Source organism: Anoxybacillus sp. PDR2 (genome assembly GCF_009834045.1).
In the GTDB taxonomy this organism is placed as follows: Bacteria; Bacillota; Bacilli; order Bacillales; family Anoxybacillaceae; genus Anoxybacteroides; species Anoxybacteroides rupiense.
Genome location: NZ_CP047158.1, coordinates 1,463,846 through 1,521,516, shown reverse-complemented (window position 1 = coordinate 1,521,516; position 57,671 = coordinate 1,463,846). Strand labels below are relative to the sequence as shown.

The following is a 57,671-nucleotide window of genomic DNA, read 5'->3' as shown; positions in this document are numbered from 1 at the left end:
AGGGAGCTGCTCATCGATCGCCAGCTTCAATTGGTTCGCTAAATCTGGATAAGCTTTTTGGTAAGCGGCAAGCAATTCATTCCACTCCGCTTCTTTTTGTGCTCCCACTTCTTGAACAACTTGACGGAAATGGCCATATACTTCTTCCGGTACATAAAAATCTTCGGCAAACGTCCATTTATAAGCCTCTTTTGTTAGTTTTAGCTCATCGGCGCCAAGCGGAGCGCCGTGAACATCAGAAGTTCCTGCCTTATTTGGCGATCCATAGCCAATTGTTGTTTTCACTTCAATGAGCGTTGGGCGATTGACATCTGCTCTTGCTGTTTCAAGTGCTTTCGCAACTTCCTCGATATCGTTTCCATCCTCAACGCGCAAATATTGCCATCCATATGCCTCAAAGCGCTGTGCGACATTTTCCGAGAAGGAAAGCTGCAGCTCTCCATCGAGCGAAATGTCATTCGAATCATAAAGAACGATGAGACGGCCAAGTTTCAAATGACCAGCTAATGAAGCTGCTTCAGAGGCAACCCCTTCCATCAAGTCTCCATCGCCGCAAATGGCATATGTGTAATGGTTAATAATCTCAAAATGATCTCGATTGTATGTAGTCGCTAAATGACGTTCTGCCATTGCCATACCGACAGCCATCGCAATCCCTTGACCAAGCGGACCTGTTGTTGCTTCTACTCCAGGTGTATGACCGTACTCCGGATGTCCGGGTGTTTTGCTCCCCCATTGGCGAAACTGTTTGATATCTTCCATTGATACGTCATAGCCACTTAAATGAAGCAAGCTATATAAAAGCATAGAGCCATGACCCGCAGATAGCACAAAACGGTCGCGGTTAAACCATTTTGGATTGCTTGGATTATGATTCATGAATTTGGTCCAAAGCGTATAGGCCATCGGCGCAGCGCCCATCGGCATGCCTGGATGCCCGGAATTCGCTTTTTCAATTGCATCAATCGACAACGTTCGGATTGTCGTGATGGCCAATTGATCAATCGTTTGTGCCATTTTTTGCTCATCCTTTCGTTTCGTAGCGTTTTATCCATTTCTATCATATAGAAAGTAAGAAAAAATGTACAACGTTTCTTCAAAAAATCAAGAATCTTTGACTGATGAGAATGCTTGCTTCTCTTAATGCAACCAATTTTTTTGACTTTCCTTCAATTTTTTGGGCGTCACATCTTTTCCATTTGGATCAATAATTTTTACAGAATGCAGAGTATCCGTTACCGCTTGGCGAAATGCTTGAAGATACTCGTTGCGAAGCTGCTCTTGCTCTTTTTTCTCCGCTTCTGTCAACCCGCTTGTCTTTGCCTTTTTCGCTAATTCATTAATGCGAGCGATTTTTTGTTTTGAGATCATCGTTTCATTCCACCTATTTCGAAAAATATTATGCCCCCATCTTACTAGAGAAATGGATCCTTGACAACTATGTTGACTGACTTTTCCGCTCATATTCCTGATAGCGGCGATGGACAGTCGCTTTCGACACATCATATCCAAATCCGCGCAAAGTCGCCGCAATTTCAGCAAAGGTCAGTCCGTTCCTACGCAGACGGATAATTTCTTCAATTGGTAGCTCAAGGCGATCTCTTCCGGCATGTTCACCTATATTTTTCAAATTTCTTTCTGGCCGATATCCACGTTCAACGGCTTTTTGCATCCCGCGCTTAATTTTTAAGTTATGTATTTTGCGCTGATACTCCTCTACGATGCTGAGGATACTTAGTACCATGGAATCAGCTTCTGATAGCTGTAGTTCTCCATGATGGCACACCGTATACAGCTTGGCTCCTTCTTTTTGAATACAATGCAATAGGGCAATTCTTGCATTTCCTCGTCCAAGCCTCGTTTCATCTTGGATGAGAACGGCTTCGATTTTATCCTCTTTCAGCGCTTCTAAAAGCTCCAGTATCCCGTCTCGCTCAATCTCATAACCGCTTGCCCGCTCTTCAATGACCTTAACGACTTGAAAACGATATGTTTCGGCGAGCTGCTCAAGCTCCTCCTTCTGCCGTTGCAGTGATGTTTCTTGTTCCTCTTTGTTTGTGCTCACCCGACAATAAATAATCGCTTTCATTCCATCATCTCCATTATTATTTACTGACGACTAGCTTCTTTTCTGCCTTTGATTTTAACACGGGAATCACTAGCTTTTCACCCGCAGCAATTTTTTCATTTGGCAAATGGTTTACATTCATTACCCATTCAATAAATTCTTTCGTTGAAAGCTGATGTGAAGATCTGTATTCATTGGCTATTCCCCAAAGCGTATCTCCGGATTCTACCGTAATTTTTAAATATTTCTCCTTTTGAATCGGATGGCTCGCATACACGAAACCTGATAGTAGCATAAACACCAAGCATGAAAACACGAGATAATGAGTAACTTTCATCTTCTCTCACCTCTTAGAATGTTTGTTCGCTTTTCTACCCATTATATTAAGAACATTCGTTTGCGTCAACCATTTTTTCGAACTTATGTTTGTTTTTTTGTTCTCCTCGTGTTATAATAAAAAAAACGATGGGTAAGAGGTGTGAAACATGACCAAACTGTCGAAACGCCAACAGCAAATTCTCGATTTCATCAAAAAAGAAGTAAAAACTAAAGGGTATCCTCCTTCCGTTCGTGAGATTGGCGAAGCGGTTGGACTTGCCTCTAGCTCAACGGTGCATGGACATTTAGCTCGGCTTGAAAGCAAAGGATACATCCGCCGTGATCCAACTAAACCTCGCGCGATTGAAATATTAGATCCGGATTTTGCCTCATTCATGCGGCCGAGCAATGTGATCAATGTTCCGGTCATCGGAAAGGTAACGGCAGGGCAACCAATAACCGCTATCGAAAATGTGGAGGACTATTTTCCGCTCCCAGAACGCTTCGTTTCTGCAGAGGACCATGTTTTTATGCTTGAAATAATGGGCGATAGCATGATTGAGGCAGGCATTTTAGACGGAGATTTTGTCATTGTTCGTCAGCAGCAGTCAGCTAATAACGGAGATATTGTCGTTGCTATGACGGAAGAAAACGAAGCAACCGTCAAGCGCTTTTTTAAAGAACAAGGCCACATTCGCCTACAGCCAGAAAACCCTCATATGGAGCCTATTATCGTCAACGATGTTACGATTCTCGGGAAAGTGATCGGCGTATATCGCATGATTCAATAACAAACAAGGGTAGATAAAGTGAAATTCACCTTATCTACCCTTGTTTTAAGTAGCGATGATTATTCGATCATTGTTAAAATCCGCTAGGTTCTCTTATTTGTCTATATGGATGGAAGCGACATCATTTTGTGCAATTCATTTGAGCGGTACATTTTTGCCCATTTTAAGACGGATGCTGCATAAAGACAGGAACGAACAGCAAATCATTTCTCTACATCATAATCCGTATCGTTCTTGACAGATAAAATGATAGTGACTAACGTTGTAACTGTAGAGACTACAGCTGCTATGACCGAGGCAAGTCACGGACTTGTCTCGAACCGGCGAAAAACAAATTCTGCTTTTGAATGGGGCGTCTATTCCATCTTTTCGTTGGATTTCGATCATTCGCAAATGGACCCAATGCCGAAACCATTCAGCACTTATATACAGGATGAATCGTAATTCCTTTAAACCTCATCGAACTTCTTTCCTAGTTTTTCTCTTTAAATGAGACTATTCCCTTAGGGTATATGGCTAATAATCTAAATTCAAGGAAAGCATTTCTTTTTCTTGTTTTTTTGATTCCTCATCACCATAATCATGCGAATCCATATCTCTGCATATCATTTACATAACATCAAAAAAGGAGAGCATCAGGCCATGTTATCTATTGAATTTTTCGCATGGACACTATCTGCTATCTTAGGAATCGGATTTATTATTTCTCTTATAGCTGTATCCAGAAAACCGAAAAACATGACTGAGATGGAGCGACAAAGTCCTGAACCCAAGAACACAGAACCATAAAATAGAGTTTGTTCAGACCTTCATCGCGCGGATACATGACGAGAAGGCAAGCCTGTGGACTTGCCTTCCAGCCGCGGTACAGATACTATTGGTTCAATCGTTAAGTTTTATTTATATCGTGCTTTGCCGACAGGATGAAAACTACAGACCGAAATCAAGTCTATGAATCATCATCGCTTTTTTTCGGTAGAATGTCCTATTATTATTCTATTGTTTTGTTTCATTTCTTATTTTACCATCATTGATTTTTAAGTAATTGATCAATGTAGTTTTTTATCTCTTCTATCTTCTGATCGGTAACTTTTTTAATTTCTTCTGTTTTTTGATTTAAAGACTGTTGATAATCTTGATTGAGCTTTTCATTTAAGTATTTTTTAGTTTCATCTTGCAATCGCTGGATTTCAGACTGTGTTACATTGGATAGATCATTTTTTATTTTCATGTCTTTTTCTGACAAGTATTGATTGATTTCTTGCTGGTACTCTTTTTTCGCTGCTTCCGCTGCATCGCTCATATGATAGACTACCGCACCACTAAGTCCACCACTAACAAAAAACAAAACGATTGTTATAAACAAAACTCTAAGAGGTATCTTTTTCATATAAATCAACCTCCTTTTTTTTATTATCTCATATTCCGCGCTCATTTTTTAGTGTTTTATCCGAATATTCATTATTTTTTATGATCGTACTATCTGTGTGATTTTCTTCCTATGATGTTTTGCTGTGTATTAAGAAAAGCACCTTCTTCTCCAAAGCTGAATCTCATGGAGTGTCTTTGGAAATGGTGAAAAGCACCGTCAGCCGTTGCCAATCATTTTCACAATGACGTACACAAAGCTATTGATTAGCCAGTCGATAGCTTCATTCTTAAAGTATATTGAATGTCGCAATGACGATGTTTTACAGCTGTATCGCTTGAGAAATCGAATGATAAGTTCATTTGATTTCGTAAACAATCATCAAACTTCATAGTCATCACTCCGATGAATAAAATAAAAAGCAACCAATTATTTGGATGCCTAACATCTAAAATTACAACTAAAAAATCTTATTCATGAATGTTAAGATGTATTTCCTCAGATTCCTCCTGGATTTGTCCAATAAGGGATAGAACAGAACCTGTGGCTTGTATCCAACTTCCTGCAACTCCAACTAGGTCTGACTCTGAGTTATTTTCATTCAATGACTGAATGCCACTTATGGCCTGCAAGGAATTCCCGATGCCTTGCAACAGACTTCCAGAGATATTCTCTAATCTCCCGTCTTCTGTACGATCAAAAAACTCATCAGAAAGACCTACGAAACTCCCTAATGCTTGCATCCACAGCCCAGTAATCATAAGCTTTTGTTCGATTTTTTCACCCCAAGCGTCACCCACCAGCATTCCTGTAATAACGGTTGAGTTCCCTGTGGCTTGGATTTCATCCCCTATTTTTTCAAACGAATCCATACCTTGTCCGTCAGCAGATAATGCACTTCCTAAAGCCTGTAACACATTACCTACTAGCCGCAATTGATAACCTAGATTTTTGTTCAAATGAAATTGAGGAGTATTGCCGATGGCTGCTTGTATAGTCCCGATTGCCGAAAGAGAATATCCGACTATTTCCTTCCACTGATTATTCATTTGTTATCCAATCCAACTCCTATTGATACAATTATTGTATTCTGATTCTGCTATTTGGTTCATTTAGTAAAAGAAAAAACGCCCCCCAAACGGGTGACGCAATTCAGACAACCTACTCACTGATTAGGTAGCATTTACACGACAAAAAACAACGAAAAAGCATTTATATGTATCATCAATTTTTGTGGGCACTCTTTATCAATGATTAAATTGATTGCTTTTATCCACAATATAAAAACCCCTCAACGCGTAGAGGATCGAGGGATTGGAGGGATTAATAAAGGATCATGTATTGATCGCGTTCCCACGGACGGACTTCTGTGCGGAATATAAGTTATAGCAGTAAAGCAAATTCAAATTAGAGTGATAATCGCATTATATCAACGATTTTAAAAAATAACACTTCAAAATGAATCGACATTTATTAACTAAAATCGGGCAATTATCAGGCGGATTGGGGCTATGCCCCTTTCTTCCCTCACACCCTCTGGTCCAACTATATACCCTATACACTTTTTGCCTATGCTTTTCTCCCTTCTTCCTCACAGCGTCATTGGACTCGAAAATTTTTTATTACGTAGTTATAATCCAAAAAACACACGGAGTATACACAAACAAAAATAAATTACAGATCATTCATCGACAAAGTGCGTCGTGTTAAAATAGACGTCCAGATCATGTATCGTTTGATGAATTTCATTAAAAATCGGATCGCCTTTTTTCGCCTTACTTTGAATGGCTTGATTCACTAATTTAATTGCTTTATCTAATTCAGCTTTCTTTTCTCCATTGTTATCGTATTTAATTTCGCTTAAATTCTTTTTCATTTCGTTTAAAATAGACTTATAATCCTCAGCACTAAGAGGCTTTCCGCCGTTGTTAACTTTGGATTTGTCTACAAAAACAGACGCATTCAGATGAGCAAAATAAAGATTGAAATTAGACTCATATTTAGGATAAGTATTGGGGTCCACTCCCCTTTGTAATACTTCTGGCTTTATAGCTTCCATTTGATTTTTAGGTTGAGATTCCGTATTTTTAGCAGGTGTCTTATTGAGTACGAAAAATCCGCTTCCTAAGACCACAATCAGCAGTAATCCAAAAACCACAAAAAGTTTTTTCAACGGCAGACCCCTCTTTATAATATGAATTTTATTAGTTTTACATACTATAGCAAATTTCATATTTTACCTCAATGAAAAATAAAGGACACCAAAAAACGGCGCACTCTATATCTTCCCGCTGTCTTTCCACTCAAGTAGAATTTTTTTACAGGTGTTTGATGTTTGAAATCCCCTGATATATGTTACTCATTTTCATCTAAGTTAAATCCAATGCGTCTTGGTGGACCACTTTCATCCATTTTTGGCAATGCCATTAACAAAAAGTTTATTTGTGATACATGCTGTATTAGCTCTACACGCGCGCCATTCTGTAGTCTGCCTTGAAACGTGATTAGACTAGGATTACAATAACCTATACTTTCAATATGAAATTGCAATGTTTGCCCAAATGCAACCAATCTTATCCCAACTTCATGTTCTTCGTCTAAATCTCCTTCAAAATCATTAATCATTTCGATTAATCTTTTATAGAACTCACTTGCTAAATTAGGGTTAGTAAGTGCAACGTCGGAAAAATTCAGCTTTGGTGGTTCAATAACGTTTTTCGAAAAGCCAGCAGCCCGCGTTGAAAATCCGATTGATTTTGAGGATTCAAAAGCATCTTTTCTCATGCGTAATCCCCCCTTTTCCTACTTAATTCGACAAAGAGAGAGAGCTTCCTTCACACTCTAAATAAAAAGCACCCGATTATTCGGCTGCTTTAAATCAATTCCTTTTTTAAATTAACTTCTTTATTTTGGATACACTTTTTCAAACCGTTCACATACAACTAACATAGTTGGTGAAAATTCCATATCGTATTCTTTTAATGATTTGGTAAAAAACTTTTCGTGTGCATTCCACCAAGAACGATAATCACCTTCGCCTTCCGCTAAAGCAAATTCCTCTGTCACCTCATTCATCGGAACAACTTCAACGGATTGAATTTGAATGACTGCGACTGGCTCTTCCCGACCATTTAAAACAATATAATATTCACCAACTTTAGGTATAGCTTCTTTTTCTAACTCATAAAACACGAAACCGGAAGTTGTCGCAGTTTTCTTTCCTCTAACAACTAAATCGGCTAACCAATCAGCAGAGGCTCCAAATTGAAAAGCATCTTTATATTCAATCCCCTCCTGATGAGTTGCTATACAAAAGTCATTCCAGAATTGTTGTACTCTATTATTCATCCATGATCCATCCTTTAACATAAAATTCTTTCTTTATTTCACTCCTCCACGAAAGTTTAATTTGATGTTTTCGCAAAATAAAAAGCACCACAAGATTTCTTTTTAAATTTATGATGACATGATATTCTCAATCTTCCCAAACACTCCATAAATATATCCGCATAGCAGGCAGTATACTTCATTCAGCCTTTTATCGCCTTTTTTATCTCTTCTCACACTATTGCTTGATACAATATTTTCAATCCCACCTGTACCACAACTAGGACATGCAGGTCGATCATTCCCATCCTCCCCATTTAGAATCATTCGATAACAAAAGATACATTCCTACATGATTGGATGATTAATTGTCGGCAAAAAACAGCTTTTTATACCATTTATCTCAATTAGGTCCCCCTTTTTTATCAAATAAAAAAGCACCCCGAAGGATGCTTTATCGATTATGGATAAATACGTTTTAGTTCATCTAATCTCCATTTACTTGGAGTTTCATATTTGATATAACCATCCATTTTTGTAATCCAATGATCAGAGCCAACATTATATTGTCCACCATACAGATCATCATATCCATAAACTCGATAAACTTCTCCAGGATTTAAGACGCGAACAAAAGTCAGCTTATCATTAGCATCGCGTTTCCAAAGATTAATAGGTTTTAAGACTGTAATTCTACCAATCTGACCTTTTTTCATTAAGTCCCCATCCCAACATATAGGGGAAGTAGTTTCATCTGGTAATAAAGGAATTGGATCTGTTGAATTTGATTTTGAGCTATTCCATTCTGGATTGTGGATTTCAAAGTGCAAGTGTTGGCCATCTGCATCTCCTGTGTCACCCATATATCCAATTTGCTGTCCAGGGGAAACCGCATCTCCAGCTTTTACACTAAAACTTTTTAGATGAGCATAAACCGTTTCAGCTGTTCCACCACGATGTTTAATAAAGATAACATTTCCATAAGAACTAGAATAATAGGCCCTTGACACAATACCAGCATATGCGGCGTAAACAGGTACATCTCCTGATTTGGGAATATCTATACCATGGTGGAAACTACCATTTCTCCAGCCGTAATATGATGATATTGTACCTTGGGTGGGCATTTTATAAGGTTGGCAAGTAAAATCATCAGCTTTTACAGGCCTTTCATAAGATGGGAAAAGAGTTAATCCCAAAATACTGACTAAAGATAATGCTAAAATTTTTTTAAAAAAAGCTTTTTTCATACTCTCCTCCTAATAAGTTTATTTATGTATACATTACTAAAACTACCAAATTTATATAATTTATGTAAACATATTACTATATTTTCTCTATTAAAATTTTATTTTGATCAACCACATAAACAGAAAATACTTTCTATAATGTTTAATATTTCAAATAAATCTGACTAAAAAACGCCACCAAGGGAGTATAAAATATTTTGTGTAAATAGATAAATAGAAAAGGAAGACCTTTTCTTGTAGAATTGAGTTACCACACAACAACTCACAGAAAAGAGGCCTCCCCTATGAATCATTTTACAACAGATTTAGTTCAAGCTCTAGATCACGAAGCAAGACACACAAGACACAACAGAAATTTTCCGTATCCATCTGGAAAAAGCAATGAATCAGTTGCTGGAACCGAGTTAACAGCCTTCCTCGATTACGAAAAGTATGATCGTGCAGGATTCCATTCAGGTAATTCTCGTAATGGGAACGATACATGTACACTCCATACGGAATACGGCGATTTACACCTCCACATTTCTCGCGATCGTAATGGAGATTTTAAGCAGCAGGCCGTAGCTCCCTACAAACGATCTAACGACACGTTAGAATCTTTTGTTATTCACATATTCCAAAAAGGCGTAACCATGGCTGAAATCGCTGATCTGATCGAGAAAAACTCTACTAATCTTATTGAATCCTTTAACAAGCAGATCAAGAAATACACCAAGCGGAAAGAGCAATTTCCTCACGAAGAAGCACTAGAAAAGTTCTTAGTTTCACAGTTTGAAGACTACAACCAGCGCTTTGCCACACGCTGTCACATTGGCTTTGATCAAGCCCGCACAGAACTGCAAGCCATGTTTAAAAGCAACACGTAAGTTAATTTCTACAAGCAAAGGATATTCTTATTTACATAAAATTCTTAACGCTAGCAACGTTTTGTATAGGAGTGTTATTTTTTGTGAGTTGTGAAAAAATTGTTAGAAAGAGAGGAACACTTGGTAAAGTGTAAATGAGTAAAATGAAAAAATGTGTATTTTGCGAAATCGTTAATGGTAAGTCTCCCTGCTATGAGGTTTATAAAGATGATGATGTAACAGCATTTCTTGACATCAATCCCGTAAGTGTTGGCCATACCTTAATCGTCACCAATAAACATATCGAGAGGCTTGATGATATAAAAGACAATCAAATCGCTAATGCTTTAATGAATTCCTTGATAATAGTGTCAAAAAAATTAATTAAATCGGGGATTTGCAAAGACTTTACAGTAATTCAAGATAACGGATATTGGGCACAACAAGATATTAAACATATTCATTTTCATATTATACCTAGACACAAAGATGAGAAAATTGTCTTGAAATTAGAGACTGATTTTGTTGCAGCGGAGAATAAAAATCTACTCAAGACGTGGGAGAAAATCAAATTGCATGAGAGGTTATGAGATTAAAATTAGAGCGATAACCGCATTATATCAACGATTTTAAAAAATAACACTTCAAAATGATCGACATTTATTAACTAAAATCGGGCAGCTGATAAAACGCATATTCACAATCGAAAAATGCCCGATATAAAAACCCCTCAACACCTAGAGGGTCAAGGGGTTTTACGATTAATAAAGGGCCATGTATTGATCGCGTTCCCACGGATGGACTTGTGTGCGGAACATATCCCATTCAATTTCCTTCGCTTCGACGAAATGTTCAAATAAATGCTTTCCTAGCGCATGAATCATCACTTCATCGGATTTTAAATTTTGCAGTGCTTCAGCTAATGTTGACGGCAAATCAACGATTCCTTCTTCAAGGCGCTCCTCTTTTGTCATGACGTAAATATTGCGATCAACTGGATCTGGAGGAGTTAATTTGTTTTTAATTCCGTCTAAGCCAGCCGCAAGCAGCACAGCCATTGCTAAATATGGGTTAGCTGCAGGGTCGACACTGCGAACCTCAATCCGTGTGCTCATGCCGCGGGAAGCAGGGATGCGGATCAGCGGGCTGCGATTGCGCGCAGACCAAGCCACATAGCATGGCGCTTCATATCCAGGCACAAGACGTTTATAAGAATTCACTGTCGGATTTGTCACAGCTGTAAAATTCGGTGCATGCTTTAATACACCAGCGATAAACTGACGGGCAACCTCACTCAATTGTAAATCGCCATTTGGGTCAAAAAACGCATTCTCATTGTGTTTGAACAATGACAAGTTGCAATGCATTCCTGATCCGTTCACGCCAAAGAGCGGTTTTGGCATAAATGTCGCATGCAAGCCATGCTTGCGAGCCACTGTTTTCACCACAAGTTTAAATGTTTGAATATCGTCGCACGCCTTTACCGCGTTAGCATATTTAAAATCAATTTCATGCTGACCAGGTGCTACTTCATGGTGGGAGGCTTCGATTTCAAATCCCATTTCTTCAAGCTCAAGCACAATATCGCGGCGACAATTCTCCCCTAAGTCTGTCGGCGCCAAGTCAAAGTAGCCACCATTATCGTTTAATTCAAGTGTCGGATTTCCTTTGTCATCAAGCTTAAATAGGAAGAATTCTGGCTCGGGACCAAGGTTAAAAGCCGTAAAGCCTAACGCTTCCATTTCCTTTAACATGCGTTTTAAATTATAACGAGGGCATCCTTCAAACGGAGTACCATCTGGATTGTAAATATCACAAATGAAGCGAGCCACTTTCCCTTTTTCTGCTGTCCATGGGAAAATCACAAATGTATCCAAGTCCGGATACAAATACATATCAGATTCCTCAATGCGAACAAATCCTTCAATGGACGAACCATCAAACATAATCTTGTTATCTAGCGCTTTTTGTAGCTGGCTAATTGGAATTTCTACGTTTTTGATGGTTCCTAATATATCCGTAAATTGCAAACGGATATACTTGACATTTTCCTCTTGGACAATGCGGATGATATCTTCTTTTGTATATTTCGCCATGCCAAATCCTCCCTATTATTCTTTATATAAAGCATAAAATAAACTAACTTAATGAAAAAAGCGGGCAATGTCGCCTTGGCGAAGCGATGCGCGATTAAAGCGTCCAGCTTGCATAAGCTCTGCTCTCAACATTTTTCGCAGTTCTTCATCTGACAATTGTTGCTTAACAACCTTTTCCACTTTCTCTCCCGCCGGCTCACGGTTCGCTTCAGACTGACGCGCTGCAAAAATCTGCTTGATTCCAGCCAGATTTACCCCTTGGTCAATCAAATCTTTTATTTCAAGAAGTCGGTCGATGTCATTAAAAGAAAAAAGACGCCGATTTCCTTCCGTTCTTGCAGGAGAAACAAGTCCATGTTCCTCATAATAGCGGATTTGACGAGCAGACAACTCTGTTAATTGCATGACAATGCCGATTGGAAACAACGGCATAGAACGTCGAATGTTGCTACTCATGTCAAACGCCTCCTTTAATCATATATTTTTATTTTATTACAATGTCAGGTAATATGTCAATACAATGTTATATTTTCTCACAAAGAAATCAAACCTTTTTCTATCAGGTGATCAAGTGCTGTACAAATCGCAATTTTTACGTGGGAGTACGTTAATCCTCCTTGTACATAGGCTACATATGGAGGACGAAGCGGACCATCTGCTGTCAGTTCAATACTTGCTCCTTGAACAAATGTTCCAGCTGCCATAATCACATCATCCTCATACCCAGGCATATAATTTGGATATGGCATAAAATGAGAATTGATCGGTGAGGCAAATTGAATAGCTTGGCAAAATGCAACCATTTTCTTTGGGTCATCAAACTGCACCGATTGAATAAGATCTGTACGCTTTGCATCCCATGCTGGATATGTATTCATGCCGACACGCTCAAGCATCGCAGCCGTAAATATCGCTCCCTTCAGTGCTTGCCCGACAATATGCGGCGCCAAGAAAAAGCCCTGATACATTTCCTGCAGGCTATAAAGAGAAGCGCCCGCTTCTGCACCAATACCAGGAGAGGTCATTCGGTAAGAGCACATTTCTATATATTTTTTTTTGCCGACAAGATATCCTCCCGTTTTCGCCAGCCCCCCTCCTGGATTTTTTATAAGAGAACCAGCAATAAGATCGGCGCCCACGTGGCAAGGCTCCCTTTCTTCGACGAATTCTCCGTAGCAATTATCAACAAATACAACTACATCTCGTTTTATCGATCTGACAAGACGGATCATTTCTTCAATCTCAGCAATCGTAAAGGAAGGACGAGGATCATACCCTTTTGAGCGCTGTATCCCAATCATCTTCGTACGCTCATGAATAGCGTTTTTTACAGCCTCAACATCTATTTTTCCCTCTGCGGTCAAAGGAACGCTTCGATAACGGATATGGAATTCTTTTAGCGATCCGCTGCCGTCTCCACGAATGCCGACAATTTCCTCAAGCGTATCATATGGCTTTCCCGTAATGTAGAGCAGCTCATCTCCAGGGCGAAGGATCCCAAATAACGCAATCGAGATAGCATGTGTTCCAGAAATAATGTGCGGCCGAACAAGCCCCGCTTCTCCGCCAAACACATCTGCATACACCTTTTCAAGTGTGTCGCGCCCGATATCATCGTATCCATATCCCGTTGTAGGAATAAAATGAGCGTCGCTGACTTGATGGCGCCGAAAGCTTTCGAGAACACGATACTGGTTATAATCGATTCGCTGCTCGATTTCTTTATGCATTGGAGCTATGCGCTCCTCTACTTCTTGAACAAGTACTGCAATTTCTTTGCCGTATTTTAAATGCTGAAACATAAAACAAACCCTTTCTATGCTGAATTTCTCAATGGTCTATGATATTCTTATCGCTTTTCCTATTTTGCGCCAAGGTCTGCGGAAAGCCCTTTGACCCGTGCCATTCGCCCATTGAAAGCCCCATTTGAAGCCAGTCGGCAAAGAGCACGAAAGCCATGCTTTTCCACCTAATTTCCCAATAAGAACGTTCGGAGACATTGCGGAAAAAGCGCACTGGGGCCAACCTGTCCGAAACTAGCCCCATTGCTCAATTCCGTATACATGCTAGAGTTGCGCAGTTTTAAGCTGTGGATACAGCGGGTGTTCTGGCAAAATAAACCCTTGGCATTCGTACATTTCTTTCTCCTCATGGTAATGCAATGTTTGTAAAATGGTTTCTGTCTTTAATTGGGCAAGCAATTTTCCATCACACGCCGACACTGACACATCATAAGGCTCCATTGCTTCAATCATTGCTGTTTCAATAAATTGACGAAGCTGTTGCAGATCGGTTTCATTTAAAGCACTAATAAAAATCGAATCTGTTCTCGAGCTTGGGATAAAATTCTTATCAGCAAGATCTCTCTTATTGTAAATCGTGACAATTGGAATAGCTGACACCTCAAGATCTTGTAGCAAATCGTAAACCGTCTGTTCATGCTGAACATAATCCAAATTTGAAGAATCAACGACATGCAAAATCAAATCAGCCTCTTTCACTTCTTCCAATGTCGATCGAAAAGCAGCCACAAGAGTTGTCGGCAAGTCTTGAATAAAACCGACCGTATCGGTCAATAACGCTGTATAGCCGCTTGGTAAGATGAATTTTCGTGTCAGAGGATCTAACGTAGCAAACAGTAAATTTTCTTCAAATGAATCAGCGTTGGTCAAACGGTTAAATAGCGTTGATTTTCCAGCATTAGTGTAGCCAACAAGCGCGATTTGAAATGTCCTGTTTTTCTTACGGCGTTCACGATAACGCACGCGATGTTCCACTACCCATTTTAGCTGATTTTTAATCTCATCAACGCGGCGACGGATATGACGACGGTCGGTTTCTAGCTTCGTTTCTCCCGGTCCCCTTGTGCCAATTCCGCCGCCTAGACGAGAAAGCTGTACACCCTGCCCGCTTAAACGCGGCAATAAATATTGCAACTGGGCAAGTTCGACTTGCAGCTTTCCTTCCTTCGAGCGAGCTCGCTGCGCGAATATGTCTAAAATCAACTGGGTACGGTCAATTACTCTTGCTTCCAACAGCTTAGAAAGATTCCGGGCTTGGCTTGGCGATAGCTCATCATTGAAAATAATTACATCTGGCTCAAGCTGTTCCACAAGTCGAGCAAGCTCCTCAACTTTTCCTTTTCCGATATATGTCGCTGGATGGACCGCTTCCCGCTTTTGTGAAAGCTGCAAGATCACCTCTCCGTGCGCTGTATGAACAAGCGAAGCAAGCTCCTCCATCGAATATGAAAACCGATCATCATCTTCATCGGCAAGCTGGCAACCAACAATGATGACTCTTTCTCGATCGCTTTTTTGAATCTCCTGCAATATGCTCCCCTCTTTCTGAGCAACGGCTGGTCATTACTTTTTCTTAGATCTTTTATGACGAACCATGCCGTCGCTTTTTTTAACTTATAAACTTGATCATGTTGTCTTTGGCTTTGCTGATTTTTCATCCTTAAAACACTCTCATTATATTGTTTATATCCGTTCAAGCCAACTTTCACACAGCCCTTAGGCGATTTCGGCTGCTTATATTTCTACTATAATGTTTTGTCCCCCATCTACTCAAGAAATGACATGATGGCACCTTAAAGATGGAACGACGGATCCAGAAAAGAAAAGGCTCCATTGTTTTGGGCAACCAGAGGTACACTTTGACTTCCCCTTTGCTCCTCACGCGTGACAGAATCCTGATCATCCAAAAATGACGGAACTTCATATCCATACAAATATTAACACGTTAGGTTACATTTATATAGTCCTTTATCACTTGTTCATAAAAACGATGGAAACAGACTGGGAAAATCGGGCCGTCAAATGGACATAGGGTGATTAGAAGCCGTTTATGGATATTGCTTCATTAGATATGACGAAGGATACAAATTCTCAGCGATAGAAATTTATCTTATGGTAGAATACCATATACAAGCTTTTTTCTTATGTTTTTGTCATGAAATCATATCTCATTCTCAAAATCCCCTTATAGGAAACGGCCAAAAAATGATGATTGATTTTCTTATCTATTCCGCCTAAAATGTTTACCGTAATACGATGAAGAAAGGGATTTGCCGTATGACCTGGGAAATATTGAGTATTATCGGTACGGTTGCTTTTGCCATTAGTGGCGCTATTGTCGCTATGGAAGAGGAGTATGACATTTTGGGCGTCTATATTCTCGGAATTGTGACTGCCTTTGGCGGTGGAGCGATTCGCAATTTGCTGATCGGTGTTCCTGTATCAGCACTATGGGATCAAGGCATGCTGTTTCATATAGCCCTCTTTGCTATGACCGTTATTTATCTGTTCCCGCAAAAAATGCTGCCCCACTGGCAAAGATGGGGGAATTTTTTTGATGCGCTCGGATTATCTGCATTTGCCATTCAAGGAGCTTTATATGCAGCCAAAATGGGGCATCCGCTGAGCGCTGTCATTGTAGCCGCTGTTTTAACAGGCAGTGGAGGCGGGATCATTAGGGATTTGCTAGCCGGGCGAAAACCGCTCGTGCTTCGTGCCGAAATTTATGCTGTTTGGGCTATTTTAGCGGGATTAGCCGTTGGAATTGGGGCAGCTCACTCTCCTATTCGATTATATATTCTCTTTATGATCGTTGCCGCCCTTCGTATTCTATCATATACATATAATTGGAAGCTGCCGAATAAATCATTAAAAGCAAAAGCATCATAAAAAGGGGATGGCCCAAAACACTAACGCGTTTTGGGCCATCCCCTTTATGCATTCCATCGCTCAATAATCGAAGCAGTGGCCATCCCATGTCCAATACAAATCGTCAACAAACCATATCTCTTCTGTCTGCGTTCAAGCTCATGAACAAGAGAGGTCATCAGTTTAACTCCAGTTGCGCCAAGCGGATGACCGAGGGCAATCGCTCCTCCATTGACATTTACCTTCGAAAGCGGGATGCCGATTTCCTTTTGCCATGCTAGCACAACAGGTGCAAACGCTTCATTAATCTCGACCAGATCCATATCATCAATGGTAAGACCCGCTTTTTGCAAGACTTTTTTCGTTGCTGGAATCACCCCATCCAGCATATATGTGGGATCAGAGCCAACAACGGTTTGCGCGATGATTCTTGCCTTCGGCACAATTCCGAGGCGGCAGGCGGTCCCTGCGTCCATTAATAGCGCAGCAGCTGCTCCATCACTCATTTGACTTGCATTTCCGGCTGTAATTTTTCCTTTTTGCTTGAATACCGGTTTCAATAAAGCCAGCGCCTCCAGCGATGTATCTTGCCGCGGCCCTTCATCTTTTATAACAACGATCTCGTTTCCTTCTTGGTCCCGCCCGTGCACAGGTACAATTTCTTGGGCAAATACCCCCTTTTCTTGTGCCTGAAGCGCCCGACGATGGCTCTCATATGCATAGGCATCAAGCTCCTCGCGTGTAAGCCCATATTTTTCAGCGATGAGCTCTGCAGAAATGCCTTGATGCACAAATTCATATTTTCCATGCAAGGATGGTGGAATGGTCTGGTCGTTTCCGTCGCTTAAAATCGGAACTTTTGTCATACTTTCCACTCCTGCAGCAATCGTAATCTCCATATCCCCTGAACGAATTTCTTGAGCAGCGAAATGAATGGCCTGCTGGCCCGATCCGCACATCCGGTTAATTTGTACAGCGGGCACTTCGACAGGAAAGCCTGCTTCCAGTGCCGCCAGCCGCCCGATATTATACCCCTGCTCACCAATAGGAGTCACACATCCCATAACAATATCCTCAACGAGAGGCTTGTCAATTCCCGCACGATCGACTACTTCAGCAAGCACCGCGGCGGCAAGATGAACAGGATGAACCTCACGAAATACTCCATTACGCTTGCCGACAGGCGTGCGCACTGCTTCGACAATTACCACTTCTCGCACAACATTTTCCCTTCTTTCATTCGTGATATGTGTAAAATCCCTTTCCTGTTTTTCTACCTAAATGACCTGCTTCAACAAGCTTTCGAAGTATTTGCGGCGGGCGAAAGCGATCTCCATATGCCTCTGTCATGTTTTCACTGACAAATAGCATGGTATCCAAGCCGACTAAGTCAGCAAGCTCGAGTGGTCCCATCGGATAATTTAGGCCGAGACAAATCGCTTTATCAATATGTTCTGCGGAAGCGACTCCCTCCTCATACATCCGGATGCATTCAATCATATGAGCAGCAATGGCTCGTGTAGTGACAAACCCCTGCCTGTCTTCCACTACTACCGTTTCTTTTCCAATCTCTTGAGACAATTGCTCAATGATTCGAATCGTTTTCTCAGATGTAGGGACTCCTTTCACGATTTCAATCAGCTTCATCACCGGCGCAGGATTGAACCAATGCATGCCGATTACCTGGCTCGGCCGTTGCGTGGCTGAAGCAATCGCCGTCACACTTAACTCAGAGGTATTCGTGGCCAACACGGCTTCCTGCTTCGCATAGCGATCCAGTTGTTTAAACACCTCTTTTTTTAGTGCTAGCTGCTCTGGAACCGCTTCGATCACCACATCCACATCCTTTACAGCCGTTTGTAGATTCGTGCCTGTCTGAATTCGATTCAGCACATCCTCCACCTGCTGCTCACTCCATTTACCAGACTTCACAAATCGCGCTAGACTTTTGCGAATCGAATCTCTTCCTTTCTCAAGAGCGGAGTCGGAAATATCGTATAAATATACAGTTTTCCCACCCATGGCCAGCGACTGAGCAATTCCGCTTCCCATTAAACCGGAGCCGATAACCGCAACGGATTGCAACATGCCCTTCCCTCCTAATTTGTATTGGTAAAATAACTACGCAGCTGCTCGCGCAATTTCGTTTTCAAAAATTTCCCGACACTTGTTTTGGGAATTTCATCGACAAACACGATTTCATCTGGAAGCCACCATTTAGCAAACTGCGGACGCAAAAAATCGTACAGTTCATCTTTTGTGACTGTTTTCCCTTCTTTGACAACCACGCAGGCAACCGGACGTTCCTGCCATTCTGGATGAGGCACGGCGACCACGGCTGCTTCAAATACGGCCTCATGGGCCATTAAGGCATTCTCTAAATCTACCGAAGAAATCCATTCCCCACCGCTTTTGATGACATCTTTCGTACGGTCGACAATCTTAATAAAGCCTTCTTCATCAACCGTTACGACATCTCCTGTATAAAGCCAGCCATCGCGAAACGATTCCTTGCTTCGTTCATCATGATAATACTCGCTAGCAATCCACGGTCCACGCAAACATAGCTCCCCCATTTCTGTTCCGTTCCATGATACATCACCGTCCTTGCCAATCACCTTCATTTCGACTCCAGGAACGAGAAAGCCTTGCTTAGCCCGAATATCCAGTTTCTCATTTTTAGATAAATGCTGCTGATAGCTTTTGAGACGAGAAAGCACGACAAGCGGGCTTGTTTCTGTCATACCATATGCATGGACAAACGGAATCCCTCTTTCTTCAAAAGCGCGAATCAGACCTTTTGGAGCTGCCGCCCCTCCACATAAAATACGCTTCACACTACTTAAATCATAGTCTTCTTTCTCCAACTCCTTTAGCAAGCCAAGCCACACCGTCGGCACTCCGGCAGCAAGAGTCACTTTTTCCACTTCCATCAGTTCCGCTAAAATTTTCGGAGTAAAGGCTGCACCAGGCATCACAAGCGTTGTTCCAAACCACACGGCAGCAAATGGAAGTCCCCACGCATTCACATGAAACATCGGCACCACCGGCATCGCTACATCGGTTTCGGATAAACCAGCGCTATCGGCAAGCCCCAGCGCCATACTATGCAGCACTGTCGCGCGATGCGAGTAAACAACCCCCTTCGGCCATCCCGTCGTTGCCGAGGTGTAACATATGCCCGAAGGACTATTTTCATCCATATTTTTAAGAAAGGCAAAATGAGCCTCTCCTTTTTGCAGCAGATTTTCATAATGATAGACAGGGGACAAAGACGTCTCTGGCACGCTGTCCTCTTCTGTCATCACAATAAAGGCTTGAACATTAGGAATCTCGTTTTTTATGTTTTCAATGACCGGAAGAAAATCTTCATCAATCAGCAGCACACGGTCATTTGCATGATTAATAATATAGGCAATATGCTCTGGAGACAGCCGAATGTTAATCGTATGCAGCACAGCTCCAATTCCCGGAATAGCGAAATACGCCTCCAAATGCCGATGATGATTCCAAGCAAGCGTACCGACGCGATCCCCTATTTCCACGCCTAGCTGTTTTAGAGCGCTTGCAAGCCTTCGCGTCCTTTCACCGATTTCTCTATAGGTATGGCGAACAATACCAGATTTCATCCGGGAAATAACCTGCTTTTTTGGAAAAAGTGCTTCCGCTCTCTCCAGCATCGTCGCGATATTTAATGGCACATTCATCATCGTTCATCACTCTCCTATTGAATAAATGAAATCCTGCTTGTGCTCATTGATTTTTGGTGCATGTGACCGCTTTTTGAGCAACTCGCGATCATAGCAAGTCGCCACTTCTATTCGATCCTCCTCTATATGAATCATTTTTCGATACCGTTCGCTCGAAAATAAGATTTTTGCTTCATCTGTTTCGAAAACAGGAGTAAGGCAACAATCAATCTGCATACTAAACTCCGCCCATTGCTCTAGTGTTTTCGATTGGAACAGCTGCTTGATCTCCCGAAAGATGACGTTATCATCATTCGCCGGAGAGATATGGTGCTCGCACCATTCAGGGTGACCTACAGCCGAACAGAAATTTTTCCAAAAGTTCGGTTCAAGGGCGGCTAACGACACGTATCTCCCATCTTTTGTTTCGTACAAATAATACGAAACAATGATACCTGCAAGCAGCTGAATGCCATTTTTGCTTTTCGTTTTGTGTTCCTGCACAAAATGGTTAGTCATCAATGAAAGTAGTCCGTCCACTAGCGAAAGATCGAGATATCTCCCTTTTCCTGTCCGCTCACGTGCATATAAAGCAGCTATCATTTGCTCAACAGCATGAAGGCTGCCAATGAAATCCGCCATCGTAATCGTCGGATGGACAGGGCGTCCTTGAGAATCCTTTAGCTGAGCTAATACACCGGTAAGCGCCATATAGTTCAAATCATGGCTTCCTAATAAAGAAGCAGGGCTATTCTGCCCATAGCCACTAATGGAGCAATAAATAATGGCAGGATTTATTTGGCTGATCTCATCGTAGCCCAAACCGAGTCTTTTCATAACGCCAGGGCGAAAGCTTTCAATGATCACGTCAGCCTCTTTTATTAACGATTTTGCAATCCGCACATCCTCCTCCAGCTTTAAATTGAGAGAAATGCTTTGCTTGCCGGCATTATTGGCTGCAAATATACATTCATCAGCCAGCTCGCGCATCTTATCGCCCGTTGGCGGTTCGATCTTCACTACTTCTGCTCCTAAATCGGCCAAGCGAAGGCTGGCAAATGGACCAGGAAGATAATAGGAAAAATCAATAACTTTTACTCCTTCTAGCAAATGATGTTCCTCCTTTTTCTATGAAAGGGTCAGATTTTTAGCAATGATCCTTTTCATCATTTCATTTGTTCCCGCGTAAATCGCACTGACTGGAATGTCACGATATCGCCGCGCAATCTCGTATTCTTCCATATAGCCATAGCCTCCATGCAGCTGCATTCCTTCTGCCGCTATTCGCTTGGCCATATCAGTAATCCACCATTTCGCCATCGAGACAGATGTGACCACATCCCTTCCGTCGATATGCTGTTCGATGACATGATCAAGAAAGGTCCGACCCAAAGCAATTTCGGTTGCCATCTCAGCCAGTCGAAACTGGATTGTTTGAAATTGACTGATCGCTCGTCCAAATGCCTTTCTGTTTTTAACATATTCTTTGGTCAGCTCAAACATTCTTTCCGCTGCCGTTTGCGCAGCAATCGCCACAATCAAGCGTTCCTGCTGCAGCTTTTCCATTAAGTAATAAAAACCGTGTCCTTCTTTGCCGAGCAAATTGGCTGCTGGAACTTTTGCATCGCTAAAAAAGAGCTCCGCTGTATCCTGTGCATGCAGTCCCACTTTCTCCAGTTTTCTGCCCCGGGTAAATCCAGGCGTACCTCGTTCCACAGCCAATAAGCTTATTCCTTTATAAGGCGGCACGGCTTGCGGATCGGTTTTGCAAACAACGATGACTAAGTCGGCATGAATGCCATTCGTGATAAACGTCTTCTGTCCATTGACAACATAGTAATCGCCATGTTTGATCGCCGTTGTTGAAATATCCGCTAAATCAGATCCTGCCCCCGGTTCGGTCATCGCAATGGCCGTAATCATTTCTCCTGTTAAGCACTTTGGCAACCATTTTTTCTTTTGTTCCTCTGTTCCATAAGATTCAATATATGGAATGACAATGTCATTATGCAGGCCAATCCCAATCAGACTTGATCCTATTTTTTCTAATTCTTCATTAATGACCACAGAATAACCGAAATCAGCGGATAAGCCGCCGTACTTCTCATCAATCCACGGACAAAGAAAACCGTTATCACCCATTTTCTCCCAAAAACCACGCGGAATGAGACCTTGTTTTTCCCAATCTAAGTAATAGGGCGCCGCTTCTTTTTCCAAAAATTTTCTAAAGGAGCTGCGAAAAATGCGATGCTCTTCACGCAAATAGCTTGCTGCCATCTTCTCATCTCCCTATGATTTTGCTGATTGGTTCATTTGTTCGCGAAGTAAAAATTTTTGGATTTTGCCGCTTGCATTTCTCGGCAGCGCATCAACAAAATAGTAGGCGCGCGGTCGTTTGTATGGAGCTAGCTGGTCGCTGTTTTTGCAAAATCGCTCAAGCTCCTCTGCTGTTAAATTGGGATCTTTTTTAACAATAAAAGCCACAACCTTTTCTCCCCACTTTTCATCCGGCTCCCCAAGCACAGCAACATCCAGCACCCCTTTATGCTCATAGAGCACATCCTCGACTTCGCGCGGGTAAACGTTTTCACCGCCGCTGATCACCATATCATCTACGCGATCTGCCACATATAAATATCCATCCTCATCCATATACCCTAAATCCCCCGAATGGTACCAGCCTTTATACATCGCTTTTTCTGTTGCTTCTTCGCGGTTGTAATAGCCCATCATCATGCACGGGCCTTTCACGATGATCTCGCCAACCTGCCCTGGAGACAGCACGTGATCGGGGTCGGACGGACCATCTTCTTTCGGCTGCACAATGCGAATTTCATGGTTTAAGCAAGCACGGCCAGCTGATCCAGCCCTCGTTAGTTGCTCATCCTCTAGCAAAAACGTTACGGCCGGTCCCATTTCTGTCATTCCATACGCTTGAATCAGATCAATTCCCAATCTTTCTTTGCACTCCTTCACAAGCACAGGAGCCATTGGGGCGGCACCATATAAGCCAATGCGAAAAGAGGATAAATGATAGGCGCTTATATTCTCCTGAAGAATCATGTTCCACATGGTCGGTGCAGCAAATAGAGAAGTAATCCGCTCTTTTTCAATGACCTCAAGCACTTGCTTTGGATCAAAATGATGAATAATGACATTCGTGGCTCCCGCATGCACGCGCGGCAAAAAGCAGCAATGTAATTCAGCGCAATGAAACATGGGAGCAGCAACAAGTCCCCGGTCGGTTTCACGAATGCGCATAATCGAGTTACAAATCAAGCTCTGCTCAACCATCTCGCGATGCCGGTGCATAACGCCTTTTGGTCTTCCCGTCGTTCCACTCGTATACATAATGGCGTAAAGATCATTTTCTGATACATCGCTGCGAGGAGGTTGTGATGAAGCAATATTCACTTGTTCCCAGTAATTCATCGCATAGGGTGGTGTATCGTTATCAATATAACAGAAGGAAATATGAGGAAATTCATGGTGAATATGTGATATTTGCGGTTCTACGGCCTTTTCAAACAAAACAATTTTCGGAGCTGCATCCGCTAAAATGTAAGCGATTTCTTTCGGGCTCAAACGAAAATTGACCGGATTGAAGACGGCCCCAATTTGGGCGCATGCAAAAAATGCCGTTGCTAATTCGCTAGTGTTTAACAATATGGTGGAAACACGATCACCTTTTTTTACTCCCATACCTATGAAGGCATTAGCAAGACGGCTGACTTCGTCTGCCCATTGTTTGTACGTATAGCGAATTCCTCTTCTTATATCGACAAGCGCTTCTTTTTTTGGAAATTTCCTTACCGTTTGTAAAAATACTTCGCCAATCGTAATAGACATTCTTCTCCTCCTCTTTTATTAAAATATTAAGACAATTAATAATCTTATGTATTCTTTTTGTGCAATAAAACTCCTGCCTCTCTGCAAAAAAATAAGGAAGCTGCTGCTTCCGCTTGATTAAGAACCGATGATTAAATCACGATCACGAATCAACGTTAATTCTTTTTTGTCATAACGCCCTTCATATAATAAACGAACAGCTTGTTTGCGAATCGCCTTCTCAATTAAATTACGAATGTAGCGGCCATTGCTGAATTTTCGTTCCTTCTTTGTGTGAAGAAGCTCTTCAATATGATGATACAGCTTTCGTTCTGCTTCGAACGTAAATTCGTATTCTCTCTCTCGCAGCATTTGTTTGGCAATATGGATTAATTCGTCTACCGTGTAATCAGGAAACTCAATCATAAGTGGAAAGCGGGAAGGGAGACCGGGGTTCAAGGATAGAAAATAATCCATCTCCGCCGGATAACCAGCCAAAATGACGACTAAATCTTCACAATAATCCTCCATGCCTTTTACAAGCGTATCAATCGCTTCTTTTCCAAAATCCTTTTCTCCCCCGCGTGCCAACGAATACGCCTCATCAATAAATAAAATACCGCCTCGCGCCTTTTTAATTAAATCACGTGTTTTATTGGCTGTGTGCCCAATATACTCGCCGACTAAATCCGCTCGTTCTGCTTCGATAAAATGCCCTTTTGACAACACGTTCATTTCAAAAAATAATTTTCCTAACAGGCGAGCGACTGTTGTTTTTCCCGTTCCCGGATTGCCTTTAAAAATCATGTGAAGTGCCTGCTTATTCGATTTCAGTCCCTGATCTTTGCGCCTTTTGTTAATATATAGCCACGCATAAATTTCTTTGACAATTTTTTTGACATTTTCCAAGCCGATCAGTTGGTCAAGCTCTGTTTGGATGCTTCTTAATATCGCATGTTGCTCGTAATCAATTCCTTCGATGCGTTCCTCTTTCACTAAATGATTCGTATTTTTAGAGTTTAATACAATGTTAATTTGTCCTTTCGCCTTATTCATCGTTACTTCTGACAACGGTTGTCACCTCGCTTTATCCCTTTCGCTTGATGAATAGTAGTATTGTTTTTTCCAGTATACGTTTAGCGACATTTATTTGTGACAAATGCCTATCATCCGATGCACTTCTCCCTTTACCCCTCTATTTGCTCCATGATGCGGTCCCATTTCATTCGAATTTAACGTTTGCTCTCTTCATCGTTTATGTGGAATTCGTCTCTTTAGACAGCCAGGATGTCTAAACAAACCGTTTTCAGATTTACTCATAAGTCTCGTAAAACCGATCGTTGTTTATCCCCTGTCAAACATTCGCGCAATAAAGGAAAAATTCTGTTTCTCTGGCCGTTCAAAAATGCGTCACCTACCTTTCCAGAAGCTAACTAGTTCAATCTTTCATTTGTATTTATATTGTTTTCGTAAAAAATCAAATAAATGCTCACCAGCAGGCAAGCTTTCACTGCTCTAAAGGTGCAGAAGCATCGCCTTTTATCATGTGTAAACGAGCACTGCATTCCCATAGCTATTATAGTATATTCATCTCCCCGCCTTTTTACGAAACAAAATCGCCCGCATGTGTCGTGCGGGCGATTTTTTGTTGCTTGTTTATTGGATATCAAGCTGAACATTTTTTTCAGGTGCAAATGTAGAAATCGCATGCTTGTAAATGAGTTGCTGCTTCCCCTGCACCTCTAAAAGCACAGTGAAGTTGTCAAAGCCTCTCACCAAGCCGCGAAGTTGAAATCCATTCAATAAAAATACGGTTACCTGTGTGCCATCTTTGCGCAATTGATTTAAAAATTGGTCTTGAATGTTAATCGATGTTTTCATGAACTGGCCTCCTCTTTTTCTCTCTACCTATTTTTATATATTCGTCTTTTGTTGAAGCTTTCCTTCTATGTATCGCAAAATTTCATCGCGTTTCTCGGTAAATCGAGATAAATCTGTCATATCAAACCAGCGTACAGGCATCTTATTACGAAACCATGTGAGCTGACGTTTAGCATAGCGACGTGAATTTTGTTTGAGCTGTTCAACGGCTTCAGCAAATGAAAGCTCGCCATCTAAATATGCATAAATTTCTTTATAGCCAATAGCCTGAATCGATTGGCAGTTGCGCAAGCCGCGCTCATACAAGGCTTTAACCTCATCGAGCAGCCCTTGGGCCACCATTTGATCGACGCGTTCGTTAATGCGACGATATAATTGCTCCCTTTCCATTGTTAAACCAATAATCGCCGCTTGATAAAGAAGCTCATGGGTTTGCGTTTGCTGCCATTCCGCCATTGTTTTTCCGGTGCATCGATAAATTTCAAGCGCACGAATGACACGGCGCAGATTATGAGGGTGAATACGTTCAGCGCTTTCTGGATCAATCCTCTTTAATTCTTCATATAACGCCTCCGCTCCTTTTTCCTTCGCCATACGCCGCAGATCCTCTCGATATGCTGGATCGGAAGGAGCGTCAGAAAAACGATAATCATAGATAACCGATTGAATATAAAGCCCGGTCCCGCCAACAATCATCGGCAATTTACCTCTGTCAGTAATTTCTTGAATCAACGGTCGAACGAGCTGTTGAAATTCGGCGACAGAAAATGGCTCGGCTGGGTCTTTAATGTCTATTAAATGGTGCGGGATTCCGTCCATTTCTTGCTTAGTAATTTTAGCTGTGCCAATATCCATTCCTTTATAAATTTGCATCGAGTCACCGCTAATAATTTCTGCATTGAGCCGTTTAGCCAGTTCAATGCTCATTTTTGTTTTCCCCACAGCGGTTGGCCCGATTAACACAACAAGCTTCTCTCCCACGGACATCACTACCTTCTGTGTCATTATGCCACATTGTTTTATTATATCCAAGCGAAGGAAATTTTATCACGTTTTGCAGGAAGAAAAAAGAGTTTCATTGCTTCTTTTCACAAGACAAACGAAAATGAAAGGATGTGAGCTTCCTCTCCCGCCTTCACTCCGTTTAGAGATGGGAGACTTCTCGGTGGATGTGTTAACAATAGGGTCCTTATATAAACACTAAGCGTCGTTATTTCAAGATGAACAAAGGGATCTCGCCGCCATGCAAGATCCCATGCTGTACGCTATGATATTCTAAACTTTCGAATCATTTCCTGTAAATCTTCAGCCATCGTTGATAATGCTGTAGCAGAAGCAGAGATTTCCTGCATAGAAGCAAGCTGCTCCTCAGCGGCTGCAGACACTTCCTGTGTTCCCGAAGCCGATGTTTCGGCTAGCTTATTCATTTGCTGTATCGATTGGACAATTTGCTCCGCACCAGCAGACATTTGCTGAACAGATGCAGACACCTCTTGAATATTGCCCGCTACCTCCTGCACGGCATCTTTGATTTGTTTGAACGATAGCCCAGCGGCCCGAATCACATCGATTCCATTGCCCGTTTCTGCTGTTGCTTTTTCCATTGACTGGACAGCAGCATTTGTTTCTTGTTGAATTCCCGCAATCAATGCTGAAATCTGCTGGGCAGATTGTGCCGATTGTTCTGCAAGCTTTCGAACCTCGTCAGCCACTACAGCAAAACCGCGCCCTTGTTCTCCTGCTCTTGCTGCTTCAATCGCTGCATTGAGCGCTAACAAATTCGTTTGTTCAGCAATTCCGGTAATCACTTCAATAATTTGGCCGATCTGCGTTGAACGTTCCCCTAATCCTTTAATGACATTAGCTAAACTCGTTACCGTTTCGTTTATCGAATTCATTTGCTCAACAGCCGTTCGAACTGTGTCACTGCCTTCCAATGCCCGCTGAGAGGCATCTCCGGCAATTTCGGCTACATTTTGCGCGCGCTGTGCTACATGATGAATGCCATTGGACATTTCTTGAACGGTTTCAAGTGTTTCTTCAACACCTTGCACTTGTTTTTCCGCACCTAATGCCACCTCTTGCATCGTTGCCGTAATTTGCTCAGTCGCTTTGCTCGTTTGCTCCGCGCTTGCTGTTAGTTGTTCCGATGATGCGGCTACCTGTTCAGCATTGCTCGCTACTTGCTGAATCACCTCTCGTAGATTTCCCGCCATTTCGTTAAAAGAGGCGGCTAATTCACCAATTTCATCTTTATTTTTCACGAGAATTTTATCCCCTGCAAGATCTCCCGAAGCGATTCGCTTTGCCGCCTGCGATAGCGCAGTAACAGGGCGTGAAATCATCTGGCTAATAGAAAAGGCTACCCCAACACTAACAAGCACAGCAATCGCTCCATAAATCATCATCCACATTTGCGCAGAATCCGATTTTGCAGAAGTGGAACGGCTAGCTTGATCTAATAAGCGCCGCTCGAATTGAACCAATTTTTCCGCCGCTTCATCAAACTGCTGGGAAAGCTCTCTGCCTTTTGTGGCAACTAACTCTGTATACTGCTCGACATCATTTTGTTGCTTGAGCTGTATTAGCTGTTTGCCGAATTGATAGTAGTCTTCCTCCAGTTGATTTAGCTGTGACAGCAGCTCCTTCGCTTCCGCTTGAGTGATCAGTTTAGCTACGTCGCTGCTTAGTTCGCCATACTCTTCATGCGCTTTTTCAAAATTTGTGGAAGATGTGCTATCTCCGGTAATTAAATAGCCGCGTGCGCTCGTTTGCTCTTTCTTTGCCGCGATCTCCATTTGCTGAACGAGCGATAAAGCTTGCACTTTTTCATTCAATAGATTCGTATACGTTTGATCAATGCCTCTCAATTCATAATAGGCAATTCCAACAATGATGGCTAAAATGGCCAACACGGCTGTAAAGCCAGCAAACAATTTTTTTCTAACGGTCATTTTCAATGATAAAAGCCCCCTTTTTCTCCATCCGCTTTACCACTATAACAAATGATGGAAAAACGATGGTTCCTCTGTCATACTCACTTTTTCTATCGGATTCTATGAGCAGAAGTTTTATATGAATCTACACCATTTTTCCTTCTTTTATTTCATTGAACGGCTCATGCTGCACTTCTTCCTGTATGAAAAAGGAGGTAAGAAGGGCAACAATACTACCGGCAAAACCGAATAAAAACAGATCATGAATCCCTGTCATAAAATGAGCGGCTTTCGTTAATAGCGCTCCCATCACCGTTACCCCAATAGCTGTTCCGATATTACGGCAAAACATAAAAAATGAAGTCGCAATTCCTTTTTCATGCGCATCCGCCAGCTGTTGGGAACCAATCACCCCGACTGTTGTCATAAGACCAAAGGACAGTCCTTGAATAAACATAGCGAAAAATACATAAAAAAAGCCATGCTGTTCATTCAACAGCGCAAGTAGTCCTCCGCTTGCCACAAGCAAAATATTGCCAATAATAAGCAGACGACGATAACCATATCGTAAAATCCATTTTCCTGCCGGAACAGCTGCCAGCATCCAGCCAATGGATGTCCCGAGCAATGCTACACCGCTCATAAAAACGGTTTGATGAGCTATTTGCTGCAAAAATAATGGAATATAGCTTGATGTTCCAAATAGAGCGACACAGCTGATAAAGCCATTAATATTCATCCATTTTAATGTTTGATGGCGAACTAATGTTAATGGAACGAGCGGTGAAGTTTGCTTCTTCTCATACCAATAAAAAACAATAAGCAATAATACCCCTCCAGCAGCATACAAAAACTGCCCGCTGTTCACAACTGTCACAAGTAAAAGGGAGCTGATCGCCAGCGCAAATAAAACCGCACCGATATAATCGACAGCCGCTTTCTTCGGTTCATATACTTCTTTATATGGGATCAACGTCAATAATGAAAGCAAAGAAACAGGAATATTGACATAAAAGATCCAACGCCATGACAAATACTCCACAAATAAGGAGCCAAGCAGCGGTGCAAGTACAGCGGAAATTCCCCACATGGCTGTAAAAAACGCTTGAATTTTCCCTCGTTTTTCGACTGGAAACAAATCTCCGGCAATAATGGCTGGAAACGGCATCATAAATCCTGCGCCAATTCCTTGAATAGCACGAAATAGAACAAGCTGAATCATATTCTGCGACATTCCGCACAAAAGTGATCCGGCAAGAAAAAGAACAATTCCAAAGCTAAACACTTTCTTTCTACCAAAAATATCTGACAGCCTTCCTGCTATAGGAGAAAGAACCGTCGTTGTAATCATATAAGAGGCAAATGACCACGCATAAAGTGAAAAGCCGCCAAGTTCTTTAGAAATAATCGGCATCGTTGTATTCATAATCGTCGTGTCCATAGATGCTACTAGCATAGCTAAAACGATGCTAATCATTACAGATGTCCTACTACTCATGTATATCCCCCTTTTTTAAATACTCATGCCATCTATCTATATACAAGAAGATTGAACGTATAGCTGATTAGCAAGAATCAGCGATCTTTTTCGACTGTCGAAATCAAACAGCCCCTTCATTGAAGACACGAAATTGTGGACACGCCAAGTTGCCTCTATATCCTGCCATTCCCTGAATCTAGCATGTCATCGCCCCTCCTCTTTTTGAATGAGAAGCGAATGCGCTCGTATACTGACACTCCCCCCCTTTTTCTTCTTAAAAATTCATCATTCCTCTGTTCACTACGCACTTTTTCGCTGCAGCCGCTTCAGCATTTTGTGCACACATAATTTTTGAAGAATACTTTTTATTTTACATGATTCCATTGTTTTTCTAAAAAAAAATGCTTTATTCCTTTGTAAAAAGCAAATTGGTTGCTTTTTATGCAATCCCCTTGTTACGATAGATTTGTCTTTGCTTCCTCTAACAACCGAAAACACTAACACGATCCTCATCGGCATCAATTGATGAAGAAGGAGGAGTCTGATGAACAAAGCAACAAAGGTTTTCTATTGTTCTGTATTGATTTCGTTATTTTTTATCATTTGGGGAATGATTCCCAAAAGTATGCTTCCGCATTATAACTTAAATGCGGTTAGCGTGTCCGTTCATTCATTTCTCATTAATAAATTTGGGTGGTTTTATTTGTTAGCTGCCACCACTTTTCTTGGGTTTTGTTTGTTTTTAATTTTTTCAAAGTACGGAAGTATCCGGCTTGGGCAAGACCACGAAAAGCCCGAATACAGCTATCGCGCATGGTTCGCTATGCTATTTAGTGCTGGAATGGGAATCGGGTTAGTGTTTTGGGGAGTAGCGGAGCCAGTCTCTCATTATTACAATCCGCCTGTTGGAGAAGGCAAGACAACGGAAGCTGCGCGCGTAGCGATGCGCTATTCTTTTTTTCATTGGGGATTGCATCCATGGGCTATTTATGGAGTTGTAGCATTGGCGTTGGCGTATTTCCAATTCCGCAAAAAAGAGCCTGGAGTAATTAGCCGCGTACTGCGTCCTTTGTTTGGAAACAAAGTAGACGGAGCGGTGGGAATTGCAGTGGATACATTGTCTGTCTATGCGACCATATTTGGTGTTGCTACTTCTTTAGGCTTAGGGGCCATTCAAATTAGCGGCGGTTTATCCCATTTATTCCCATACGTAAAAAATAATATAGCCACCCAACTAATTATTATCGGCGCAGTCACGATTTTATTTATGCTATCAGCGCAATCCGGTTTAAACAAAGGAATTAAAATATTAAGTAACATTAATATTGTTTTGGCACTTCTATTGATGCTGTTTTTGCTGTTTGTTGGCCCAACTAATTTTATTATGGATGTATTTACTACAACAATTGGAACGTATGTGCAAAATTTGCCTTCTATGAGCCTGCGGTTGAGCCCTTTTGAACAAAGCGATTGGCCTCGAGCTTGGACGATCTTTTATTGGGCATGGTGGATCGCTTGGGCCCCATTTGTTGGAACATTCATTGCCCGAATTTCAAGAGGAAGAACCATTCGTGAATTTGTCATTGGCGTGCTTGTTGTCCCAACCGTATTTAGCGCTCTATGGTTTTCTGTGTTCGGCGGCTCATCACTATATTTAGAACAATTCAATCATGTTCGAATTATGGAAGTCATGGAGGCAGACGGCATGGAAACAGGACTGTTTTTTGTACTGCAGCACTTCCCGTTCGGGATGATTTTGTCAGGGCTTGCTATTTTACTTATTTGCACTTTTTTTGTTACATCGGCAGATTCAGCAACATTTGTCCTTGGTATGCAAACAACAAATGGAAGCTTATTCCCTCCTAACTCCATTAAGTTTATTTGGGGAATCATTCAATCTGCTTCTGCTGCTATACTACTTTGGACTGGAGGATTACAAGCACTGCAAACCGCATCCATTATCGCAGCGTTTCCGTTCACCATCATTATAATTTTAATGGTAAGTTCATTGATTCGTTCTTTTAAGGAAGAAATGCCGTCACTAAAATAAACGCAAGCTCTCATATCTATCACTAGACTTGCCTACCTCTTTTTTCTTAGAATCTTTTGGGATGCATATAGCCGCGGAGCATGATCGTATATCATGCTCCGCGGCTTTTTATTGTTGATATCATCGTTATGCTAAACCTTTTGTGTCGGCTGCGTTTTTTTCGGATAAGCGAGCAGCAACCGTTCCTTTGTCATCAAAAAAACAAACAATAAGGTAAGAGCCGCCGGAATCAAGCTCCACATAAACGTATGAGCAATGGAAGAAGCCAATATTGTTGTCATTTGATCAAGCAGATCTTCTGGAATATGTGCTCGCGCTTCCGGTGAAAGAATCGCACGCGGATCATGAATGTTCGCTGTTGCCGCTCCATATGCAGTGCCTTTAAACAGCGGCGTTAGCTGTTCTTTAAAAACATTTCGTTGAATAATCCCGAATATCGTGATCCCTATTGTCATTCCCAACGAACGTACAAAAGAGTTAGTAGAGCTTGCCGCACCTCGTTCGGCTTCCGAAAAATGGTGAATCGCGGCCATTCCTAGGACTGAAAAAGAAGCCCCAACCCCTAATCCTACAATAATCATATACCATGTCACTGTAAGCCGGGATGTATCAGAGGTAATGGTCGTTAATAAAAGCATGCCGATAACAAATACCGTAGTAAACAAAATCATCACATTGCGGTAGCTTGTTTTGCTTGCCAAAAATCCTCCTAATTGGGCTGACACTGTCGTCGCCAGCATCATCGGCAATAAGATCAACCCTGAATTAGTCGCTGATCCCCCTGTAACACCTTGTATAAAAATCGGAATATAAACGGTGGCAACAATAAAGGTAGCGCCTGAGAAAAGACCGACAAGATTCGCTGTCGCGAACAAACGGCGGCGAAACATGTGATAAGAAACAATCGGGTCCTTCGCTTTTGTTTCGACATATAGAAATAACAAAAATAACACAAAAAATCCGGCAAATAACCCAATAATTTCGACTGAATTCCAGTCATACTGATTGCCGCCTAGCTCTAACGCAAACATTAAGCAGACGATGGCCGGTACAAGCGTCATCACACCAAGCCAATCAATCGTTTGCTTTGCATGCTTCGGAGATTCATGATAAAACAAGACGATGAATAAAAACGCTAAAAGACCTAAAGGAATGTTGATATAGAACACCCAGCGCCAATTTAAATAATCCGTAATATACGCTCCAAAGAGCGGCCCGAATATGCTTGATAAACCGAATACAGCTCCAAAAAGCCCACCCATTTTCCCGCGTTTTTCCGGCGGAAAAATATCAAACATAATCGTAAAAGCAATCGGAACTAAAGCTCCTCCCCCAATTCCTTGAATCGCACGAAAAATACTAAGCTGGACAATATCTTGCGCCACTCCGCATAGCATAGAGCCAAGTAAAAAGACAACGATACCGAAAATAAAAAACCGCTTCCTTCCATACATATCCGAGAGCTTTCCGAAAATCGGCATACCTGCCATTTCTGTCACCATATAAGCAGATGTCACCCATACAAATTGTTCAATTCCGCCTAAATCAGCCACGATTGTTGCCATAGCGGTGGCAACAATCGTGTTATCCATGGATGCAACAAAAATCCCGAGCAGTAATCCTGCTACTACCCAACCGATTCTCGCATCGTTTCTTCCCATACCGATTCTCCTTTTTATATTTTTCTTTTCTCTTTTACAACGGCTCGTTCGCTTTGCTGCAAGCTTGTTTGATATTCGATCAGTTCAATATCGCAGCCCGGGCCGATGATAATACGGTCTCCTCTGACAATTTGGGCACTCGTATGCTCTAAATAAATCTCATCTCCCTCGACGATTTCGGTCATGAGCCTTGCTGACGTGTTCGCCATCCCTTTAAAAAGGTTCATCACGTTCCATTTGCTTCGTTTCACGCGGATCGTTTTTCCACCGATTTCCGAAATGCGGCTATCCGCAAAATAAAGGGAGAGGTCGACTCGCTCTGCATTTAATGTATTAGCAATTTGTACAACCCCTTTAACCGAAAACGATTCCGTTTCACAATCACCGGAAACATTCATCTCTCCATACCCGTGAATCGCTCCGCCTGTAATATTCCCTTGAATATGCGCAGCCCCGCGAAGACGCATGTCATCAACATTGGTATTTCCGCGAATGTCCGCCTGCCCAAATAGCTTGATCGTTTTCACATGGACGTTTCCTCTTATATTCGCCTGTCCAAAAATGTTTAGCCATTCGGCTGTCATATTTCCACTCACATCCGCGTTCCCAAATACTTTCCATTTCGCACATTGTACATCGCCGCTAATTGTCGCATCACCACGAATGGTCACATTACGAAAGGTTCCTCCTGATGTCAAAGCAGAACCATTGACTGTCAAGTTTCTCATGACTTTCCTCCTCATACTTTTTGATATGTTCCTACTTTCGCTCCTTTATCACATTCAAAGCTACTTTGATATTCCACCCGTTCAATCTCACACCCAGGGCCGACGGTTACTTTGTTTCCTCTCACAACTTTGGCATTGGTATGTTCTAAATAAATTTCATCGCCTTCAATCATTTCAGCTGTTAAGCCGACATGAAAAAATAGTTTTTTCAAAAATGGAACTCCTGGTTGCCGAACCTCAATCGTTTCCCCGCCAATTTCCTTCACTTGACAATGACCATACAGCTTCACTTGAATGTTTCCCGCGTTCAATAATCCACCAATGGTAAAGCTGCCCCGTGCATCAAATGTTTCGGCAGCGCAATCCCCTGCGACATCTGTTTCTCCATGGATATACACCTCTTCGGCATTCAACGCTCCTTTTACGCTCCCGTTTCCATGAAAGCGAATCACTTTACACTCTATGTTCCCGCCAACACTAGCATTTCCGCTAATTTTTACCTGTTCAGCATGCAGCGCCCCCGTCATATGAACCCTTCCGGATACATGAGCCATTTCCGCTTTCACATTTCCTTCGATGGTGGCATTTCCTTGAATGCTCAAATCGTTGCAATCTACATCACCAAAAAGCTTTCCACTTCCTGAAACCTTGACCATATTGTATATTCCACCCGAAGCATGGCCGACGCCAGCAATCACTAAATCTTTTCGCTCCATTTATCCATCCCCTCCGTCACCTTTATTTTTAACTCCTCTATACAGCTAGGCACATGTAAACGGGCCACCACCTTGGCTCCGTCCTCAAAATATAGCTCGTTTCCATTTGTAGAGAGCAGGCATGTTGAAATGCCCATTTTTCGCACGATGAGCAGTTCACAGCTTTTTCCTTGAATTTTTTTGTAATGGCGCTCAAATACATCAAATACGCTTTTTCCTTCTCCCAAACTCATTTCGCCTGTCTGCAACAGCCGATCAAATACGTACAATTGAAGGAGTTGGTCAAACAAAAATACATGCTGCTCGCCCTTTTGTTCAATATAAAAATGAAGCGCTAATTCCGAAACAATGTTACGTTCTATAATATCATTTTTATGAAGGGCAATTGTAGTCGGATTCGGTGAAAACATACTTGCCAATTCATCAAGTGATAAATCATCTTTCATTTGTTTAATTTTTTCAATTCTCGCCAATATCTTTTCTTTTGGGAAAAATGTTTCCTGTCCCGTAAATGTTGACTTTCGAATAAACCATTCTTCAGGAATTAATTTTTTGCGCTTCCATCTATATAACTGTCCGTATGAAATATTTGTGAGTTCCAGCAATTCCTTTTTCGAAATTAACTCTTGCTCCACACTCAAGCACCTCCTTCGTTATCATATCATTAATGTAACATAACAATGTTACGTTGTAAATAAAAATCATTTTTATGATCATGATTGGAGCAATAGACAGTCCATTAAACCGATGAAACGTCATCTTCCCCCTTCATCTCGGGATATTTTTAACGGTTGAGTGAGCGAACGGCCATTTGCTTCAAAGACTGACAAGTGAAGCCGAAAGCGATGTTTCCCTTTGCCTCACATGAAGACGTAGCCTCTCCCTCAGAAATCCATTTATTTCTCTTGGACTGCCTTGTACACAAAAGAAGCATTCATTTCTTTGATCTCGGCATATACATGAAATGTAGCTTGTATTAATAAGTGCGAACTGATAAAATGTCCAAGAACAAGCCATTTGACTAATTAAATAAAAGAGGATGACAATCAATGGTCAAAAAACGGATGATTACATATGGAATCATTTGTCTCATCTCAATATGCCTTTTATTAGCTGGTCTATATAAGCTAATGAATTCAAGAACATATCAGCTGTTTGGAGATCTCATCAGCCATGTCGATACGACAAAAAAGGTAGTGGCACTTACCTTCGATGATGGACCTACGGAAAATGTGGAAAAGATATTGCCCCTTTTAGAGCAATATCACGCAAAAGCCACTTTTTTCGTCATCGGAAACGAATTAAAGAAACACTTAGAGCTTGGCAAAAAAATGGTGGCGGCGGGACATCAGCTTGGAAATCATACTTATTCTCATCAACGTATGGTTTTTAAGTCTTCTTCTTTTATTCAAAAAGAAATTGAACAAACAAACGATTGGATTCGCAAAACCGGATACAAAGGAGAAATCGATTTTCGTCCTCCAAACGGGAAAAAACTCATCGGGCTGCCCTATTATTTAAAAGAGCAGCATATCCAAACGGTGATGTGGAATCTTGAGCCTGACACATACTACTCTTCGGTTTCCGATAAAGTAAATTATGTCAACCAGCACGTAAAGCCGGGGTCCATTATTTTACTGCATCCAATGTACGATGATACAGATCATGAGCTGCAAACCATTAAAGGTATATTAGCCTCTTTATCCAAGCAAGGCTATCAGTTTGTCACGGTAAATGAGCTGCAAAACTTGGAAAATCAATAATGCGCGTTAGTCTCCATTAACGCCTCAGGTATGAAATACGATTGGCAAAGCATTGATTGCGCACGAAAAAAGAGCCGACCATTCCTGATCGGCTCTTTTTAATTAAAATGTTTGAGCTAAATCTTTTGCCCGCGCAATGGCATTTTCTTTAATCTCTTGTGCTTTATCAGGCATCGCAGCGTGTCCTTCGACAAACAACCCTTCAAAGGATGGAATGCCAAAAAATTGCATGATGACGCTTAAATAACGATGCCCCATTTCCAATTGAGCAGCTGGGCCTTCTGAATAAATACCACCGCTCGCCTGAATATGTAGCGCTTTTTTATCTGTTAATAACCCAACCGGGCCTTGCTCTGTGTATTTAAAGGTTTTGCCTGCCATCGCAACAGCATCAATATATGCTTTCATCACCGGAGGGAATGAGAAATTCCAGAACGGTGTGACAAACACATACTTATCAGCGGAAATAAATTGCTCGCATAGCTCTGAAAGACGCCCTACTTTCGTTTTTTCTTCTGCAGAAAGCTCGCTAAAATCTGTTCCTGTTCTTAATTTATCCCAACCGTTCAATACATCTCCATCAATTTGCGGAATGTATTCTTTATAAAGGTCAATATGAACGACTTCATGATCAGGATTAGCTTCCTTGTAAGCCTCAACAAACGCCTTTCCAGCTGCCATGCTGTAAGATTGTGTGTGGTCATAAGGATGGGCTGTAATGTACAAGACTTTTGCCATATTCATTCTTTCCTTTCTTGTTGTAAATTTTGTTTGGTTATAAATTTCGAATCAATACATTTTTGATTCGAAGTAATCTTATTAAATTTTAAATAGGATTTCAAATGATTTGCTCACAATATTTTAGTATAACGAAAAATTCATTTTTCACTCGATGAACGATCATTTTTTTCAGGAGCTCGAGAAAAACATTGTTGATGACCCTTTCTCGCTTCCCTTCCACACCAACAAAATAACACCCTATCAATCGCGATAAAAAAGCACCTTGGATAAAGGTGCTTTTTGACTGGATGTTATCCTATTTTCTCTTTTTCAAAAACGCAGCAACGGAAAGAATGAGAGCAAGAATTGAGACAATCAGGGTAGCTGTTTGCACACCGTTTGCTTCCGTTTTTTTGTTTTCTGTCTCTTCTTTGTCACTTTCTTTTTTTGTCTCTGTAACAGCTTGCTGGCCATGATGAGAGCTGTGGCTGTCTGAAGCTGCGGCTGATTGACTGATTTCAGTTACAGAATGAGGGGTTTGTGAGCTTTCATCCCCCGTCCATTCGACAACAGAGCCATCTTTATAGTATTGATAAGCATCCCAAGCTAATGTTCCTTCCTGTTCTGGGTTTTTAGCCATAAAATAAAATTGCTGAAACTCTCCTGGCAAAAGGCCCTCTCCTGTTGCTTCCCACGTAACTGTTCTCACTTTTCCAGATGCGTCTTTCTCCGTGATTACCTTCCATCCACTAGCAGGCTGATAGGATACAAACTCTGCTCCTTCTGGAACTTTTAACGTGACTTTTGTTGTCGGTATCTCTTTTTCGACAGGAATTTTTATGGTATACGTTTCCCAAGAGCCCGGTGCAGAAATATTGGGCTTCACTGTCACATGTGCACTTGCTATTCCTGAAAATAATAAAAATGCGGTCATAGCAAAAATAGTCAGTCTTGATACTCTGAGAACGGCTTTTTTCATAAATCCATTTCCTCCTTTTATTGACTACCCACAAAACATTCGAAATCTGCATCAATGCTTTGTAAAGATGTGGTTAATGCATGAATATGAATGTTCCAGCGGCCAGCCATACTGATCATTCCTTGGATTTGATAAGTGCCGGATTGATTTCCGCGAACTTGTAAAACATTTTCTCCCATATCCATTTCCTTAGATGCAAGTGTGACTGTCACTTGCTCAATATCCTGGACCGGCTGCCCTTTTTGATTTTTAATATGGATCGTAAAATGATTGGTTCCTAATATATTGGGAGTCACTTTTAAGCCAATCGTATACCCGTGAACCTCTTTTGTTTGCTGAAAAGGGCCCGGAGCCGCTGTCGCGGGAGGGAGATTCGTCAAAACGGCAGCAAGAAGCAGCACGATGATTCCGATCCCCCATTCTCCCCATATTGAAAGCCCTAATTTTCTTCCTTTCTTTCTCGCCCATATATGGATGGAAGCTAGCATCATCATCATCAATAACATGACTTTACCCATCAAGAACTTCCCGTACATGGTCGAAAGAAGAGCAGAAAAGGTCGGAACTTGTTGAAGGCTCATGTATGCACCCGTCATCATGACCCCACAAGCAAAAATCGCCCCCCAGTAAGAAAATCTTTTAATCGCGGCCCAATACCGATGCCAATCTTTTTCCTTTTTCGTCAATAGCTCTAGCGGCAAAATAAGGGCAATCATGCATAAGCTCCCCAGCCAAAGGCTGGCAGCAAGAAGATGCAGAAAATCTATCAATACAGAAATCATGCGATGAGGAGACGCTGCTGTATGTCCAAGTAACGATTTCGTAAACAAAAGCCCCATTCCGATAATGAATGACAAAGACACCCAACGTTTAAGCCGCTTCTCTTGGCGCTGATGGAAATATGTAATGGCAGAGCCCGTTATCAGCAATAATCCAAGGCATGCGATCTGAATGAGCCAGACAGAGCCAAATGAACTATCCGTAATCATTTTTTTTATGAAGGATACGCTCCATGCTTTAGACCATGGTACATCTGCTTCGACTGTAATTTGTAAAGGCAGACTCAGTAAAATTGAAAGACTCATTCCAATGTAAGCGAGCCAATACAAAGCATTATATCTGAATGAAAAAGAAAAAGTCTCCTGCTTCGGCTCTACTATTTGTTTAAAAAAAAGCATTCCGACAAACAAAGATGAGCTTACGTAAAACAGCCAGCGAATCCATACCATATCCAGCTGTGGCAAATAGTTTTTGGTTTTAGGCAAAATCGATGTTTCCGTTTTGCCTCCTTGTCCAATTTGAAACGGAATCGTTCCCTTGACCGGATGGCCATCGCTGGAAACGACCCTCCATTGGATCATATACGTTCCCTGCGACAGAGCGTTTGGCAAATTCGCTTCAAGTATTTTTGGATGATTCTTATCAATCCGTACCTGGTTTAATGTAATCGATTGCCCTGCTTCATTGATTAGCTTCAAAGAGTAAAAATGGTCTTGAATTTCTTCATTAAACTCGATGCGAATCATACTCGGAGCGCGAGCCAATGTTTCATTTTCTGACGGCGTGGAGCGAACAATATAAGCATGGGCAAATGAGCGGCCAGGGAATAGGTTGAGCAGGAATATACCCACCAATCCCCATAGCAGTACTTTGTGCAAACGAAGCAACGATTTCCCTCCTTGTGACTGTACTTTCCGTTTTTCTGATCGATCACGTTTGGCTATGTCTAGCTGTATCCGCTTTAATCAAAGCCCCCATGTCGGACAAACTCTCCTTTTTCGCCCGGAAAAGTTCGATATGTATTTATATTAGATAAACACTGTGAAAAAAGTGTGAAGGATGTATGACACTTTTTTCACATGATATCCGCTATGAGAGCAAAAAAATAAACCCGTGTATACGGGTTAAACTAGCCCTTGATTCGCCTTTCATCCTCTCGCCTAAACGTTGAATAACAAGCATATCCGCTTCAGCAGCCGTCTTTATCAACGGCTGCTGAACTAGCTACAAACAAGTATGGATTAATGAATGTCCCGTTTCTTAAAACGTCCGCCGCGCACTTCAGCAATATCGGCAATCGCCAAGAAAGCATTGGGATCATTTTCTTCTACAATTTCTTTCAGCTTTGCCTCCTCAAGGCGTGTAATCACACAAAACACTACTTTTTTATCATCTCCGGAAAATGCGCCTTCCCCGCTCAAATAGGTAACGCCGCGCCCAAGTCGATTCATGATGGCGCTGCCGATCATTTCCGAATTATCACTAATAATCCAGGCTGATTTCGACTCATCTAATCCTTTAATCACGACATCAATGGTTTTAAAGGCAATAACATAGGCTAAAATCGAGTACATCGCGCGATCCCAAGTATATACGAATCCAGCCGTACCAAGGATAAAAATATTAAAAAACATAATAATTTCGCCAACGGAAAAAGGAATCTTTTTATTGATCAGTATCGCCAATATTTCCGTGCCATCTAACGCACCGCCACAGCGAATAACAAGTCCTACTCCCATGCCTAAAATCATGCCGCCGAAAATCGTGGCCAACAAAATATCTTCTGTAAAAGCAGGAACAGGGTGAAACAAAGAGGTAAAAACAGATAAAACAGCAATTCCAAATAATGTGGAAATAGCAAAGGTTTTACCGATTTGCTTATATCCCATAAAAAAGAATGGAAGGTTTAAAAGGAAAATGAAAATACCGAGGCGATAACCTGTAATGTGGGAAAGCATAATGGAAATGCCTGTTATGCCTCCATCGATGACTTTATTGGGAACTAAAAAGATCTCAAGTCCCACAGCCATTGCAACAGCGCCAATAAAAATGCCGATCGCCCTTTTAAGGATTTTTGTTTTAGATAATTGTTGATGTTGAACTGATACTTTAGCTGATTGTGATAAGATTTCTGACAAAATTACTCCCCCTTATTCTTGATAAACAGCGCTCATGATCCAATGCCTCCTAAATAAAAATGTTTGGTTTTGCTAAATGATAGCATACATATAGATAAAATGGGATTGCTTCATTATATAAGTGAAAATATAACCTACGCTAAGAGAAGGGGCAAATCGGCAAGCTGGCCATCTCTTTCTCACATTAGATCACTCGCACGTTAGTTCTTCTTCGTTTTTATTATATCAAAAAACGATGAATATGACGCATATCATGCACTGTGATATTCTCTCCCTATGCTGACGTCAAGAGTTGAGGGGGCTCGGGTTATCCCTTCTGTTAGATACAACTTGATTCATCCACATTTATTCCTTGTATGGCAGGTGATGCCCCTCTTTCGGTGATTAGGTGGTGAAAAACTTCTCTCCACAGAACCATAAACGCGCTATGCAGGTATTTGTCCTACGAATATGTGACGAAAGACTTTTTTTGAGTATAGAAATTTTTTCATATACTTCTTTCATTCCATTTTTCAGTTGGATTTATGATAGTTTTCATTCATCAAATTTCAATAAAATCCATGTTTGTCCAAAACATGATACAAACTTTTTCATACACTAATAGTATCCTTCGGATGAAAGGAGGAAATTCCATGTCTCAATACGGCGGATCTTATAATAATGGCTTTGTGTTAATCGTAGTATTGTTTATCTTATTAATTATCGTTGGTGCATCGTTAATTAACTATTAACAGCCCGTTTTCACTCTCTCCTTCATTGCCGCTGGGAGTTCCGTCCAAACGGAACTCCCTTTCTTTTCATATCCCCCTCTTCTTTCCATTCGAATAATGGGAGGAAAGTTTTCTTTCACATCGTCTTAACAATAAAAGTCCAAAAAATGGATAGGTAATTTTAACCTGTTTTTATAAGTTTGTTGATTATCCGATAAAAACTAATGGATATTGCTTGGTTCCTAGCTAGATCACTCCATGTTTCTAGTAAAATAATGGATCCTCAACACTTGTGATGTTTTGCTTCTGTTCTCTGTCATTTTGCCTGAGCCTCTCCAAAAAGAATGCGAACCATAAAATAAAACAATCCGAAACATCTCTGTGCTTTTTGCTTTATCACCGTTATATAAAAAAGCAGGCTTCTCACTTATGAATATGGACAGGTGTTCCGATTGGCACAAGTGCAGCTAACTCCACCACATCTTGATTATGCATACGAATGCAGCCATGGGATACATTTTTTCCTATAGAGGAAGGGTTATTCGTTCCGTGTATTCCATAGTGTGGCTTAGAGAGTCCCATCCACATAGCCCCGAAAGCGCCTCCAGGATGACGCTGTTTATTAATGATCGTATACGTTCCTGAAGGGGTTGGTGTCAACATTTTACCAACAGCAATGGGATACACCTTAATGAGCCGCTGTCCATCGTAAAGCTTTAATTGATGTTTACTTGTCGAGACATCGATCCAACGCGCCATCCAACCATCTCCAGATAAAAATTTGAATTTTGTATCAGTGTATGAGTTTTTTTATTTTTTGACATTCATGAACCTCGCCCATCTCCCCTCCGTTAAGAGAGAGGAGTTTTTTACCACTCAATCCAAGAAGCTTCAGCGCAAAAGAAAGTGACTTCTCCTGCTTGATAGGAGGATCGGAAAAGCCTTCTGGGCCGATTCGGTAAGCGAAAAGGGGAACGTTTTTTGGTGATCAAGCAATCGAACAATCCGAAATCACTTTTTGAAGACCTAAAAGTTTGTTATGAAGAATAACCTGTGGCGCTTGTCCAATCCATTCACTTATGTATGATCCTCGCGCCGTATACAGACAATGAAAGAAATGGTATCTATCAAAACTCACGGTCAAAAGTGGATTATTACCTAGTCAAAGGCAACGAATATTGAGGAGGCGAGCCATATTCGTCATCCTTGCATACCATGTCCAATGAGCGCTTCGGGTAACGAATCATAAAAAATTTCCTTGTCGTGAAAGCGATCGCAATAGACAAACAGGCTCTTCAACACGTTCATTCATTGCTTTTGAATCTCTCTATCGTTCCATAGTTTTTCTCCTACATCAACACAGAAGTATGCTGACTGAATACTGCACTTGATCCATGAATCCATACTTGTCAGAACCGTCTCATTCGAATAGAATAAAGACAAAGTGATTTTGGAAAGGAGTGAAAAAATGGAACAAAAGCTTGACCTCATTTTAGAAAAAATGACGTCGATTGACAATGAGCTAAAAAATGTCCATGATCGATTAGATGATATCGGAACACAATTAAAACAGATAGATGACCGATTGAACCGAGTTGAAAAGCGGCTGGATCAAGTGGAAACACGGTTAGATCAAGTTGAAGCAAGATTAAGTCATGTTGAAGAGCGATTAGATCAAGTCGAAACAAGATTAAGTCATGTTGAAGAGCGATTAGATCAAGTTGAGACACGCTTAAGCCGTGTTGAAGAGCGATTAGATCGGGTTGAACAGGAACAAAAATTAATGAAGCAAGCTGTAATGGAAACAAACGAAGAAGTGAAAAACCTCCAAGAAAGCTTTAAATCTGTCTACGAAATCATCGGCGAACATGACGTTTCCATCCGTACGTTAAGAAAAAAAATCATGTAATTTACATCTCCTTCAAAAGTAAGGACCTCACCTCTTTTTTCATACTTCAACATGATGTTATATTTTCTGGTATCCCTACATAGTATTTAATTTATTACATGCAATTGGATATGGTAACATTTGTATGATGGAGCTTTTGCCGTTTGTCCATGGTCAGTTAGTTGAAAGCAGCGGCTTCCTAAAGAAAGCAGCGTTGTTCCAATGTTCACCACGCGGATGCATGGCGAAAAGGCAAGCCTGTAGACTTGCCTTCCGACCATATTTTTATTTCACCTTTCAGTTATGTTTCACATACATTTCGATAAATTATAAACCTCCCTCCACCTCCACTTCGCTTAGAGGTGAGGAACTTCTCGGTGGATGGTGTGAAATTAGTAAATAACATGCTCTTTAGTGAATAAAGGCCATTATTTCATCATAGCTGCTGTTCTTTTCTATAGCCATGTAACAAGCCCTAATCTTTTTTATGGAAAGAGATCCTCGACAGTCGATCCAGAGATGTTATCTACACGCTGAAAATCGCGCTCGGAGCAACGAAAACCAGTGGAAAAAGTGTAAGGTTTATCCTGGTTTATAAATTCCATATTTTATAATTTCGAGATATTCATTCAGTTCTTTGATGGAGGAATCCATGATATGAGCGATGTCGATTGGTTTATTTTTATATAGAGTTAAGTATTTCGTAGCTAGCTGTTCACTAATAAGCATCGTTATTTTTACTACGGTATCGACGGAAATATCCTCTCGCAGTTTTTCCGTTTGGATCAAGTCTTTCATATAAACACGCTCCAACATAAAGCCTTCCTGATACGTTTCGTAGTGTTCCTTTATGATCTCTTCCATTTCCTTTTTTACAGCAACAGGCGGATGAGTGAGCGCGTTCATAGCAAAATACGCTTCTTGAAGATACTTCTCTATCACTTTACGTTTCAATAGGACTATTTCTTTCACTCGTTCAAAAAAATCATCAGCCTGAACTTGTTTGAAGGCTTCTGTTACTTCTTTCGTAAGCAGATCCTTTACATAATGGACTAAATAAAGGTATAAGTTTTTCTTGCTTTTAAAATAATGAAACAGAAGTCCTTTGGAAATTCCCGCCCGTCTCGTAATAACATCTGTGGAAGCTTTTTCATAGCCATTCTTCACAAATTCCTCAATAGCCACCTTGATAATCAAAGCTCTTTTTTCCTGTGGCTGCTTTTCAAATGCTGAATACAATTTAAACACCTCAATGTTTTATCAAACTGCCATATCCTTCTTTCTATATACCATAAAGGAAACGAATAAACTAATGAAAATAACAGCGGCCATGATAAACATATAAAGAGGCTCCAGTTGATGATCACGAATAATTTGGGCAGCGTCTACATATTTAAACGGACTGAAATATTTTAAAATCTCTAAGTCCTCCGAAATCCCTGCCATCACATTCATAAAATAAGCCGCTAGGACAATTCCTAGTGAAATGGAAAGAATGCTCCTTGTTTTTTTCAACATGGATGACAACATAAACGCGACAGCAGCAAATGTCAAATGAAGCAAAATGGTGGCAACGATTAGTAGGCTAAAGATGCCTGCCGGAACTTCCGGATCATCTGCAAATTGAAACCCGATCATACTTATGATTGTTATGACTCCGTTAAAGATCAAAATATTGACGAAAACAGCCAAAAGTTTTTCGGTCACAATTCGGTTTCTTGTAACCGGCTTTGACAGCAAAAATTCGATCGTCTTTTCATTTTCTTCCTTCGCTAGGATATTAGAGGCAAGAATAGCCACATATATGCTTCCTAAAAGAGTCGTCATCATATAAATTTCGATCCCGTAAAACCCCATCAGATCTCCTAGGCTTAATTCATTCATTCCCAACGCTTTTTTCATAGGCTCCGGATAAGCCTCTAGCAGCTTGTTCATTTCATTTTGCTGTTCAGCAAATTGCGGATAAATGCTTAACGTCAATAAAATGAGGCCACTAAGGACGACGCTCCAAATCATCAACGACTTGAAATTTCGTTTCAGTTCCCTTTTAAAAATCATATCGATCCCTCCCTTACTTCTCATAGTAATGGATAAATACTTCTTCAAGAGACGGCTCTTCAATCAGCAAGTTTTGAATCGGCATCGTATTCAGCTGATGGAGAAGCGCCTTTATATCCCCGCTGTAAAGCAGCTTCATTTCACTGCCGTTGATTTCTTTTTTCGCGATTCCTTCGAGATTGAAGTCCATCGCATTCGCTTGTTCAAATGTAATGGTAATCTTTTTTAAATTGTTTTTCGTAAGATGTTCAATCGTTTCGACTTTCACAAGCTGCCCTTCCTTAATAATAGCGACCCGGTCACACATCTTTTGCACTTCAGAAAGAATATGAGAGGAAAAAATAATGGTTGCTTCCTTTTCTCTTTCCTCTTTAAGAAGTTCAAAAAAGGTGTTTTGCATAAGCGGATCGAGTCCGCCTGTCGGTTCATCCAAGATCAAAAGTTTTGGCTCATGCAAAAGTGCTTGGACAATCCCTACTTTTTTTCGATTACCAAAGGAAAGATCCTCCATTTTTTTATGGAGATCAAGATCGAGTCTTTCTGCCAGTTCTTTCATTCTTTTTGGGTTGAATGTTTTGTAAAAGCCTGCGGAGTATTTTAATAAATCAACCACTTTCATATCATCGTAAAAATGAACTTCGGATGGCAGGTAACCCACCTTTTGTCTAATTTCTTTTGATTGTTTCACAATATCTTTCCCGAAAATTGTCGCACTCCCGCTGGTCGGATAGAGGAAATTTAAAAGCGTTCGAATAGTTGTGCTCTTACCTGCTCCATTCGGTCCAATAAATCCAAAAATTTCCCCTTTTTCAATGGAAAAGGTTAAGTTGGTAATTCCCCTGTTCTTCTTATACATTTTAGTCAAATGTTTGACATCTACAATGTTCATTCTTCCGCCTCCTTTAGGTGGCTTTGCACAGATTGACTGGTTAGTCAATACCATTATATAGAAAATTGACTGGTGAGTCCATTTGTTTTTTAAATTTTAAAAACGAATGGGTTGAAAACCGTTCGATATCAAAAACTGCACATCATTCATCTTTATTAAAAATATCATTGTTTTTATCTCACTCTAATCCAAGTAAATTCCATAAAATTGTCTTCTTCCACATAGAAGATAAACGCCTAATGTTCGTTGCTTCCTATCCAATTTCTCTCAGTAAAAAATACATAATCTACCCTGTTGTCCCTCATTCAGCTCACTGCCACTTTTCTTAGTTTAGAAAATTGCACACACAAAAATACCCAGTGCCTCGAATAGGCACTGGGTGCAATGAATATATGACTTGCCGGCTACGTACGGCAAAGAAATGAAGAATCATACTGCTCTTTATTAAGGACGTATCCACACACCTTATTTTTTGATAAATTGCTGTGTCCAGATATATCCATTTTCTTCAAAGCCGACACCGATATGAGTGTAATTTTTATTTAAAATATTGGCACGATGCCCTTCACTGTTCATCCAAGCTGTTACAACTTCCTGAGGGGTACGCTGACCTTTCGCAATATTTTCCCCAGCTGCTGTATAAGAGATACCGAATTTTTTCATCATATCAAATGGAGAACCATATGTTGGGCTAGTATGTGAAAAATAATTATTGACTGCCATATCTCTTGATTTTTCACGTGCCACTTTGCTTAGTGCTAAATCCACTTGTAAAGGCGGTAGCCCATATTTTGCTCGCTCTTTATTGGTTAAATCGACTACTTGTTGTTCATATGCCTTTAATCCCGTTTCCGTCGTTTTAGTATTTTGATTTTGTGTCGACTTGGTATTTTGATTTTGTGTCGACGGAGTTGCAGAAGTATTTTGCCCAGAAGCGGCTGGTTTTTTAACAGTTGTCTGCTGTGGTGCATTCACTTTTGTCTTCTCTGTTTTATATAAGGTGAATGGAATTTTCCCTTGAAGCCATTTTTCAATTTCTTGAAAGTTGGATACTTGAACAGTATATTTAACTTCTTTCCCGTTAGCTGCTGGACATGGAGTCATCCCAGCCGCCTCCGTCTTCGCCGTAAACGTTACTCCTGCAATCGCTAAAGATGCAGCAAGTGAAAGTACGATTTTTTTATTCATCGTTTCTCCTCCTTCAATCTCATCTCTTGCGTGCATCTTCATGATAACATGGACTTTTTGTAATATTTATGGATAAATAAGGTAACTAAAAATCTCCAGCTTTATTTTCCAAAAAAAACCTATGTTTTCATTAAAAAAATCTTGGATCGTTCATGAAACAACAGGAGTTTCAAAAAAATATCTTTCATTCCTATAAAAACCTTCTATACCTTATTCATAATCACTTTTTATTATTTTCCGTAAAAATAAGTCTTGACAATATTTTTGAAGAAGATGTTCGTTAACATTTTTTACACGCTTATTACAACGATCCCTTTTATTTTACAATTTTCTTACTGGTAAAATATAGGGGTTCATTGAGCATGATAGGCAGCGGCGACCGATATCACTCGATCCTCACATTCGTATGTAATCAGATAAAGCTTCACTTCTACCCGTGAATTTTTACAGATACCATTCATCTGTATATAGCATGGACAATCAGTTAACGGATTGGATCTCGCACACGAGTATCTTACTTGAGATATTCCTTTTCATTTTTCATGATCTAAGAGCGAGCTTCTTGTGTTTATTCCACCAACTTTTCAAAAACGAGCAGCCATCAAAGCACACCAAACAAGCTACGGCTGCATAACATGCCTATACAGTCTGAACACCAAATCAAAGAGGAGAATCACTATTATGACTTCATCAGTTGATTATACGTCTCCATCTGCTCAATACGCCTTTGATGTCAACCAAAGTCCATTGTTTAAATTGGACCAAAACAATTATATTAATGTGCTAGGCATCAAGCAATTAAATACATTAGAAAATATTTCGCTTCTTGATATTTTTCTCAGCACCGATCATGTAGTAGAACCGCACTATCATCAAAACGCAGCCGAATTAGTTTATTGCATTTCTGGCGCTGTCACCATTTCCATGCTGAATCCATTTACAAAAAAAGTTCTTAGCTACTCGATTACTCCCGGACAGGTGGTCAACATTCCTCAAGGATGGTGGCATTATGAAATCGCTACAGTAGACCGCACTCATCTTCTCGCTATTTTTAATGCATCCACTCCAGAAGTGATTCTCGGTTCCGACATTCTAAAACTTACTCCTTCCTATATGATGGCCCATACCTATTGTATGGACGAAAATCAATGGAAACAGACCATTGCACCTGTTCAACCATCCACCTATATCGGCCCATATAAAAATTGCCATCGTGGGACAGCAAACCAATCTCATCCCTATCCTTACCAGCAGCCGTACCAGCATCAGCCAATCTCTTATATTCCCCAATATCCGTCGTACTTAAGAGAAAATGGCTCTTCTCGACAATAGGAGGAATCGTTTATGAGAAAATCCGGATTTGTTCCCAACAACACAAATATCAAAAAAACAAGTGGCACTCCCAATCTTTTTTTCGACTCAAGAGATAACATCTTTTTTCAACGAGATGATGAAAATATTGCCTATGAGGTCACCTCGACACAAATACCAGCAATGGTAGGAGGAGCTTTTGTCGATCTCTATCTCACAAAGGGACATATTCGCGAACCGCATTGGCATCCGAATGCGTGGGAACTGGATGTAGTTGTTTCCGGCGAAGCACTGATTTCGATTGTCGATCCTGATACAAATAAGCTCCATCATTATAAAGCGAAGGCGGGTCAAATTGTCTTTATTCCAATGGCTTGGTGGCATTGGATCAGGCCAGCGTCAGAAAAAGTACATCTTCATCTCTTTTTTAACAATGATCAATTCGAAACAGCAGAAGGCTCCGATACGCTACGTCTCACGCCACCTGAAGTTTTCAAGCTGGCTTACGGGCTTGATGTCAATCAAATCGCCGATGCTCTTTCACCAATTAAAGAATCCGTCGTTATCGGTCCTCCTTCGGAAAGCCATTCGTTAAACAAAGATAGTCTTTCTTCCAGTCGAGACCGCTTCGTTCCAAGGAAGGCGAAACAAAAACAATGGAGCGAGCAAGAAATATCCATCCAGATCAATGACAAGGAAATTCGCTTCTAAAATAACAACGTATCAGAAGTCTTTTCATCCTATTGAATAAATCATCATTTTAAATGGATCATACAGAAACGTATCTTTTTCATATTTGCGTTTTTGATATAGCAAGCGGTCCGAATTCTTGCCGTCCACTCCTAAAAAGCAAGCCGACTCCTGCTCCAATGAGTGAAACATCCTTGACGTTTCTTTCAAAGCCTCATTCGTTTCATTTTTAATAAAAAACTCCCGCCTTTCTATCGGCAGGAGAGAGTAATGATACGATCAGCGTTTTCATTTCAGCTGCGATTGAATCGCGCTGCGCAAATGACCGTTATGACGGCGAAGCACATGAAATACTTCTTCACCCGTCAAACCGGTCATCAGCGCTAAAATCGCCGCTTTGGCAGATTGATACGTTTTGAGTGCTTGCTCTGCCTCTTCTTCGCTTACATCGGCGATTTCGATAATCATATTCTTAGCCCGCATCAACAGCTTTTCATTCGTTGGAACGACATCGACCATGAGGTTGCTGTATACTTTACCGCTGCGAATCATGGCAGCGGTCGTAATCATATTTAAAACAAGCTTTTGTGCGGTACCCGCTTTCAGTCTTGTCGATCCTGCTACTACCTCTGGACCTGTTAAAACGACAATTGGATAATCCGCTATCTTCTCCATTTCCGAATTTTTCGTGCAAGTGATAGCCGCCACCGTAGCTTCGACAGATTTGGCATATTTCATCGCTGCCAATGTATAAGGAGTTCTTCCGCTGGCGGCAATTCCAATGACGACATCCTTTTGATTGACATGAATTTGCTTCATATCTTCTATAGCCTGCTCAATGTTATCTTCTGCTCCTTCCAAAGCAGACTGCAAAGCTTTTTCGCCTCCAGCAATCACACCGATTACCTGCTCCTTTGGAACACCATAAGTCGGTGGACATTCTGATGCATCCAGCACTCCTAAACGCCCGCTTGTACCGGCCCCGACATAGATAAGGCGTCCGCCGCTACCGAATGCTGCGACGACCCGATCGATCACTTCCGCAATGACAGGCAAAACCCGCTCCACAGCTTTTGGAACAGATTGGTCTTCTTTATTCATTTGTCTTATAATCTCTAGACTAGATAACGTATCGATATCCAGCGTATGGACGTTTCTTTTTTCTGTGTCAATTTGCCGAAGGTTCATGATGCCATCTTCCTTTCTGATCCAACCCTTTCATCATGTTAAATAAACACATCCATATTCATGAAACTGATGACTGTACGATTATGCGAAACTTTTGACCTGGACCAATGCATTCTAGAAGCGGAATATCTTCATCTACCACCTTTGCTACTACATTGACTCTCGCATCCTTCGGCAAGCTTCGTTTCGTAATTTGCAGCTCGCCTGCATATCTGTTGTATAAATCATTGTCAATCGTAACAGAGCCTTTTGTGCGACTGATCACAGATGACGGCATAATCTTCATGCCATTCTTTTGTGCATAAAGTCTAGACTCTTGCGATCGAATCACATCCCTGGCCAGATCTAACCGATTCGTATGAGTGCCTTCAACAAGCAAACGCAGGTTTTCATCGTCTTGATTCTTCATCACACATCTAAGTGGAACGATTTTTTCGGCTAACGATGCCAGTAACGATAATGTGCAGTCTTTAGCCGAAATATCACCAATCAATACGTGATCGACATGATATTGAAATAACAGTTCGGCACACGCAAGATGTGGTGCTTGCTTCCGGTGCTTCTCCAATGTCGGCAGTCCTGCATATAGGGGGCCTCTCAGCTTATGATCGCCAGGAATAAATGCTGTTGTCGCAATACCGTATTGCTGAAACATTTGATTGCGCGCAACGAAAAAACGAACATCAAGGCCCGTTTCCGGCCTTGGATAAAAATTGTGCCAAGCCTCGACATTTTGAATGTTTAACCCTAAGCCGATCCATCTCTTCAGCATGTCTTCATTGACCGTGCTAGCATTTAAGCCAATTTTCATTTGCTTTGACCATTCTACGATTTCTTGATCATTGTAACCATCATCTAAGCGAAGCCCTGTCACGCCCCATGCAACAAGCTCTGTTGGCTGATCCATGTTCAAATATGCCAACGATTGAGAAGATACATCAACAAATAATAACATATTATATTGTTTGACGAGCATCCCTAGTCGCTTTAACCGCTCTCTATACACAGCCGGATCATCTTCAGGAATATGAAGCGAAGTAAAAATGGATTGGAGTTGATAGGATTGGGCCTTCGCCACAAGCGGTTCCATATGACGTGGATCATTGCCTAAATATACAGAAATCCCAAGCATGCTTCCACCTCTTCTAAACGATACAAGCGGTCTCAAAATGGGCGAATTTCCTGATCGCACTGCTTCAGCATTGGAGACCGCTTTGAATCTGCTTCGTTAAAATTTCTATTGGCTAAACGGAATAAAGGAGAGGTTCCTTCATCAGCGGAACTTATGATTAGTTAAGTGTTGCATTCGTCTGTCCGCTTTTTCCAAGATCCCTTGTCATGGCCTCATTAAATCCAAATAAATAAGTAAAAATAAAGCCGAATAAATAAGCAATCAACAGACCGATGAGATAATAGACGATTTGCTGGGCATGAACTAAAAAGGCCAATGGCAAACCAGATACGCCGATAGCAATCGTTGCTACATGAAAATAAGCTTGAAAAGCGCCTCCTACCGCTGCACCTAAACAAGCGGTAACAAACGGTCTTCCTAAAGGTAATGTAACGCCAAAAATAAGCGGTTCGCCAATTCCTAAAATGCCGACAGGAAGTCCCCCTTTAATAATTTTGCGAAGCTGAGCATTCTTTGTTTTAAAATAAATCGCAAATGCAGCTCCTACCTGACCGGCACCTCCCATGGCCAATATCGGCAACAAAGGATCGTCGCCGATGGATTGAATCAGCTCCATATGCACAGGCGTCAGCCCTTGATGAAGACCGGTAACGACTAAAGGAAGGAATGTTCCAGCCAGAATGATTCCTGATAAAATGCCACCAGCGTCAATTAAACTGACTAATCCTTTCGTAATCAAATCGGAAATCCAACCTCCAACAGGCTGAAGAACGATGAGAGTAGCGATCCCCGTGATGAGGACAGAAATAGTCGGTGTTACAATCATATCGATAGAGATAGGGACAAAGCGACGAATTTTCTTTTCTATCCAAGCCATGAAAACAGCTGCAAGCATCACCCCGATTAATCCTCCGCGTCCAGGCACCAGCTTTTCGCCAAAAAGCGTGAGATCCGCAAGCGCCGGATTAATAATTAAAATGCCGGCAATACCGCCAAGAGCAGGAGTTCCGCCAAACTCTCTCGCCGTATTTATACCGACAAAAATGCCAAGATAGCTAAAGAGCCCCCAGCCGATAAAATTTAAAATCGAGATGATGGCTGAATCTGGATCGGCTCCTGCGCGAATAAAGACATTCGTGATTCCAGCGATTAAACCTGAAGCAACAATTGCTGGAATCAGCGGAATGAAAATGCTTGAGATTTTTCGCAAAAATAGCTTAAATGGCGTTGCGTTTTTTAGCTTTAAGTCGGCTTTTGTCTGTTCGGCAAGATGAGCCCATTCATTGGCACTCAATGATTGAATATCGGTTTCCCTTTGCTTGGCGATTTCCTCGGCCACCTTTGTCACAATTCCTGGTCCTAAAATGATTTGCAGTGTTTCTTGCTCAACTACACCAAGTACACCATCAATGTTTTTCAATCCATCGATATCCACTTGACTGTGATCCACAGGCGTGATTCTTAATCGTGTCATGCAATGAGACAGACGATCAATGTTTTGATAGCCGCTAAGTTTTTCGACAATTTCCTTTGCCAGCCGTTCATATTTCTCCATTATTTTTCCCCCTTGTTCTTCATCCCTAAACCAAGAACAACCCGTCAAAAAGAGAAATTGGCGTTTGTGAATGTGCAGTTATTGATCGCTTCGCTTCCATCGTTTGACCGCTTCCCGCGTCCGGTCTAGCGCGGCAATACTTTCTTCATAAGCTCGGCTGACAATGCCGACATAGAGAATATCAATCACATTAAACTGAGAAATTCTTGAGCTCATAGCTCCGCTGCGGATGCTTTTTTCTAATGAGCTTGTATATAGCGAAATATCAGCCAGCTCAGACACTGGATTCACTCCAAATTTTGTTAAAGAAATAACGGTTGCTCCGTTTGTTTTCGCCAATGCTAATGCTTGAATAATCCCTTCCGTTTGTCCAGAATAAGAAATGCCAAAGGCAACATCAGTTTCGGTCAAATTAGCGCTCATCATTCCTTGTGTATCATAGTCAAATGCAGCTTCACACCAGCGATTGATCCTTGTTAGCTTTTGCTTTAAATCTTGAGCGATCACCGCTGAAGCCCCTATACCATATACAGCAATTTTACGCGCTCTGCTTAAAGCATGAACGGCTTTTTCTACAGCATCTATCGATAAAACTGACAATGTATCTTGAATGGATTGAATACTGTTGTTTGACACAGAAGCGATGATAGAGGCCATTGAACCATCAATCGGGATTTCTTGATAAGATGATCCGCTTGGCTCATTTTGTTTGGCCAAATCGACAGCAATTTTTAGCTTTAGTTCACGAAAGCCCTTACAATTCAACGTTCGTGCCAAACGAATAATCGTAGCTTCACTCACATTCGCTTGCTCTGACAGCTTTTGGATTGAAAGATGAACCACCTCCTCAGCATGCGTTAAAATATACTCAGCTGCCTTTCGTTCTGCTGGCTTTAACGAATCAAGCGCCTCCTGAATGCTAATGAAGCCTCCTTTCAATTTGTTTTCCTCCCTTCACACTTATGTATACTCCGCATCTGAAACTTTATTGCAACATTCCATGGTTTTTCTGAATTTTTATTTCATTCCATCTATCTTCCACAAGATCGCATGTTCCATGTGATCAAACGCCAAACAAAAAGCGCAGCTCCCATGATAAGGAAGCTGCGCGGATGGGGTTACATAACGCGCTTAAACATTTTTTCAAGTTCATAGGTAGAAAAATGAATCATGATGGGTCTTCCATGCGGACAAGTGAATGGATCCGTTGTTTTGCGCAACGCTTCCAGCAGCGCGAACATTTCGTCATCGCGCAAATGCTGGTTCGCTTTAATCGACTGTTTGCAGCTCATAAGGATGGCCGCTTCCTCGCGTAATTGTTTAAGATCCACTTTTTTCATGGCGAGCACTTGCTGAATCATCTCTTCAATAATTTCTGTTTCTTTTCCTTTCGGAAACCAAGCGGGATGCTCACGCACTATAAAGGTATGGTGGCCAAACGGCTCAAGAAAGATCCCGCAGCTTGCTAATTCTTTTCGATGTGCCTCGATTAACACATATTCATTGGCAGCATATTGCAGCGTGAGTGGCACAAGCAATGTTTGCACCTCATTCGTTACATGCGCCACCTTTTCACGAAAATATTCGTACTTAATTCGTTCTTGAGCAGCGTGCTGATCAATTAAATATAAACCATTCTCGTTTTGCGCTAAAATATAAGTTCCATGCAGCTGGCCGATCGGATAAAGAGGCGGAATTCTTTCAACAGACTGCTCTTTTACACTATCTTCCGCCGGCATGTCCGCTGCTGATTCCATAGGCTTCTCTATATCCCTTTGGTTCTCTTCTATCCATGCAGTCTTTGAATGTTCGATGGACGGCGCTTCCTCGCGAACGGTTGACCATTCACGGCGCGTCTCTTCTTGCCCACTCGTTTCGGCAGGTGCTTCCGCCGTTTTGTCAACCGTATGCTGAAATACGAAAGAAGCTTGTTCATTTCTTGGTTTTTCCGGCCGCTTCACGATCACTTCTGGAATCAGCGTTCGCGATTGGAAGGCTTGGCGAATCGCGGATTCCACCAATTGATTTAATTCAGCCTCTTTACTAAAGCGCACCTCCAGTTTGGCAGGATGAACATTCACATCCACTAACATGGGGTCCATCTCAATCGAAAGCAACACAATGGGATAGCGGCCAATCGGCAACAATGTATGGTATCCTGACTCAATGGCTTTCATTAATGGAATATTGCGCACGTATCGTCCATTCACAATCAAAGAGATATAGTTTCGCGAAGCGCGCGTCACTTCCGGTAACGAAATGTAGCCTTTCACAGTAAAATCTAATGATTCCGCCTGAATGGAAATCATTTTTTTCGCTATATCCATCCCATAAATGGCGGCGAGCACATGACGGACATCGCCATTTCCGCTCGTATAAAGCAATTGCTTGTCATGATGGCGCAAGCGAAACGAAACATCAGGATGAGCCAAAGCCAGACGATTCACAATATCCGTGATATGTCCAAGCTCTGTATGAATGGTTTTCATATATTTTAATCGTGCCGGTGTATTGAAAAACAAATGAGATACGGTAATTTCCGTTCCTTTGCGGCTATTTGTGCGCTCATGTTTGACAAGCTGGCCCCCTTTAAGCATAATGAGAGTCCCTGGTCCATTGCCTGTGCTTGTTTTCATCTCCACCTCCGATACGGAAGCGATACTTGGAAGCGCCTCGCCGCGAAAACCGAGTGTGCGAATGCGAAATAAATCATGCTCATCTTTAATTTTGCTTGTCGCATGGCGTTCAAAAGCAAGCAAACAATCTTCCTCTTCCATGCCATCTCCGTTGTCAATGAGACGGATTTTCGCAAGCCCAGCTTCCTCTAAATCAATTTCAATCACTGTGCTGTTGGCATCCAACGCATTTTCAACAAGCTCCTTGACGACAGAAGCGGGGCGTTCTACCACTTCGCCGGCAGCAATTTTATTGGAAAGATGATCATCGAGCTTGCGAATTTTTCCCATGACTTATCCCTCG

The 57,671-nt window shown here is 41.4% G+C and carries 54 protein-coding genes and 1 pseudogene (1 of these 55 cut by a window edge); 10 read left to right on the top strand and 45 right to left on the bottom strand.

Annotated elements, in window-relative coordinates; translation table 11 throughout:
- The 4 genes from tkt to yneA all read right to left on the bottom strand — a co-directional run.
- Positions 1 to 1,017: the 5' portion of a transketolase gene (gene tkt / locus GRQ40_RS07375; protein ID WP_080862635.1), read on the bottom strand. It extends 990 nt beyond the left edge of the window; 1,017 of the gene's 2,007 nt are visible here — the first part of the coding sequence; it begins with the start codon at positions 1,015 to 1,017; its stop codon lies beyond the left edge, outside the window.
- Positions 1,018 to 1,140: 123 nt separating this feature from the next.
- The gene (locus GRQ40_RS07370; protein WP_159719637.1) at positions 1,141 to 1,371 is read right to left on the bottom strand and encodes a DUF896 domain-containing protein; all 231 of its coding nucleotides are present in this window, start codon (positions 1,369 to 1,371) and stop codon (positions 1,141 to 1,143) included.
- Positions 1,372 to 1,438: 67 nt separating this feature from the next.
- On the bottom strand, positions 1,439 to 2,089 hold the full coding sequence (locus GRQ40_RS07365) for a YneB family resolvase-like protein (RefSeq protein ID WP_044745277.1): 651 nt from the start codon (positions 2,087 to 2,089) through the stop codon (positions 1,439 to 1,441).
- Between the two features lie 16 nt (positions 2,090 to 2,105).
- Entirely contained in the window at positions 2,106 to 2,405 is a 300-nt protein-coding gene (yneA, locus tag GRQ40_RS07360) for a cell division suppressor protein YneA (protein ID WP_044745278.1), read from the bottom strand.
- A 148-nt stretch (positions 2,406 to 2,553) separates the two neighbouring features.
- Between yneA and lexA the strand changes: the two genes are divergently transcribed.
- Positions 2,554 to 3,177: a transcriptional repressor LexA gene (gene lexA / locus GRQ40_RS07355; RefSeq protein ID WP_044745279.1), complete on the top strand. Its 624-nt coding sequence runs from the start codon at positions 2,554 to 2,556 to the stop codon at positions 3,175 to 3,177.
- Positions 3,178 to 4,204: 1,027 nt separating this feature from the next.
- On the opposite strand, the gene GRQ40_RS07350 is transcribed toward lexA, so the two are convergent.
- The 6 genes from GRQ40_RS07350 to GRQ40_RS07325 all read right to left on the bottom strand — a co-directional run bounded on the left by GRQ40_RS07350 (position 4,205) and on the right by GRQ40_RS07325 (position 9,123).
- Positions 4,205 to 4,567: an NAD(P)/FAD-dependent oxidoreductase gene (locus GRQ40_RS07350; RefSeq protein WP_044745280.1), complete on the bottom strand. Its 363-nt coding sequence runs from the start codon at positions 4,565 to 4,567 to the stop codon at positions 4,205 to 4,207.
- Between the two features lie 449 nt (positions 4,568 to 5,016).
- Positions 5,017 to 5,595 carry a DUF6944 family repetitive protein gene (locus GRQ40_RS07345; RefSeq protein ID WP_159719636.1) on the bottom strand — a complete coding sequence of 193 codons (579 nt, stop codon included), beginning with the start codon at positions 5,593 to 5,595 and terminating at the stop codon, positions 5,017 to 5,019.
- A 632-nt stretch (positions 5,596 to 6,227) separates the two neighbouring features.
- Positions 6,228 to 6,719, bottom strand: coding sequence for a hypothetical protein (locus GRQ40_RS07340; RefSeq protein ID WP_159719635.1), 492 nt, complete (start codon positions 6,717 to 6,719; stop codon positions 6,228 to 6,230).
- A gap of 182 nt (positions 6,720 to 6,901) precedes the next feature.
- Positions 6,902 to 7,330, bottom strand: a complete 429-nt coding sequence (locus tag GRQ40_RS07335) for a DUF6173 family protein (protein ID WP_236546413.1) — start codon at positions 7,328 to 7,330, stop codon at positions 6,902 to 6,904.
- 120 nt (positions 7,331 to 7,450) lie between these two features.
- Positions 7,451 to 7,894: an ASCH domain-containing protein gene (locus tag GRQ40_RS07330; RefSeq protein ID WP_159719634.1), complete on the bottom strand. Its 444-nt coding sequence runs from the start codon at positions 7,892 to 7,894 to the stop codon at positions 7,451 to 7,453.
- Positions 7,895 to 8,334: 440 nt separating this feature from the next.
- Entirely contained in the window at positions 8,335 to 9,123 is a 789-nt protein-coding gene (locus tag GRQ40_RS07325; RefSeq protein ID WP_159719633.1) for a M23 family metallopeptidase, read from the bottom strand.
- Positions 9,124 to 9,407: 284 nt separating this feature from the next.
- Here GRQ40_RS07325 and GRQ40_RS07320 point away from each other — a divergent pair.
- Positions 9,408 to 9,989: pseudogene (locus GRQ40_RS07320) on the top strand (transposase).
- A gap of 134 nt (positions 9,990 to 10,123) precedes the next feature.
- On the top strand, positions 10,124 to 10,558 hold the full coding sequence (locus GRQ40_RS07315; protein WP_159719632.1) for an HIT family protein: 435 nt from the start codon (positions 10,124 to 10,126) through the stop codon (positions 10,556 to 10,558).
- 171 nt (positions 10,559 to 10,729) lie between these two features.
- Here the strand turns inward: GRQ40_RS07315 and glnA are convergent, their stop codons facing one another.
- The 5 genes from glnA to hflX all read right to left on the bottom strand — a co-directional run bounded on the left by glnA (position 10,730) and on the right by hflX (position 15,396).
- The gene (gene glnA / locus GRQ40_RS07310) at positions 10,730 to 12,064 is read right to left on the bottom strand and encodes a type I glutamate--ammonia ligase (RefSeq protein ID WP_066147395.1); all 1,335 of its coding nucleotides are present in this window, start codon (positions 12,062 to 12,064) and stop codon (positions 10,730 to 10,732) included.
- A gap of 48 nt (positions 12,065 to 12,112) precedes the next feature.
- The gene (locus tag GRQ40_RS07305) at positions 12,113 to 12,520 is read right to left on the bottom strand and encodes a MerR family transcriptional regulator (protein ID WP_044745291.1); all 408 of its coding nucleotides are present in this window, start codon (positions 12,518 to 12,520) and stop codon (positions 12,113 to 12,115) included.
- 77 nt (positions 12,521 to 12,597) lie between these two features.
- Positions 12,598 to 13,866 (bottom strand): methionine gamma-lyase family protein, encoded by a 1,269-nt coding sequence (locus GRQ40_RS07300; protein ID WP_159719631.1) that lies wholly within the window; start codon positions 13,864 to 13,866, stop codon positions 12,598 to 12,600.
- Positions 13,867 to 13,894: 28 nt separating this feature from the next.
- The gene (locus GRQ40_RS18730; protein ID WP_255357495.1) at positions 13,895 to 14,023 is read right to left on the bottom strand and encodes a hypothetical protein; all 129 of its coding nucleotides are present in this window, start codon (positions 14,021 to 14,023) and stop codon (positions 13,895 to 13,897) included.
- 107 nt (positions 14,024 to 14,130) lie between these two features.
- The gene (gene hflX, locus GRQ40_RS07295; RefSeq protein WP_221211952.1) at positions 14,131 to 15,396 is read right to left on the bottom strand and encodes a GTPase HflX; all 1,266 of its coding nucleotides are present in this window, start codon (positions 15,394 to 15,396) and stop codon (positions 14,131 to 14,133) included.
- A 747-nt stretch (positions 15,397 to 16,143) separates the two neighbouring features.
- Between hflX and GRQ40_RS07290 the strand changes: the two genes are divergently transcribed.
- On the top strand, positions 16,144 to 16,755 hold the full coding sequence (locus tag GRQ40_RS07290; RefSeq protein ID WP_044745293.1) for a trimeric intracellular cation channel family protein: 612 nt from the start codon (positions 16,144 to 16,146) through the stop codon (positions 16,753 to 16,755).
- A gap of 44 nt (positions 16,756 to 16,799) precedes the next feature.
- On the opposite strand, the gene GRQ40_RS07285 is transcribed toward GRQ40_RS07290, so the two are convergent.
- The 11 genes from GRQ40_RS07285 to GRQ40_RS07235 all read right to left on the bottom strand — a co-directional run bounded on the left by GRQ40_RS07285 (position 16,800) and on the right by GRQ40_RS07235 (position 30,566).
- Positions 16,800 to 17,954: a thiolase family protein gene (locus tag GRQ40_RS07285; RefSeq protein WP_044745294.1), complete on the bottom strand. Its 1,155-nt coding sequence runs from the start codon at positions 17,952 to 17,954 to the stop codon at positions 16,800 to 16,802.
- A 16-nt stretch (positions 17,955 to 17,970) separates the two neighbouring features.
- Complete coding sequence (locus tag GRQ40_RS07280) at positions 17,971 to 18,822, bottom strand: 3-hydroxyacyl-CoA dehydrogenase family protein (protein WP_080862648.1); 852 nt, start codon at positions 18,820 to 18,822, stop codon at positions 17,971 to 17,973.
- Between the two features lie 11 nt (positions 18,823 to 18,833).
- The gene (locus GRQ40_RS07275; RefSeq protein WP_044745296.1) at positions 18,834 to 20,444 is read right to left on the bottom strand and encodes a long-chain fatty acid--CoA ligase; all 1,611 of its coding nucleotides are present in this window, start codon (positions 20,442 to 20,444) and stop codon (positions 18,834 to 18,836) included.
- Between the two features lie 6 nt (positions 20,445 to 20,450).
- Positions 20,451 to 21,533 carry a CaiB/BaiF CoA transferase family protein gene (locus GRQ40_RS07270; protein ID WP_159719630.1) on the bottom strand — a complete coding sequence of 361 codons (1,083 nt, stop codon included), beginning with the start codon at positions 21,531 to 21,533 and terminating at the stop codon, positions 20,451 to 20,453.
- Between the two features lie 18 nt (positions 21,534 to 21,551).
- Entirely contained in the window at positions 21,552 to 22,700 is a 1,149-nt protein-coding gene (locus tag GRQ40_RS07265) for an acyl-CoA dehydrogenase family protein (RefSeq protein WP_066147390.1), read from the bottom strand.
- 12 nt (positions 22,701 to 22,712) lie between these two features.
- Entirely contained in the window at positions 22,713 to 24,272 is a 1,560-nt protein-coding gene (locus GRQ40_RS07260) for a fatty acid--CoA ligase (RefSeq protein WP_159719629.1), read from the bottom strand.
- A gap of 117 nt (positions 24,273 to 24,389) precedes the next feature.
- A complete protein-coding gene (gene spoVK, locus GRQ40_RS07255; RefSeq protein WP_066147386.1) occupies positions 24,390 to 25,322 on the bottom strand; it encodes a stage V sporulation protein K in 933 nt (310 codons plus the stop codon).
- 585 nt (positions 25,323 to 25,907) lie between these two features.
- Positions 25,908 to 26,132 carry an RNA chaperone Hfq gene (hfq, locus tag GRQ40_RS07250; protein ID WP_044745301.1) on the bottom strand — a complete coding sequence of 75 codons (225 nt, stop codon included), beginning with the start codon at positions 26,130 to 26,132 and terminating at the stop codon, positions 25,908 to 25,910.
- A 33-nt stretch (positions 26,133 to 26,165) separates the two neighbouring features.
- Positions 26,166 to 27,113 carry a tRNA (adenosine(37)-N6)-dimethylallyltransferase MiaA gene (gene miaA, locus GRQ40_RS07245; protein ID WP_066147724.1) on the bottom strand — a complete coding sequence of 316 codons (948 nt, stop codon included), beginning with the start codon at positions 27,111 to 27,113 and terminating at the stop codon, positions 26,166 to 26,168.
- A gap of 284 nt (positions 27,114 to 27,397) precedes the next feature.
- Complete coding sequence (locus tag GRQ40_RS07240) at positions 27,398 to 29,086, bottom strand: methyl-accepting chemotaxis protein (protein ID WP_197431002.1); 1,689 nt, start codon at positions 29,084 to 29,086, stop codon at positions 27,398 to 27,400.
- Between the two features lie 127 nt (positions 29,087 to 29,213).
- Entirely contained in the window at positions 29,214 to 30,566 is a 1,353-nt protein-coding gene (locus GRQ40_RS07235) for an MDR family MFS transporter (RefSeq protein ID WP_159719628.1), read from the bottom strand.
- A 526-nt stretch (positions 30,567 to 31,092) separates the two neighbouring features.
- Between GRQ40_RS07235 and GRQ40_RS07230 the strand changes: the two genes are divergently transcribed.
- Positions 31,093 to 32,598 carry a glycine betaine uptake BCCT transporter gene (locus tag GRQ40_RS07230; protein WP_159719627.1) on the top strand — a complete coding sequence of 502 codons (1,506 nt, stop codon included), beginning with the start codon at positions 31,093 to 31,095 and terminating at the stop codon, positions 32,596 to 32,598.
- Between the two features lie 131 nt (positions 32,599 to 32,729).
- Here the strand turns inward: GRQ40_RS07230 and GRQ40_RS07225 are convergent, their stop codons facing one another.
- From GRQ40_RS07225 to GRQ40_RS07210, 4 genes are read right to left on the bottom strand one after another with little or no spacing between them, the layout of a single operon-like run.
- Positions 32,730 to 34,259 carry an MDR family MFS transporter gene (locus GRQ40_RS07225; RefSeq protein WP_066147375.1) on the bottom strand — a complete coding sequence of 510 codons (1,530 nt, stop codon included), beginning with the start codon at positions 34,257 to 34,259 and terminating at the stop codon, positions 32,730 to 32,732.
- A 14-nt stretch (positions 34,260 to 34,273) separates the two neighbouring features.
- Complete coding sequence (locus GRQ40_RS07220) at positions 34,274 to 34,987, bottom strand: polymer-forming cytoskeletal protein (protein ID WP_236546412.1); 714 nt, start codon at positions 34,985 to 34,987, stop codon at positions 34,274 to 34,276.
- An 11-nt stretch (positions 34,988 to 34,998) separates the two neighbouring features.
- Positions 34,999 to 35,703, bottom strand: a complete 705-nt coding sequence (locus tag GRQ40_RS07215; RefSeq protein ID WP_159719626.1) for a polymer-forming cytoskeletal protein — start codon at positions 35,701 to 35,703, stop codon at positions 34,999 to 35,001.
- Positions 35,685 to 36,338: a YhbD family protein gene (locus tag GRQ40_RS07210; protein WP_066147369.1), complete on the bottom strand. Its 654-nt coding sequence runs from the start codon at positions 36,336 to 36,338 to the stop codon at positions 35,685 to 35,687. The genes GRQ40_RS07215 and GRQ40_RS07210 overlap by 19 nt, the downstream gene beginning before the upstream one ends.
- A 414-nt stretch (positions 36,339 to 36,752) precedes the next feature.
- Here GRQ40_RS07210 and GRQ40_RS07205 point away from each other — a divergent pair, with 414 nt between their 5' ends.
- Positions 36,753 to 37,466 carry a polysaccharide deacetylase family protein gene (locus tag GRQ40_RS07205; RefSeq protein WP_044745308.1) on the top strand — a complete coding sequence of 238 codons (714 nt, stop codon included), beginning with the start codon at positions 36,753 to 36,755 and terminating at the stop codon, positions 37,464 to 37,466.
- A 102-nt stretch (positions 37,467 to 37,568) separates the two neighbouring features.
- Here the strand turns inward: GRQ40_RS07205 and GRQ40_RS07200 are convergent, their stop codons facing one another.
- The 4 genes from GRQ40_RS07200 to GRQ40_RS07185 all read right to left on the bottom strand — a co-directional run bounded on the left by GRQ40_RS07200 (position 37,569) and on the right by GRQ40_RS07185 (position 42,083).
- Positions 37,569 to 38,204 carry an FMN-dependent NADH-azoreductase gene (locus GRQ40_RS07200; protein WP_066147366.1) on the bottom strand — a complete coding sequence of 212 codons (636 nt, stop codon included), beginning with the start codon at positions 38,202 to 38,204 and terminating at the stop codon, positions 37,569 to 37,571.
- Positions 38,205 to 38,502: 298 nt separating this feature from the next.
- Positions 38,503 to 39,165, bottom strand: coding sequence for a YcnI family copper-binding membrane protein (locus GRQ40_RS07195; protein WP_066147365.1), 663 nt, complete (start codon positions 39,163 to 39,165; stop codon positions 38,503 to 38,505).
- 17 nt (positions 39,166 to 39,182) lie between these two features.
- Positions 39,183 to 40,832 carry a copper resistance protein CopC gene (locus GRQ40_RS07190; protein ID WP_159719625.1) on the bottom strand — a complete coding sequence of 550 codons (1,650 nt, stop codon included), beginning with the start codon at positions 40,830 to 40,832 and terminating at the stop codon, positions 39,183 to 39,185.
- Between the two features lie 354 nt (positions 40,833 to 41,186).
- Positions 41,187 to 42,083, bottom strand: coding sequence for a YitT family protein (locus GRQ40_RS07185; RefSeq protein ID WP_236546411.1), 897 nt, complete (start codon positions 42,081 to 42,083; stop codon positions 41,187 to 41,189).
- Positions 42,084 to 42,607: 524 nt separating this feature from the next.
- On the opposite strand from GRQ40_RS07185, the gene GRQ40_RS18955 reads away from it, so the two are divergent.
- On the top strand, positions 42,608 to 42,814 hold the full coding sequence (locus GRQ40_RS18955; RefSeq protein WP_080862658.1) for a YjcZ family sporulation protein: 207 nt from the start codon (positions 42,608 to 42,610) through the stop codon (positions 42,812 to 42,814).
- A 402-nt stretch (positions 42,815 to 43,216) separates the two neighbouring features.
- Here the strand turns inward: GRQ40_RS18955 and GRQ40_RS07175 are convergent, their stop codons facing one another.
- Positions 43,217 to 43,552 (bottom strand): L,D-transpeptidase, encoded by a 336-nt coding sequence (locus GRQ40_RS07175; RefSeq protein WP_044745311.1) that lies wholly within the window; start codon positions 43,550 to 43,552, stop codon positions 43,217 to 43,219.
- Positions 43,553 to 44,261: 709 nt separating this feature from the next.
- On the opposite strand from GRQ40_RS07175, the gene GRQ40_RS07170 reads away from it, so the two are divergent.
- On the top strand, positions 44,262 to 44,702 hold the full coding sequence (locus tag GRQ40_RS07170) for a hypothetical protein (protein ID WP_066147360.1): 441 nt from the start codon (positions 44,262 to 44,264) through the stop codon (positions 44,700 to 44,702).
- Positions 44,703 to 45,263: 561 nt separating this feature from the next.
- Here GRQ40_RS07170 and GRQ40_RS07165 read toward each other — a convergent pair.
- From GRQ40_RS07165 to GRQ40_RS07150, 4 genes are all read right to left on the bottom strand, one after another.
- Positions 45,264 to 45,920, bottom strand: coding sequence for a TetR/AcrR family transcriptional regulator (locus GRQ40_RS07165; RefSeq protein ID WP_066147358.1), 657 nt, complete (start codon positions 45,918 to 45,920; stop codon positions 45,264 to 45,266).
- 21 nt (positions 45,921 to 45,941) lie between these two features.
- Complete coding sequence (locus GRQ40_RS07160) at positions 45,942 to 46,739, bottom strand: ABC transporter permease subunit (protein ID WP_066147356.1); 798 nt, start codon at positions 46,737 to 46,739, stop codon at positions 45,942 to 45,944.
- Positions 46,740 to 46,752: 13 nt separating this feature from the next.
- On the bottom strand, positions 46,753 to 47,628 hold the full coding sequence (locus tag GRQ40_RS07155; RefSeq protein ID WP_066147354.1) for an ABC transporter ATP-binding protein: 876 nt from the start codon (positions 47,626 to 47,628) through the stop codon (positions 46,753 to 46,755).
- Between the two features lie 465 nt (positions 47,629 to 48,093).
- Positions 48,094 to 48,816, bottom strand: coding sequence for a CAP domain-containing protein (locus GRQ40_RS07150; RefSeq protein ID WP_066147352.1), 723 nt, complete (start codon positions 48,814 to 48,816; stop codon positions 48,094 to 48,096).
- Between the two features lie 681 nt (positions 48,817 to 49,497).
- Between GRQ40_RS07150 and GRQ40_RS07145 the strand changes: the two genes are divergently transcribed.
- Positions 49,498 to 50,148, top strand: coding sequence for a cupin domain-containing protein (locus tag GRQ40_RS07145; protein ID WP_066147350.1), 651 nt, complete (start codon positions 49,498 to 49,500; stop codon positions 50,146 to 50,148).
- Between the two features lie 12 nt (positions 50,149 to 50,160).
- Positions 50,161 to 50,838 carry a cupin domain-containing protein gene (locus GRQ40_RS07140; protein WP_066147347.1) on the top strand — a complete coding sequence of 226 codons (678 nt, stop codon included), beginning with the start codon at positions 50,161 to 50,163 and terminating at the stop codon, positions 50,836 to 50,838.
- 24 nt (positions 50,839 to 50,862) lie between these two features.
- Here GRQ40_RS07140 and GRQ40_RS18725 read toward each other — a convergent pair whose 3' ends face one another.
- The 6 genes from GRQ40_RS18725 to mutL all read right to left on the bottom strand — a co-directional run bounded on the left by GRQ40_RS18725 (position 50,863) and on the right by mutL (position 57,658).
- Positions 50,863 to 50,997 (bottom strand): hypothetical protein, encoded by a 135-nt coding sequence (locus tag GRQ40_RS18725; protein WP_255357494.1) that lies wholly within the window; start codon positions 50,995 to 50,997, stop codon positions 50,863 to 50,865.
- 108 nt (positions 50,998 to 51,105) lie between these two features.
- Positions 51,106 to 52,005, bottom strand: coding sequence for an N-acetylmuramic acid 6-phosphate etherase (gene murQ / locus GRQ40_RS07135; protein ID WP_066147345.1), 900 nt, complete (start codon positions 52,003 to 52,005; stop codon positions 51,106 to 51,108).
- 58 nt (positions 52,006 to 52,063) lie between these two features.
- Positions 52,064 to 53,137, bottom strand: coding sequence for a DUF871 domain-containing protein (locus tag GRQ40_RS07130; protein WP_159719624.1), 1,074 nt, complete (start codon positions 53,135 to 53,137; stop codon positions 52,064 to 52,066).
- Between the two features lie 157 nt (positions 53,138 to 53,294).
- Positions 53,295 to 54,692, bottom strand: a complete 1,398-nt coding sequence (locus GRQ40_RS07125) for a PTS transporter subunit EIIC (RefSeq protein WP_159719623.1) — start codon at positions 54,690 to 54,692, stop codon at positions 53,295 to 53,297.
- Between the two features lie 78 nt (positions 54,693 to 54,770).
- Complete coding sequence (locus tag GRQ40_RS07120; protein ID WP_236546410.1) at positions 54,771 to 55,631, bottom strand: MurR/RpiR family transcriptional regulator; 861 nt, start codon at positions 55,629 to 55,631, stop codon at positions 54,771 to 54,773.
- Between the two features lie 179 nt (positions 55,632 to 55,810).
- Complete coding sequence (mutL, locus tag GRQ40_RS07115) at positions 55,811 to 57,658, bottom strand: DNA mismatch repair endonuclease MutL (RefSeq protein WP_159719622.1); 1,848 nt, start codon at positions 57,656 to 57,658, stop codon at positions 55,811 to 55,813.
- Positions 57,659 to 57,671: the final 13 nt, after the last annotated feature.

Coding starts and splice junctions, on each gene's coding strand:
- GRQ40_RS07370 (WP_159719637.1), bottom strand. CDS start 1,371: ATGATCTCAAAACAAAAAATCGCTCGCATTAATGAATTAGCGAAAAAG.
- GRQ40_RS07365 (WP_044745277.1), bottom strand. CDS start 2,089: ATGAAAGCGATTATTTATTGTCGGGTGAGCACAAACAAAGAGGAACAA.
- yneA (WP_044745278.1), bottom strand. CDS start 2,405: ATGAAAGTTACTCATTATCTCGTGTTTTCATGCTTGGTGTTTATGCTA.
- lexA (WP_044745279.1), top strand. CDS start 2,554: ATGACCAAACTGTCGAAACGCCAACAGCAAATTCTCGATTTCATCAAA.
- GRQ40_RS07350 (WP_044745280.1), bottom strand. CDS start 4,567: ATGAAAAAGATACCTCTTAGAGTTTTGTTTATAACAATCGTTTTGTTT.
- GRQ40_RS07345 (WP_159719636.1), bottom strand. CDS start 5,595: ATGAATAATCAGTGGAAGGAAATAGTCGGATATTCTCTTTCGGCAATC.
- GRQ40_RS07335 (WP_236546413.1), bottom strand. CDS start 7,330: ATGAGAAAAGATGCTTTTGAATCCTCAAAATCAATCGGATTTTCAACG.
- GRQ40_RS07330 (WP_159719634.1), bottom strand. CDS start 7,894: ATGAATAATAGAGTACAACAATTCTGGAATGACTTTTGTATAGCAACT.
- GRQ40_RS07325 (WP_159719633.1), bottom strand. CDS start 9,123: ATGAAAAAAGCTTTTTTTAAAAAAATTTTAGCATTATCTTTAGTCAGT.
- GRQ40_RS07315 (WP_159719632.1), top strand. CDS start 10,124: ATGAGTAAAATGAAAAAATGTGTATTTTGCGAAATCGTTAATGGTAAG.
- glnA (WP_066147395.1), bottom strand. CDS start 12,064: ATGGCGAAATATACAAAAGAAGATATCATCCGCATTGTCCAAGAGGAA.
- GRQ40_RS07305 (WP_044745291.1), bottom strand. CDS start 12,520: ATGAGTAGCAACATTCGACGTTCTATGCCGTTGTTTCCAATCGGCATT.
- GRQ40_RS07300 (WP_159719631.1), bottom strand. CDS start 13,866: ATGTTTCAGCATTTAAAATACGGCAAAGAAATTGCAGTACTTGTTCAA.
- GRQ40_RS18730 (WP_255357495.1), bottom strand. CDS start 14,023: ATGGCTTTCGTGCTCTTTGCCGACTGGCTTCAAATGGGGCTTTCAATG.
- GRQ40_RS07290 (WP_044745293.1), top strand. CDS start 16,144: ATGACCTGGGAAATATTGAGTATTATCGGTACGGTTGCTTTTGCCATT.
- GRQ40_RS07280 (WP_080862648.1), bottom strand. CDS start 18,822: ATGTTGCAATCCGTTGCGGTTATCGGCTCCGGTTTAATGGGAAGCGGA.
- GRQ40_RS07275 (WP_044745296.1), bottom strand. CDS start 20,444: ATGATGAATGTGCCATTAAATATCGCGACGATGCTGGAGAGAGCGGAA.
- GRQ40_RS07265 (WP_066147390.1), bottom strand. CDS start 22,700: ATGGCAGCAAGCTATTTGCGTGAAGAGCATCGCATTTTTCGCAGCTCC.
- GRQ40_RS07260 (WP_159719629.1), bottom strand. CDS start 24,272: ATGTCTATTACGATTGGCGAAGTATTTTTACAAACGGTAAGGAAATTT.
- hfq (WP_044745301.1), bottom strand. CDS start 26,132: ATGAAAACATCGATTAACATTCAAGACCAATTTTTAAATCAATTGCGC.
- GRQ40_RS07240 (WP_197431002.1), bottom strand. CDS start 29,086: ATGACCGTTAGAAAAAAATTGTTTGCTGGCTTTACAGCCGTGTTGGCC.
- GRQ40_RS07235 (WP_159719628.1), bottom strand. CDS start 30,566: ATGAGTAGTAGGACATCTGTAATGATTAGCATCGTTTTAGCTATGCTA.
- GRQ40_RS07230 (WP_159719627.1), top strand. CDS start 31,093: ATGAACAAAGCAACAAAGGTTTTCTATTGTTCTGTATTGATTTCGTTA.
- GRQ40_RS07225 (WP_066147375.1), bottom strand. CDS start 34,259: ATGGGAAGAAACGATGCGAGAATCGGTTGGGTAGTAGCAGGATTACTG.
- GRQ40_RS07220 (WP_236546412.1), bottom strand. CDS start 34,987: ATGAGAAACTTGACAGTCAATGGTTCTGCTTTGACATCAGGAGGAACC.
- GRQ40_RS07215 (WP_159719626.1), bottom strand. CDS start 35,703: ATGGAGCGAAAAGATTTAGTGATTGCTGGCGTCGGCCATGCTTCGGGT.
- GRQ40_RS07205 (WP_044745308.1), top strand. CDS start 36,753: ATGGTCAAAAAACGGATGATTACATATGGAATCATTTGTCTCATCTCA.
- GRQ40_RS07200 (WP_066147366.1), bottom strand. CDS start 38,204: ATGGCAAAAGTCTTGTACATTACAGCCCATCCTTATGACCACACACAA.
- GRQ40_RS07195 (WP_066147365.1), bottom strand. CDS start 39,165: ATGAAAAAAGCCGTTCTCAGAGTATCAAGACTGACTATTTTTGCTATG.
- GRQ40_RS18955 (WP_080862658.1), top strand. CDS start 42,608: ATGATAGTTTTCATTCATCAAATTTCAATAAAATCCATGTTTGTCCAA.
- GRQ40_RS07175 (WP_044745311.1), bottom strand. CDS start 43,552: ATGGCGCGTTGGATCGATGTCTCGACAAGTAAACATCAATTAAAGCTT.
- GRQ40_RS07170 (WP_066147360.1), top strand. CDS start 44,262: ATGGAACAAAAGCTTGACCTCATTTTAGAAAAAATGACGTCGATTGAC.
- GRQ40_RS07160 (WP_066147356.1), bottom strand. CDS start 46,739: ATGATTTTTAAAAGGGAACTGAAACGAAATTTCAAGTCGTTGATGATT.
- GRQ40_RS07155 (WP_066147354.1), bottom strand. CDS start 47,628: ATGAACATTGTAGATGTCAAACATTTGACTAAAATGTATAAGAAGAAC.
- GRQ40_RS07150 (WP_066147352.1), bottom strand. CDS start 48,816: ATGAATAAAAAAATCGTACTTTCACTTGCTGCATCTTTAGCGATTGCA.
- GRQ40_RS07145 (WP_066147350.1), top strand. CDS start 49,498: ATGACTTCATCAGTTGATTATACGTCTCCATCTGCTCAATACGCCTTT.
- GRQ40_RS07140 (WP_066147347.1), top strand. CDS start 50,161: ATGAGAAAATCCGGATTTGTTCCCAACAACACAAATATCAAAAAAACA.
- murQ (WP_066147345.1), bottom strand. CDS start 52,005: ATGAACCTTCGGCAAATTGACACAGAAAAAAGAAACGTCCATACGCTG.
- GRQ40_RS07130 (WP_159719624.1), bottom strand. CDS start 53,137: ATGCTTGGGATTTCTGTATATTTAGGCAATGATCCACGTCATATGGAA.
- GRQ40_RS07125 (WP_159719623.1), bottom strand. CDS start 54,692: ATGGAGAAATATGAACGGCTGGCAAAGGAAATTGTCGAAAAACTTAGC.
- mutL (WP_159719622.1), bottom strand. CDS start 57,658: ATGGGAAAAATTCGCAAGCTCGATGATCATCTTTCCAATAAAATTGCT.